Annotated in this window: 44 protein-coding genes and 1 pseudogene (2 of these 45 only partly in view); 8 read left to right on the plus strand and 37 right to left on the minus strand. The window is 72.0% G+C overall.

Annotation, left to right across the window (positions count from 1 at the left end; all coding sequences use genetic code 11):
• The 11 genes from IG90_RS0126520 to IG90_RS0126575 form a co-directional block, all read right to left on the minus strand.
• Nucleotides 1-619 carry the 5' portion of an ABC transporter ATP-binding protein gene (locus tag IG90_RS0126520; protein WP_030589551.1) on the minus strand. It extends 566 nt beyond the left edge of the window, so only the first 619 of its 1,185 coding nucleotides appear in the window; the start codon lies at nucleotides 617-619; the stop codon falls past the left edge of the window.
• A gap of 27 nt (nucleotides 620-646) precedes the next feature.
• A complete protein-coding gene (locus IG90_RS0126525) occupies nucleotides 647-2,326 on the minus strand; it encodes an ABC transporter substrate-binding protein (protein ID WP_030589553.1) in 1,680 nt (559 codons plus the stop codon).
• A gap of 88 nt (nucleotides 2,327-2,414) precedes the next feature.
• Nucleotides 2,415-3,389: a LacI family DNA-binding transcriptional regulator gene (locus IG90_RS0126530; RefSeq protein WP_030589556.1), complete on the minus strand. Its 975-nt coding sequence runs from the start codon at nucleotides 3,387-3,389 to the stop codon at nucleotides 2,415-2,417.
• 308 nt (nucleotides 3,390-3,697) lie between these two features.
• Nucleotides 3,698-5,305: a citramalate synthase gene (gene cimA, locus IG90_RS0126535; RefSeq protein ID WP_030589560.1), complete on the minus strand. Its 1,608-nt coding sequence runs from the start codon at nucleotides 5,303-5,305 to the stop codon at nucleotides 3,698-3,700.
• 482 nt (nucleotides 5,306-5,787) lie between these two features.
• Nucleotides 5,788-6,402: a TetR family transcriptional regulator C-terminal domain-containing protein gene (locus tag IG90_RS0126545; protein WP_030589566.1), complete on the minus strand. Its 615-nt coding sequence runs from the start codon at nucleotides 6,400-6,402 to the stop codon at nucleotides 5,788-5,790.
• Nucleotides 6,399-7,445 (minus strand): agmatine deiminase family protein, encoded by a 1,047-nt coding sequence (locus tag IG90_RS0126550; RefSeq protein ID WP_030589569.1) that lies wholly within the window; start codon nucleotides 7,443-7,445, stop codon nucleotides 6,399-6,401. Before IG90_RS0126550 ends, IG90_RS0126545 begins: the two co-directional genes overlap by 4 nt.
• 176 nt (nucleotides 7,446-7,621) lie before the next feature.
• Nucleotides 7,622-8,725, minus strand: coding sequence for a branched-chain amino acid aminotransferase (locus IG90_RS0126555; RefSeq protein WP_030589573.1), 1,104 nt, complete (start codon nucleotides 8,723-8,725; stop codon nucleotides 7,622-7,624).
• A 256-nt stretch (nucleotides 8,726-8,981) separates the two neighbouring features.
• A complete protein-coding gene (locus tag IG90_RS0126560; protein ID WP_030589576.1) occupies nucleotides 8,982-10,025 on the minus strand; it encodes a 3-isopropylmalate dehydrogenase in 1,044 nt (347 codons plus the stop codon).
• Between the two features lie 181 nt (nucleotides 10,026-10,206).
• Nucleotides 10,207-10,335, minus strand: a complete 129-nt coding sequence (locus IG90_RS46730) for a hypothetical protein (RefSeq protein ID WP_267958700.1) — start codon at nucleotides 10,333-10,335, stop codon at nucleotides 10,207-10,209.
• 353 nt (nucleotides 10,336-10,688) lie between these two features.
• Nucleotides 10,689-11,240, minus strand: coding sequence for a GNAT family N-acetyltransferase (locus IG90_RS0126570; RefSeq protein ID WP_030589578.1), 552 nt, complete (start codon nucleotides 11,238-11,240; stop codon nucleotides 10,689-10,691).
• Nucleotides 11,241-11,420: 180 nt separating this feature from the next.
• A complete protein-coding gene (locus tag IG90_RS0126575; protein ID WP_030589581.1) occupies nucleotides 11,421-12,488 on the minus strand; it encodes a S1 family peptidase in 1,068 nt (355 codons plus the stop codon).
• A 228-nt stretch (nucleotides 12,489-12,716) separates the two neighbouring features.
• Between IG90_RS0126575 and IG90_RS0126580 the strand changes: the two genes are divergently transcribed.
• Nucleotides 12,717-13,430 (plus strand): nitroreductase family protein, encoded by a 714-nt coding sequence (locus tag IG90_RS0126580; RefSeq protein WP_030589585.1) that lies wholly within the window; start codon nucleotides 12,717-12,719, stop codon nucleotides 13,428-13,430.
• A gap of 144 nt (nucleotides 13,431-13,574) precedes the next feature.
• On the opposite strand, the gene pruA is transcribed toward IG90_RS0126580, so the two are convergent.
• Nucleotides 13,575-15,206, minus strand: a complete 1,632-nt coding sequence (pruA, locus tag IG90_RS0126585; protein WP_030589588.1) for an L-glutamate gamma-semialdehyde dehydrogenase — start codon at nucleotides 15,204-15,206, stop codon at nucleotides 13,575-13,577.
• 80 nt (nucleotides 15,207-15,286) lie between these two features.
• A complete protein-coding gene (locus IG90_RS0126590) occupies nucleotides 15,287-16,213 on the minus strand; it encodes a proline dehydrogenase family protein (protein ID WP_030589591.1) in 927 nt (308 codons plus the stop codon).
• Between the two features lie 212 nt (nucleotides 16,214-16,425).
• Between IG90_RS0126590 and IG90_RS0126595 the strand changes: the two genes are divergently transcribed.
• Nucleotides 16,426-17,580: a PucR family transcriptional regulator gene (locus tag IG90_RS0126595; protein ID WP_030589594.1), complete on the plus strand. Its 1,155-nt coding sequence runs from the start codon at nucleotides 16,426-16,428 to the stop codon at nucleotides 17,578-17,580.
• 38 nt (nucleotides 17,581-17,618) lie between these two features.
• Here IG90_RS0126595 and IG90_RS46735 read toward each other — a convergent pair whose 3' ends face one another.
• Complete coding sequence (locus IG90_RS46735; RefSeq protein WP_030589597.1) at nucleotides 17,619-17,906, minus strand: undecaprenyl diphosphate synthase family protein; 288 nt, start codon at nucleotides 17,904-17,906, stop codon at nucleotides 17,619-17,621.
• A gap of 225 nt (nucleotides 17,907-18,131) precedes the next feature.
• Here IG90_RS46735 and IG90_RS0126605 point away from each other — a divergent pair, with 225 nt between their 5' ends.
• On the plus strand, nucleotides 18,132-19,817 hold the full coding sequence (locus IG90_RS0126605) for an ATP-binding SpoIIE family protein phosphatase (RefSeq protein WP_033894672.1): 1,686 nt from the start codon (nucleotides 18,132-18,134) through the stop codon (nucleotides 19,815-19,817).
• 90 nt (nucleotides 19,818-19,907) lie between these two features.
• Here the strand turns inward: IG90_RS0126605 and IG90_RS0126610 are convergent, their stop codons facing one another.
• The 9 genes from IG90_RS0126610 to IG90_RS0126650 all read right to left on the minus strand — a co-directional run bounded on the left by IG90_RS0126610 (nucleotide 19,908) and on the right by IG90_RS0126650 (nucleotide 33,706).
• Nucleotides 19,908-20,417, minus strand: coding sequence for a hypothetical protein (locus tag IG90_RS0126610; RefSeq protein WP_030589602.1), 510 nt, complete (start codon nucleotides 20,415-20,417; stop codon nucleotides 19,908-19,910).
• Nucleotides 20,418-20,454: 37 nt separating this feature from the next.
• Complete coding sequence (locus tag IG90_RS0126615; RefSeq protein ID WP_030589605.1) at nucleotides 20,455-21,153, minus strand: serine/threonine-protein kinase; 699 nt, start codon at nucleotides 21,151-21,153, stop codon at nucleotides 20,455-20,457.
• Between the two features lie 61 nt (nucleotides 21,154-21,214).
• Nucleotides 21,215-23,686: a Tox-REase-5 domain-containing protein gene (locus IG90_RS0126620; protein WP_030589608.1), complete on the minus strand. Its 2,472-nt coding sequence runs from the start codon at nucleotides 23,684-23,686 to the stop codon at nucleotides 21,215-21,217.
• A gap of 194 nt (nucleotides 23,687-23,880) precedes the next feature.
• Nucleotides 23,881-25,473 carry a phosphoglycerate dehydrogenase gene (gene serA / locus IG90_RS0126625; RefSeq protein ID WP_030589611.1) on the minus strand — a complete coding sequence of 531 codons (1,593 nt, stop codon included), beginning with the start codon at nucleotides 25,471-25,473 and terminating at the stop codon, nucleotides 23,881-23,883.
• Nucleotides 25,474-25,783: 310 nt separating this feature from the next.
• Nucleotides 25,784-26,785 carry a ketol-acid reductoisomerase gene (ilvC, locus tag IG90_RS0126630; protein ID WP_030573364.1) on the minus strand — a complete coding sequence of 334 codons (1,002 nt, stop codon included), beginning with the start codon at nucleotides 26,783-26,785 and terminating at the stop codon, nucleotides 25,784-25,786.
• Between the two features lie 116 nt (nucleotides 26,786-26,901).
• Nucleotides 26,902-27,429, minus strand: coding sequence for an acetolactate synthase small subunit (gene ilvN / locus IG90_RS0126635; protein ID WP_006127785.1), 528 nt, complete (start codon nucleotides 27,427-27,429; stop codon nucleotides 26,902-26,904).
• 23 nt (nucleotides 27,430-27,452) lie between these two features.
• Complete coding sequence (locus IG90_RS0126640; protein ID WP_030589614.1) at nucleotides 27,453-29,309, minus strand: acetolactate synthase large subunit; 1,857 nt, start codon at nucleotides 29,307-29,309, stop codon at nucleotides 27,453-27,455.
• A gap of 218 nt (nucleotides 29,310-29,527) precedes the next feature.
• Nucleotides 29,528-32,350 (minus strand): putative bifunctional diguanylate cyclase/phosphodiesterase, encoded by a 2,823-nt coding sequence (locus IG90_RS0126645; protein WP_030589617.1) that lies wholly within the window; start codon nucleotides 32,348-32,350, stop codon nucleotides 29,528-29,530.
• A gap of 408 nt (nucleotides 32,351-32,758) precedes the next feature.
• Nucleotides 32,759-33,706, minus strand: a complete 948-nt coding sequence (locus IG90_RS0126650) for a 2-hydroxyacid dehydrogenase (protein WP_030589620.1) — start codon at nucleotides 33,704-33,706, stop codon at nucleotides 32,759-32,761.
• A gap of 348 nt (nucleotides 33,707-34,054) precedes the next feature.
• Here IG90_RS0126650 and IG90_RS0126655 point away from each other — a divergent pair, with 348 nt between their 5' ends.
• The 3 genes from IG90_RS0126655 (at nucleotide 34,055) to IG90_RS0126665 (ending at nucleotide 36,717) form a co-directional block, all read left to right on the plus strand.
• Complete coding sequence (locus tag IG90_RS0126655; RefSeq protein ID WP_030589623.1) at nucleotides 34,055-35,011, plus strand: aldo/keto reductase; 957 nt, start codon at nucleotides 34,055-34,057, stop codon at nucleotides 35,009-35,011.
• A gap of 158 nt (nucleotides 35,012-35,169) precedes the next feature.
• Nucleotides 35,170-36,381 (plus strand): PQQ-dependent sugar dehydrogenase, encoded by a 1,212-nt coding sequence (locus IG90_RS0126660; RefSeq protein ID WP_030589627.1) that lies wholly within the window; start codon nucleotides 35,170-35,172, stop codon nucleotides 36,379-36,381.
• 39 nt (nucleotides 36,382-36,420) lie between these two features.
• Nucleotides 36,421-36,717 carry a DUF6191 domain-containing protein gene (locus IG90_RS0126665; RefSeq protein ID WP_033894673.1) on the plus strand — a complete coding sequence of 99 codons (297 nt, stop codon included), beginning with the start codon at nucleotides 36,421-36,423 and terminating at the stop codon, nucleotides 36,715-36,717.
• Between the two features lie 18 nt (nucleotides 36,718-36,735).
• Here IG90_RS0126665 and IG90_RS0126670 read toward each other — a convergent pair whose 3' ends face one another.
• From IG90_RS0126670 to IG90_RS39785, 14 genes and pseudogenes are all read right to left on the minus strand, one after another.
• Nucleotides 36,736-39,876, minus strand: a complete 3,141-nt coding sequence (locus IG90_RS0126670) for a helix-turn-helix transcriptional regulator (protein ID WP_030589633.1) — start codon at nucleotides 39,874-39,876, stop codon at nucleotides 36,736-36,738.
• Between the two features lie 53 nt (nucleotides 39,877-39,929).
• Nucleotides 39,930-40,106, minus strand: coding sequence for a hypothetical protein (locus IG90_RS44930; protein WP_164493910.1), 177 nt, complete (start codon nucleotides 40,104-40,106; stop codon nucleotides 39,930-39,932).
• A gap of 427 nt (nucleotides 40,107-40,533) precedes the next feature.
• Nucleotides 40,534-41,091, minus strand: a complete 558-nt coding sequence (locus IG90_RS0126680; RefSeq protein WP_030589635.1) for a GNAT family N-acetyltransferase — start codon at nucleotides 41,089-41,091, stop codon at nucleotides 40,534-40,536.
• On the minus strand, nucleotides 41,069-43,324 hold the full coding sequence (locus IG90_RS0126685; protein WP_030589638.1) for an MMPL family transporter: 2,256 nt from the start codon (nucleotides 43,322-43,324) through the stop codon (nucleotides 41,069-41,071). Before IG90_RS0126685 ends, IG90_RS0126680 begins: the two co-directional genes overlap by 23 nt.
• A gap of 228 nt (nucleotides 43,325-43,552) precedes the next feature.
• Entirely contained in the window at nucleotides 43,553-45,655 is a 2,103-nt protein-coding gene (locus IG90_RS0126690; protein WP_030589641.1) for a phosphocholine-specific phospholipase C, read from the minus strand.
• A gap of 411 nt (nucleotides 45,656-46,066) precedes the next feature.
• Nucleotides 46,067-47,575 carry an Asp-tRNA(Asn)/Glu-tRNA(Gln) amidotransferase subunit GatB gene (gatB, locus tag IG90_RS0126695; RefSeq protein ID WP_030589644.1) on the minus strand — a complete coding sequence of 503 codons (1,509 nt, stop codon included), beginning with the start codon at nucleotides 47,573-47,575 and terminating at the stop codon, nucleotides 46,067-46,069.
• 16 nt (nucleotides 47,576-47,591) lie between these two features.
• Nucleotides 47,592-47,825: a hypothetical protein gene (locus IG90_RS0126700; RefSeq protein ID WP_030589646.1), complete on the minus strand. Its 234-nt coding sequence runs from the start codon at nucleotides 47,823-47,825 to the stop codon at nucleotides 47,592-47,594.
• 5 nt (nucleotides 47,826-47,830) lie between these two features.
• A complete protein-coding gene (gatA, locus tag IG90_RS0126705) occupies nucleotides 47,831-49,333 on the minus strand; it encodes an Asp-tRNA(Asn)/Glu-tRNA(Gln) amidotransferase subunit GatA (protein ID WP_030589648.1) in 1,503 nt (500 codons plus the stop codon).
• 5 nt (nucleotides 49,334-49,338) lie between these two features.
• On the minus strand, nucleotides 49,339-49,635 hold the full coding sequence (gene gatC, locus IG90_RS0126710) for an Asp-tRNA(Asn)/Glu-tRNA(Gln) amidotransferase subunit GatC (protein WP_003966094.1): 297 nt from the start codon (nucleotides 49,633-49,635) through the stop codon (nucleotides 49,339-49,341).
• 300 nt (nucleotides 49,636-49,935) lie between these two features.
• Nucleotides 49,936-52,113 (minus strand): putative bifunctional diguanylate cyclase/phosphodiesterase, encoded by a 2,178-nt coding sequence (locus IG90_RS0126715; RefSeq protein ID WP_030589652.1) that lies wholly within the window; start codon nucleotides 52,111-52,113, stop codon nucleotides 49,936-49,938.
• 397 nt (nucleotides 52,114-52,510) lie between these two features.
• Nucleotides 52,511-54,742: an NAD-dependent DNA ligase LigA gene (ligA, locus tag IG90_RS0126720; protein ID WP_030589654.1), complete on the minus strand. Its 2,232-nt coding sequence runs from the start codon at nucleotides 54,740-54,742 to the stop codon at nucleotides 52,511-52,513.
• A 32-nt stretch (nucleotides 54,743-54,774) separates the two neighbouring features.
• Nucleotides 54,775-55,803: a methionine synthase gene (locus IG90_RS0126725; RefSeq protein ID WP_030589656.1), complete on the minus strand. Its 1,029-nt coding sequence runs from the start codon at nucleotides 55,801-55,803 to the stop codon at nucleotides 54,775-54,777.
• 50 nt (nucleotides 55,804-55,853) lie between these two features.
• Nucleotides 55,854-56,543 carry an SDR family oxidoreductase gene (locus tag IG90_RS0126730; RefSeq protein WP_030589660.1) on the minus strand — a complete coding sequence of 230 codons (690 nt, stop codon included), beginning with the start codon at nucleotides 56,541-56,543 and terminating at the stop codon, nucleotides 55,854-55,856.
• A gap of 23 nt (nucleotides 56,544-56,566) precedes the next feature.
• Nucleotides 56,567-57,101, minus strand: a pseudogene (locus IG90_RS39785) (LOG family protein).
• A gap of 93 nt (nucleotides 57,102-57,194) precedes the next feature.
• Here IG90_RS39785 and IG90_RS0126740 point away from each other — a divergent pair.
• Complete coding sequence (locus tag IG90_RS0126740) at nucleotides 57,195-57,530, plus strand: DUF427 domain-containing protein (protein WP_030589663.1); 336 nt, start codon at nucleotides 57,195-57,197, stop codon at nucleotides 57,528-57,530.
• Nucleotides 57,531-57,630: 100 nt separating this feature from the next.
• On the plus strand, nucleotides 57,631-57,671 hold the 5' end (the start) of the coding sequence (locus IG90_RS0126745) for an alpha/beta fold hydrolase (RefSeq protein WP_030589666.1). It continues 763 nt past the right edge of the window; only the first 41 of its 804 coding nucleotides appear in the window; its start codon is at nucleotides 57,631-57,633; its stop codon lies off the right edge, out of view.

Consider the following 57,671-nt stretch of genomic DNA (forward strand, 5'->3'; position numbering starts at 1 on the left):
TCGCGACGCGCTGGCGCTGCCCGCCGGAGAGCTCGTGCGGGAACCTGTCCAGGAACTGCTGGGGCGGGGTCAGCTGGACCCGGTTCAGCAGGGCGGCCAGGTTCTCCTCCAGTTCCGCCTCCCCGCTGCCCGCCCGGCCGTGGATCTTCAGGGCGCGGGTCAGGTGGTAGCGCACGGTGTGCACCGGGTTCAGCGAGGCGAAGGGGTCCTGGAAGATCAGCTGGACCCGGCGTACGTAACGGCGGAAGGACCGGCCACGACCGGCCACCACCGGTGCCCCGCCCAGCCGTATCTCGCCCGAGGTGAGCGGATGGAGCTGGGCCAGCAGGCGGGCGACGGTGGACTTGCCCGAGCCGGACTCCCCCACCAGGGCCGTGACGGTGCCGCGCCTCAGCCGGAGCGAGACGTCGTCGACGGCGTGGACGCTGCGGCGCTCGCGGGCGAACAGGTCGCGGGCGGTGCGGCGCAGGGGGAAGTGCTTGGTGACCCCGCGTGCTTCGAGCACCACGTCGGAGCCGGCCCGCGCCTGCTCGGAGCCGGTCCACGCACTCTCGGAGCCGATCCGTACGTTCTCGGTCGCGGTGCCGGTCCGCGCGTTCTCGGGCTGATCGTCGGTCATGGCCGGTTCTTCCCGTCTTCCCCGTGCCTACTTGGAGGCGGGCTTGAGGTTGAGCACGATCTCCAGCGCGGTGGGCTGCGTGTGCTGCGGCGGGGCGTACGGGTTGGCCTCGGTGGGCCAGCCGATCCAGTTCTTCGTGGAGTACTCGGCTCCGATGGGCGCGGCGGCCGTCGGGATGACGGGCGCCTCCTCGACGAAGATCTTCTGGATGGTGTTGAGGGCCTTGGTGCGGGCCTCGTCGCCGGTGGCGTTGGCGTACTCCTTGAGCGCCTCGGTGGCCTCGGGGCTCTTGAAGCGCCCGAAGTTGCCCTGCTGGGAGCTCTTGCCGACGGGCTGGAGGATCGCCCCGTCCATCATGTTCTGGTACATGTCGTAGGGCGTCGCGCCGCTGTTGGTCCAGTGCAGGGTGGCGTCGAAGTCGCCGTTGGCGACGTCCGCGCCCCAGGCCTCGGCGGTCTGCGTCTTGACCTTGGCCTCGATGCCGAGCTCCTTGACGTTGTCCTTGATGATCGCGAGCCCGGTGATGTAGTCGTTCCAGCCGGCCGGGTCGGTGAGGGTCAGCTTCACCGGCTTGCCGGACGGGTCCTTCAGCACACCGCCGCCGAGGGTGAAGCCGGCCTCGGCGAGCACCTTCTTGGCCCCGGCGACGTCGGGCCTGGTGGTGGCGTCCTGGTACTCGGGCGCGAGGAAGGGCTCACCGGCGGGGAGCGGGATGCCGGTCGGGTTGGTGATCTCCGGGTAGAGCGTGGCCTGGGCCTGGACGTGGATGGCCTTGCGGTCGACGACCATCGCCATCGCCTTGCGCAGCGCCGGGTTGTCGAAGGGCTTGCGGGCGGTGTTGAACCACAGGCCGTGGATGCCGAGGCCGGAGGGGAACCAGAGCTGGTGGTTCCTGGGGTCCTTGTCGATGAACAGCTGCTTGTGGTTCGGCATGAAGACGAAGGACCACTCGACCTTGCCGGTGGCCAGCGCGGTGGTGGCGGCGCTGTTGTCGTTGTACGCGGTGTAGCGCAGCTCCTTGACCTTGGGCGTGCCGTTCCAGTAGCTGGGCGTGGCCGTCAGGGTGGTGGTCTGCGGTGTGAACGTCTTGAGCTTGTACGGTCCGGAGCCGACCGGGGTGCGGTTGGGCCAGGTCTCCGGGTTCTCGATCTTCTCCCAGATGTGCTTGGGCACGACGAAGGTCTGGATGATCTTGTTCTGGTTGACGAACTGGGACTCCTCGAAGGTCAGAACGACCTTCCCGTCCTCGACCGCGATCCCGTCGAAGGGGATGCCGTTCCCGTTGAGCGCCGAGTGCTTCTTCAGGAGGTTGAAGGTGAACTCCACGTCGGCCGCCGTCAGGGGCTTGCCGTCGGCCCACTTCGCCCGCTCGTCCAGGGTGAAGGTGACCTTGGTGAAGTTGTCCTCCCAGGCCCATTCGGTGGCGAGCCAGGGGTCGGCCTTCTCGGTGGGCTTGATCATGTTCGTCATGGCCAGCGGCTCGTAGATCATGTAGCGGTAGCCGAGGACCGCGCCCGCCGAGGTGTTGAGGAACGGGTTGCTGTTGTTGGTCTGCGGCCCGTCCGGCTTGCCCAGGGTCAGCACGCCCCGCGCGGCGCCGCCCCCCTTGTCGGCACCCGAGTTGGCGTTCGAGCAGCCGGCGGCGAGCGCCACCACGGCGGTGGCCGCGGCGACCGCTTTGAGGGTGGTTCGACGGCGTACGGACATGGCGACTCCAGGAAGGGGCTGCCGGGGTCGGAGAGATCCCGGCGGGCGGAAGGGTGCGAAGCGGAGCGCGGCCGTGCGGCCGGGTCCGTCACGGCGCCGAGTGGCGCACGACCAGTTCGGTGGGCAGCACGGCCGGTCCGTCCGGTACGGGCGTGCCGCCGAGGTGGGAGAGCAGCATCCGGGCCGCCGTCTCGCCCATCCGGCGGGTGGGCTGGCGCACGGTGGTCAGGGGCGGTTCGGTGTGTTCGGCCATCGGGATGTCGTCGAAGCCGACGACGGCGATGTCGTCCGGGACCCGGCGTCCGGCGGCCCGCAGGGCGCGCAGCACACCGGCCGCGCTGATGTCGTTGTGCGCGAAGACGGAGTCGAACGCGACGCCGCGCGCGAGGAGTTCCTCGACGGCGAGCCGGCCGCCGCGTTCGGTGAAGTCTCCTTCGACGACCAGGTCGGTGGGCAGGACGGAACGGAATCCGCTGAGCCGGTCCCGTACGCAGCCGAAGTGCTGGGGGCCGGTCAGGACCAGGGGCCGGGAGCGTCCGGCGGCGTGCAGGTGGCGGGCCGCGGACGCACCTCCCTCGTGGTTGGTGGTCACGACGGAGGGGAATTCGGGGTGGTGGCCGCGATCGTCGATGAGCACGATCGGCAGGCCGTCGCGGTGCAGCTCGGTGAGGTGGCCGAGGGTGTTCTCGGGCTCCACGACGACGAGCCCGTCGAAGGCGCGCGCGGACACCTGGCTGGTGAAGCGCTGGACGGACTCGGCCCCGCGGTTGCAGGTGAAGAGCAGCATTCCGTAGTCGGCGGCCTCGACGGTGTCGACGACGCCCTGGAGCAGTTCGCCCATCCACGGCCAGGTCAGCGAGGGCACGAGCATGCCGACCGTACGGCTGGATCCGCGGGCGAGACCGACGGCTCCCGAGCTGGGGACGTAGCCGAGCTGTGCGATCACTTCACGAACGCGGGCGGCCGTGGAACGGTCCACCTCGCCCTTGGTGTTGATGACCCGCGACACGGTCGTCTTGCTGACGCCGGCCTCACGGGCGACATCGGCGATGGTGACACGCATCTGGGCCTCCGTTGGACCAGGCAGGAGCGGGATACGAGCAGGTGGGAGCAGCGTGGGGCAGCGCGGCGGGCAGACCGGCGACACGTCGGCCGACGCGTTCGGTACCGGTTCCGGAACCGGTACCGGCGTTGGGGCTGGAGTTAACCGCGCCGATACGGGGCCGTCAATACTTCACGTCGAGATTGGTCCGGCCCCATCTGCCCACCAGGCAGGGAGCCTTGTGTGTTCACCTCTTGAACGCGCGAAAGCCACCACCCCGCGACGGGTGGCGGCTCTCGCGCGCTGAGGTGCCGGACGTGCTGCCCTTGCTACTCCGTGGGCTCGACGCCCGCGCGCAGCAGTCCGTAGGTGTACGCGTCCTCCAGTGCCTGCCAGGAGGCGGCGATGACGTTCTCGGCGACCCCCACGGTCGCCCAGTCGCCGGTGCCGTCGCCCGTGGTGATGAGGACGCGGGTGGTGGACTCGGTGCCGGTGCGGCCCTCCAGGATGCGGACCTTGTAGTCGACCAGCTCCAGCTTGGCGAGCTGCGGGTAGATCCGCTCCAGGGCCACGCGCAGCGCACGGTCCAGCGCGTTGACCGGGCCGTTGCCCTCGGCGGTGGCGACGAGCCGCTCGCCCTTGGCCCAGAGCTTCACGGTCGCCTCGTTGGCGTGGGTGCCGTCGGGGCGGTCCTCGACGATCGCCCGCCAGGACTCGGTGCGGAAGTAGCGCCGGGCCCGGCCCTCGACCTCGCCGCGCAGCAGCAGTTCGAAGGAGGCGTCGGCCGCCTCGTAGGTGTAGCCCTGGAGTTCGCGCTCCTTGACCCGCTCCACGACCCGGCCGACCAGGGCGCGGTCGTCGCCGAGGTCGACGCCGAGCTCCTTGCCCTTCAGCTCGATGGAGGCGCGGCCCGCCATGTCGGAGACCAGCATCCGCATGGTGTTGCCGACCAGCTCCGGGTCGATGTGCTGGTACAGGTCGGGGTCGACCTTGATGGCGGAGGCGTGCAGCCCGGCCTTGTGGGCGAAGGCCGAGACGCCCACGTACGGCTGGTGGGTGGAGGGCGTGAGGTTGACGACCTCGGCGATGGCGTGCGAGATGCGGGTCATCTCGGCGAGCGCGCCCTCGGGCAGCACCTTCATTCCGTACTTCAGTTCCAGGGCTGCGACGACGGGGAAGAGGTTGGCGTTGCCGACCCGCTCGCCGTAGCCGTTGGCCGTGCACTGGACGTGGGTGGCGCCGGCGTCCACGGCGGCCAGGGTGTTGGCGACGGCGCAGCCGGTGTCGTCCTGGGCGTGGATGCCGAGCCGGGCGCCGGTGTCGGCGACGACGGTGGAGACGACCGCCTGGACCTGGGCGGGGAGCATGCCGCCGTTGGTGTCGCAGAGGATGACGACCTCGGCGCCCGCCTCGTACGCGGTACGGACCACGGACTTGGCGTACTCGGCGTTGGCGCGGTAGCCGTCGAAGAAGTGCTCACAGTCCACGAAGACCCTGCGGCCCTGTTCGCGCAGGTGGGAGACGGTGTCGCGGACCATCTCCAGGTTCTCGGCCAGGGTGGTGCGCAGAGCCAGCTCCACATGGCGGTCGTGCGCCTTGGCCACCAGCGTGATCACCGGCGCGCCGGAGGTCAGGAGTGCCTTCACCTGGGGGTCGTCGGCCGCGCTGCCACCGGCCCTGCGGGTCGCGCCGAACGCCACGAGCTGGGCGTTCTCGAAGGTGATCTCCTGCTGGGCACGGGCGAAGAACTCCGTGTCGCGCGGGTTGGCCCCCGGCCAGCCGCCCTCGATGTATCCCACACCGAAGGTGTCCAGATGACGGGCGATGGTCAGCTTGTCGGCGACCGTCAGGTTGATGCCCTCACGCTGAGCACCGTCGCGCAGTGTGGTGTCGAAGACATGGAAACTGTCGTCGGGGGCCGTGGCCTTGGTGGTCATGCTGATCTGACTCCTGTCGGATGAGTGGATCCGGACGGTCGGGGGCCTGTTCGGGGTTCCCCACGCGAAGCGCGGGCGCGGCGGCGTTCGGTGCGTGCGATCGGCGTGCGTGCTGGGCGTCGCCGCGCAGACGGGGAACCCGGAACAGGCCCCAGCTCCACTTGCCCCCATCATCCCGCGCGCTCCGCCCCGGCCCTGGGTGCGGGCCGGAAAACGAAAAAACCCCTCGCGGGTGCGAGAGGTCTGCGCGCGGGTCTGGGGCACGATGGCCGCGCCGTACATGGTGGTACGGGGCGGTCACTGCGGACCGGCGCGCCTGCTGCCAATAATCATGACGAACGAGGACACAGCAGAAGTCTCGCACAGCGACGGCGCCGTGACGGCGGTGTCTCAGGATGCGGTCGTGACGCTGGTCGCACTCGTGCCGCACGGTGGGGTACGGGCGCCGTGAGCGCGGGTCACGGGCGCCGTGAGCGCGGTGCTCACGCGGGGCCCCGCGTCAGCGTCTCGTCGAGGAACTCCGCCGCCTGCGCCAGCACCCGCTCGCGCCCCGTCCCCGGGATCCCGACCGTCAGATGGACGCTGAACCCGTCGAGCAGCGCCCGCAGCCGGGCGGCGAACCGGTCGGCGTCCACCGGCCGGAACTCCCCGCGCGAGACTCCCTCGGCGAGCAGCGCCACCAGGTCGCGGTGCCAGGCGCCCTCGATGGCGGCCTGCCGGGTGCGGGCGTCGTCGTCGGCGTTCCGCGAGCGGCCCCAGACCTCCAGCCAGAGCGTCCAGTGCGGGTCCCGGTGCCCGGCGGGGAGGTAGAGGCCGATGTACGCGTCCAGCCGCTCGCGGGCCGTCCCCGGTTCGGCGAGGAGGGCGCGGCGCTCGGCCCCGAGGCGGTTCTCGCTCCACTCCAGGGTCCGCAGGAGCAGTTCGTCCTTGGTGCGGAAGTAGTAGAGCAGGTGCCCGCTGCTCATCCCCACCTCCCGCCCGAGCCCGGCCATGGTCAGCCCGTCGAGCCCGCGCTCGGCGATGGTGGCCATGGCGGCGGCGAGGACGTCCTCGCGGGGCGGGGCGGCGTGGTGGGTGCGGCGGGGGGCGGGGGTCATGGGTTGACTCGGACCTTCGGCTGCTGCTGGGTGATGCAGTGGATGCCTCCACCGCCGGCAAAGATCCTACGGGCGTCGACCGGTGTCACCGTACGGTCCGGGAACAGGCCCCGGAAGATCGCGGCGGCCTCCTCGTCGCGCGGGTCGTCGAAGGCGCAGAGGACCACGCCGTCGTTGCAGAGGTAGTGGTTGATGTAGGAGTAGTCGACCCACTCCCCGTCCTCGTCGCGCAGCACGGTGGGCGCGGGCACCTCGACGACTTCCAGAGGGCGGCCCCGGGCGTCGGTGGCGGCCCGCAGCACGGCCAGCAGCTCCCGGGTGACCTCGTGGTCGGGGTGGGCCGGGTCCGGCTGGACGTGCGCGACGACGGTGCCCGGGCGGGCGAAGGCGGCGACGATGTCGACATGGCCGAGCGTGCCGTACGTCCCGTAGTCGCCGGTCAGCCCCCGCGGGAGCCAGATGGCCTTCTCGGTGCCGAGCCTGGCGTGGATCTCCGCCTCGACCTGCCCCTTGCTCCAGCCGGGGTTGCGCTCCTCGCCGAGCTGGACGGTCTCGGTGAGCAGGACGGTGCCTTCGCCGTCGACGTGGATCGCGCCGCCCTCGTTGACGAGCGGGGAGCCGTGGGCGGGGGCCCCGGCCAGCTCGGCGACGGCCCGGGCGATGTGCTGGTCGTGCTCCCAGCGGGCCCAGCCCTGGGCGCCCCAGCCGTTGAACGTCCAGTCGACGGCGGCGAGCGTGCGGCCGTCGGTGACGAAGGTGGGGCCGATGTCCCGCATCCAGGCGTCGTCGAGCGGCCGCAGGACCAGCTCGACGTCCGGCCCGAGCAGCGCGGCGGCACCCGCCTCCTGACCGGGCCCGACGACCATGGTGACCGGCTCGAAGCGGCGTACGGCACGGGCGACGTCGGCCCAGGCGCGACGGGCCTCGTCCAGCTCGGCGTCGGAGGCGAAGGTGGGGTTGGGCCCGGGCCAGGCCATCCAGGTGCGCTCGTGCGGGGCCCACTCGGGGGGCATGCGGAAGGGTGAGGGGGCGGCGGCCGGCATGGGGAGCTCCTGGAGCGACTGATGGTTAGAGTGGCACTCTAACCACCGCGCACAGCCGCACGAAAGGTTCTCGGAGCCTCTTTGAGCGGCGCTCGATTCTCCGTGGACGGAAAAGGCCGCACCTGGCGACGGGCGCAGGGTGCGGCCTGATCCTGGAGCGGTGGGCCCCCCGGCCCTCAGCCGAGCGGGTGCATCCAGCCGTGGGTGTCCTCGACGACACCGCGCTGGATGTCGAGAAGGCGCTCCCGCAGCTTCATGGTGACCTCGCCGGGCTCGCCCTCGCTCTGGGTCCACTCGCCGCCCTCGGACTTCACCAGGCCGACGGGAGTGATGACGGCGGCGGTGCCGCAGGCGAAGACCTCGACGAGGGTGCCCTTCGCGGTGTCGTCGCGCCACTGGTCGATGGAGACCCGGCCCTCCTCGGAGCCGTAACCGAGGTCGCGGGCGACCTTGAGGAGGGAGTCACGGGTGACGCCGGCGAGGAGGGAGCCGGTGAGGGCGGGCGTGATGATCTTCTTGGAGCCGTCCTCCTGGGCGTACACGAAGTAGAGGTTCATGCCGCCGAGCTCCTCGACCCACTTGTGCTCGACCGCGTCGAGGTAGGCGACCTGGGCGCAGCCGTGTGCGGCGGCCTCGGCCTGGGCGAGGAGGGAGGCTGCGTAGTTGCCGCCGGTCTTGGCGTCGCCCATGCCGCCCGGGACGGCGCGGACGCGGTTCTCCGAGAGCCAGATGGAGACCGGCTTCACACCGCCGGGGAAGTAAGCGCCGGCGGGCGAGGCGATGACCAGGAAGAGGTACTCGTTGGCCGGCTTCACGCCGAGGCCGACCTCGGTGGCGATCATGAACGGGCGCAGGTAGAGGGACTCCTCGCCGCCGTGCGCCGGGACCCACGCCTTGTCCTGCTGCACCAGCGCGTCGCACGCCGCGATGAACGTCTCGACGGGCAGCTCGGGCATGGCGAGCCGGGCGGCCGAGCGCTGGAAGCGCCGGGCGTTGGCGTCGGGGCGGAAGGAGGCGACCGTGCCGTCGGGCTGGCGGTAGGCCTTGAGCCCCTCGAAGATCTCCTGCGCGTAGTGCAGGGTCATGTTGGCCGGGTCCAGCGACAGCGGGCCGTAGGGGACCAGTTCGGCGTCATGCCAGCCGCGGCCCCCGGTCCAGCGGATGGTCACCATGTGATCGGTGAAGTGCCGGCCGAATCCGGGGTTGGCCAGGATCGCCTCGCGCTCCGCGTCGGACAGCGGGTTCGAGGAGGGCTTGAGCTCGATCGTGGGCGTCGTCATGAGTGCGTGTCCTTCACCGGTCTTGTGTGTGATGGACCGCGCTCACGCCCGTTCATGCCCGACGCTTTTCGGCCAGGTCCTAGGACGTCCGAGCTTTACCGCAAGCCACGGCCCCGCGTTCGATTATCCCTTGCGGGGGGCCGTGCACGAAATGGTGTGAATGCGGTCCAGGGGTCGATGGTGGCACCCGGGGGCCGCACAGGTGAAGCCGCCGGGCGCTTTCGCTGACCCGGCGGCTTCGAATGGAGTCGTCGGGTCAGCCCGCTACGCGTACCGCGAGGGCGTCGCCGATCTCGTCGGTCGTCCGCGTGGCGTTCTCGTCGCGCTCCGCGAGATCGGCGGAGACGGCGTCCTCGATGCGCGCGGCCTCGGTCTCGTAGCCGAGGTGGCGCAGCAGGAGGGCGACGGAGAGGACCGTGGCGGTCGGGTCGGCCTTGCCCTGCCCCGCGATGTCGGGGGCGGAGCCGTGGACCGGCTCGAACATCGACGGGAACGCGCCCGTCGGGTTGATGTTGCCGGAGGCGGCCAGGCCGATACCGCCGGTCACGGCGGCGGCGAGGTCGGTGAGGATGTCGCCGAAGAGGTTGTCGGTGACGATGACGTCGAAGCGCTCCGGCTGGGTGACGAAGAAGATCGTCGCGGCGTCGACGTGCAGGTAGTCGGTGCTGACCTGCGGGTACTCGACGGCGACCCGGTCGAAGGTGTTCTTCCACAGGTGGCCGGCGTAGACGAGGACGTTGTTCTTGTGGACCAGCGTCAGCTTCTTGCGGGGGCGGGCCGCCGCGCGCTCGAAGGCGTCCCGGACCACGCGCTCGACGCCGTACGCCGTGTTGAGGCTGACCTCGGTGGCGACCTCGGCGGGGGTGCCGGTGCGCAGCGAGCCGCCGTTGCCGGTGTACGGGCCCTCGGTGCCCTCGCGGACGACGACGAAGTCGATGTCGGGGCGGCCGGCGAGCGGGGTCGCGGTGTTCGGGAAGAGCTTGGAGGGCCGCAGGTTGATGAAGTGGTCGAAGGCGAAACGCAGCTTCAGCAGCAGCCCGCGCTCCAGGACGCCGGACGGCACGGACGGGTCGCCGATCGCGCCGAGGAGGATGGCGTCGTGGTTCTTGAGGGCTTCCAGCTCCGCGTCCGGGAGGGTGTCACCGGTGCGGTGCCAGCGCTGGGCGCCGAGGTCGTACTCCTTGGTCTCCAGCTTCACATCCTGCGGGAGGACAGCGTTGAGGACCTTGAGGCCCTGGGCCACGACTTCCTGGCCGATTCCGTCACCGGGGATCACTGCGAGATCGATGCTGCGAGACATGCCGGAAGCCTAACGGTGCGTCCCACCCCATGACATCCGACGTCCACCATGCGGACGGAACGCAGGGGCCGCGCTGGTGATCGGTGTACGGGCGGGCGGATACAGGTGCGAGGGGGGTGGGTGCGCGCGGGTGGCCGGGGGCGGATGGCGGGCCCCCGGCTCACGGGCGCGAACCCTCGGCTCAGTGGCCGGTCGAGCCGCCGTTGTCGCGGCGGTCGAGGGCGCGCTGGAGGGCGGCTGCGGCGTTGCGGCGCTCGGCCTCGGCCTGGCGGGAGGTGTGACGGACGCGGCGGACAGTGGTCTCGGCCATGATGGATCGACTCCTTGAGATCGCGTGGACGTCGGGGCCGGGAGGCGGGCCGGGGCCGGCGACCGGCGGGCGGTCGCGGTACCGGGCGAGCGGCACGGCATCGATCGGTCGGGATCGGATTTCGAGGTGCCGGAAGGGGCGGGGAGCGTACGCCGCAGGGGTTGCCTGCTTCGGGGCGTGCGCCCGCATCCGCCGGTCGCTCGATCGAGCGATTCGTTCGGCTCCCACCAAGTTAGGACAGTCGGGCCGTCCTGTCTCCACAGTTACTCGGACTTCCTACTATCTGAGACGGCTCATCGGATCGGACCAGGTCACAGCGGTGGAGGGAGTCCGTCCCCGAACGGCCCGCCGGCTCAGAGCAGGTCGCCGTCCCGCCAGTCGAACTGGAGCGGGTGGCCGGGGGCGGGCAGGGGGCGTCCGGCCGCGGGGCGGATGTAGGTGGCGCCCTCCTCCTCGGGCAGCGGTACGGGACCCGAGGGGCCGAGGGCGGCGAGCCGGCCCGGCCACACCTGCCAGCCGCGCGCCGCGTACAGGGCCGCGCCGGCGTCGGAGGCGGACAGGGCCCCGAAGTCGTACGCCGCGTCGACGACCTGTTCCAGCGCGGCCATCACGTGGTGGCCGAGACCTTCGCGGCGGCGGTCGGCGCGGACGGCGACGGCTTCGACGTATCCGGCCCGGTAGGAACGGCCCGCGTGCAGGACCCGGCGCTGGACGACGCTGCCGTGGGCGATCAGGAGGCCGTCGGCGTCGTGTACCAGGGCGTGGACGCCGCCGAGGGAGTGCTCCCAGTCCTCGTCGGTGAAGTCGCCGTCGAAGGCGGTGTCGAGCAGATCGCGGATCCGGCGCCGTTCGGAGGCGGTGAGCGCGGAGGTGTGGGCGGTGTGCGGCGCGGGAGACCGGTCCATGGCACCAGCCTGCCAGGCCGCTTCCCCCGCCCGCACGCGAATAGCGGCCCCCCGCCCGTGCGCGAAGGCCCCTCCCCCGCCGTTGAACAGCGCCTCCGCACGCGAAGGCCCGCCCGGACCGGGGGGCGCGGTGGTCCGGGCGGGCGTCGGGCTCGCAGGGATCCCGTGGGTGCCTACGGGTCAGTACACCGTCACGCCGTACGCCGAGAGCGCCTCGGTCACCGGCTGGTGGATGGCCGAGCCCGCGGTGCCCGAGCAGCCGGAGCTGCCGGAGTGGATGCCGAGGGCGACGGATCCGGCGAAGTGGGCGCCGCCGCTGTCTCCGCCGGCCGAGCAGGCGGTGGTGCGGACCATGTTGTACACGGGCCCGTCGCCGTAGTTGACGGTGACGTTGACGGCGGTGACGGTGCCGCTGGTCACCTTGGTGGTGGAGCCGCTCTTCTGGATCGCCTGCCCGACGACGGCGTTGGCGGCGGAGGTGATGTCCCGGGTGGAACCGTTGTAGAGGTTGACCGTTCCGGCGGGCGAGGAGCCGTCGGTGTAGCGGACGATGCCGTAGTCGTTGGTCGGGAAGCTGGTGCCCTCCCGGACGCCGATGACCGAACCACCGCTGCTGGCGGACCAGTTGGCGGAGATGTTGGTGCAGTGTCCGGCGGTCACGAAGTAACGCGCCCCGCCCTTGGTGACGTTGAAGGCCGCCGAGCAGCGGCTGCCGCCGCCGTAGATCGCCCCGCCGCCCAGCACCTCCCGGTGGAAGACGCCGGGGACGCGCTTGATGTCGACCGCGCCGTCGAGCCGTTCGGCGACGGCTTCGAGGCGGGCCATGTCCCGTGCGGAGACGGAGGAGTCGGCCTCGACGGCGACCCGGTTGGTGCGCGGGTCGACGCCCCAGGAGGTGCCGGTGATCTTCGCCTCGGCCTCCAGGGTCCGCATCGCGGCGTCGAGTCGGGCGGCGCTGCGGGTCACCCGGCGTACGGTGGCGCCGGCGGCGCGGGCCTGCTCCTCGGCCCGGTCGGTGGTGACGGTGACGACCAGCTTCCCGGTCTTCGCGTCGAGGTAGGTGCCGGCGGTGGCCGCGCCGAGCTGTCGTTCGACGGTGGCGTCGAGCGCGTACGCGGACGGGGCGGGGATCGCCGAGGGGGCGGCGGCCGGGGCGTCGGCGGCGGTCGAGGGGGCGGCTCCGAGGCCGAGGGCGCCGGCGACGAGCAGCAGGGAAACGCCCAGGCGCGCACGGGAGTTACGTCTCATGGGGGGGGAGCTCCTTCTGGGGTGACGTGTGGGGACGTACCGAGAAGGAATTTGACATGCACATTACCTATCCCACAAGACCGCGTGGCCCGGTGACCGGCTGGGCGGACGGGCGGTGACCCGCTGGGCGGTCGGACCGCACCGGTCACCGGACGCTGACCGGGTCCGGCTCCCCGCCTGTCCGAAGTGCCGCTTCCCCCGGACGCCCCCGCCGCGCACACTGCGGCCATGTCCGACACGACGCCCTCACCCGCGCGGCAGTGGTCGCCCACCCATGGCGCCCCGTACCGCCCCACGCCCTACCGCCCCGAGCGGATCGCCCCCGAGGAGTCCCTCGCCCGCGCCGCCCGGCTGCGGGAGCGCATGGACGAGCGCAGGACCGTCCGCGCCTTCTCCCCCGACCCGGTCCCCGGGCAGGTGCTGCACGACGCCATCGCGTGCGCGGCCACCGCCCCTTCCGGCGCGCATCAGCAGCCGTGGACCTTCGCCCTGGTCAAGGACCCCGAGGTCCGCCGCCGGATCCGGGAGGCCGCCGAGCACGAGGAGGAGGTGAGCTACGACGGGCGGCTCGGCGAGGAGTGGCTGGCCGCGCTGCGACCGCTGGGCACGGACGCGGTGAAGGCCCATATGACGGACGCGCCCGCCCTGATCGTGGTGTTCCAGCAGCGCTACTGGCTGGGCGAGGACGGCACGAAGCGCAAGCACTACTACGTGGACGAGTCGGTCGGGATCGCGGTGGGCATGCTGCTCACCGCCCTGCATCTGTCCGGTCTCGCCGCGCTGATCCACACCCCGAGCCCGATGCGCTTCCTCGGCGAGGTCCTGAACCGGCCCGAGAACGAGAAGGCGTTCGCCGTGATCCCCGTCGGCTATCCCGCCGACGACTGCGTGGTCCCCGACCTGGTGCGCAAGTCGCCGTCCCAGGTGCTCGTGGAGATCTGAGGGGCCCGCCGACGACCCCGTACGAAGTGGCGTATGGAAACCGCCCCCCGGCCGGCAGGGGGGCCGGTCGGGGGGCGGTGCTCAGGGGGTCTCCGGGGAGACCGTGAGGCCCGGGGCGTCGTGCTGCGGCGCCCCGGGAGGGCGTCAGCCCTGGTGGGGGTAGGTGTACTCGGTCGGCGGGACCAGCGTCTCCTTGATGGCCCGGGTCAGGGTCCAGCGCTGGAGGTTCTGCGGGGCGCCCGCCTTGTCGCAGGTGCCGGAGGCGCGGCCGCCGCCGAAGGGCTGCTGGCCGACGACGGCGCCGGTCGACTTGTCGTTGATGTAGAAGTTGCCCGCGGCGTAGCGGAGCTTGTCCATCGTGTACGCGGCGGCCGCGCGGTCACCCGCGATGACCGAGCCGGTCAGCGCGTAGTCGGAGACCGACTCCATCTGCTCCAGCATGGCGTCGTACTTCTCGTCCTCGTACACGTGGACCGCGAGGATCGGACCGAAGTACTCGGTCGTGAAGACCTCACTCCCGGGGTCCGAGCACACGATGACGGTGGGGCGGACGAAGTAGCCCACCGAGTCGTCGTAGGTGCCGCCCGCGATGACCGTGCACGCCGGGTCGGACTTCGCGCGGTCGATCGCGGCCTTGTTCTTGGCGAACGAGCGCTCGTCGATGACGGCCCCGATGAAGTTCGACAGGTCGGTGACGTCGCCCATCGTGATGGAGTCGACCTCGGCCGCGAACTCCTCCTGGAAACCGGAGTTCCAGATGGAGGCCGGGACGTACGCCCGCGAGGACGCCGAGCACTTCTGGCCCTGGAACTCGAAGGAGCCGCGGGTCAGCGCGGTCTTCAGGATGGCGCGGTCGGCGCTGGGGTGCGCGACGACGAAGTCCTTGCCACCGGTCTCGCCGACGAGCCGCGGGTAGGTGCGGTAGTTGGCGATGTTGTTGCCGACCGTCTTCCACAGGTGCTGGAAGGTGGGGGTCGAGCCGGTGAAGTGGATGCCGGCCAGGTCGCGGTGGTTCAGCGCCACCTCGGAGACGGCGATGCCGTCGCCGGTGACCAGGTTGATGACGCCCTTGGGCAGACCGGCCTCCTCCAGGAGCTGCATCAGCAGCACGGCGGCGTGGGTCTGGGTCGGGGACGGCTTCCACACCACGACGTTGCCCATGAGGGCGGGGGCGGTGGGGAGGTTGCCCGCGATGGCCGTGAAGTTGAACGGCGTGATCGCGTAGACGAAGCCCTCCAGCGGGCGGTGGTCCATGCGGTTCCACACGCCCGGGGAGTTCGCCGGGGGCTGCTCGGCGAGGATCTGGCGCGCGTAGTGCACGTTGAAGCGCCAGAAGTCGATGAGCTCGCAGGGGGTGTCGATCTCGGCCTGCTGGGCGGTCTTGGACTGGCCGAGCATGGTGGAGGCGGCCAGCGTCTCGCGCCAGGGGCCCGCCAGCAGCTCTGCGGCGCGCAGGATGATCGCCGCGCGGTCGTCGAAGGACATCGCGCGCCAGGCCGGAGCGGCGGCCAGGGCCGCGTCGATGGCGTCCTGCGCGTCCTGTTCGGTGGCGCCGGCGAAGGTGCCGATGACGGCCTGGTGGTTGTGCGGCTGTACGACGTTCACACGCTCGCCGCCGCCCATCCGCTTCTCGCCGCCGATGGTCATCGGCAGGTCGATCGGGTTCTCGGCGAGCTCCTTGAGCTTCAGCTCCAGGCGGGCGCGCTCCGGGGAGCCCGGGGCGTAGGAGTGGACCGGCTCGTTGACCGGCGCGGGGACCTGGGTGACGGCGTCCATGGTTGCCTTGTCTCCTTTGGTGTCGGCGGGGATGGGTGTGTCGGCCGTGGCCGGTTCAGCCCCGGGTCGGGGCCGGGCGCTCAGCCCTTGGTGAGGATCGAGCGGCCGAAGAACAGCAGGTTGGCCGGCTTCTCCGCGAGGCGGCGCATGAAATATCCGTACCAGTCGGTGCCGTACGCCGTGTAGACGCGCATCCGGTGGCCCTCGGCCGCGAGCCGGATGTGCTCGTCGCTGCGGATGCCGTACAGCATCTGGAACTCGTACTCGTCCAGTTTGCGCCCCGCCTGGCGGCCCAGCTCCTGGGCGATGGCGATGAGACGGGGATCGTGGGACCCGATCATCGGGTAGCCCTCGCCCTGCATCAGGATCTTCGTGATGCGGACGTACGCCTTGTCGATCTCGGCCTTGTCCTGGTAGGCGACGGAGGCGGGCTCCTTGTAGGCGCCCTTCACGATGCGTACGCGGCTGCCGGCCTCGGCCAGCCGGCGGGCGTCGTCCTCGGTGCGGAACAGATAGGACTGGATGACACAGCCGGTCTGCGGGAAGTCCTTCCGCAGCTCCTCGTGGATGGCGAACATCGAGTCGAGGGTGGTGTGGTCCTCGGCGTCCAGGGTGACCGTGGTGCCGATGGCGGCCGCCGCCTCGACGACCGGGCGTACGTTGGCGAGGGCCAGCTCGTGGCCGCCCTCCAGCGCTTGGCCGAACATCGACAGCTTGACGGACATCTCGGCGCGGGGGCCCAGGTCCAGGACCTTCAGGCGCTCGATGAGCTCCAGGTACGCGTCGCGGGCGGCCTCGGCCTGCGCGGGGGTGGTGATGTCCTCGCCGACGACGTCGAGCGTGACCTCCAGACCCTTGTCCGCGGCGTCCTCGACGATCGGCACGACCTGGTCGACGGTCTCCCCGGCGATGAAGCGGTCGACGACCTGCTTGGTGCCGGGCGCGGCCGAGACGAACCGGCGCATCTTGTCGCTGCGGGACGCGGCGAGAATCACGGGACCCAGCACGGGGTGCCTCCACGAATGTACGGACGAGGGGCCGTAACGGTGCATACATGAACGTATGTGAACGGGCATGAACAGACCGGTACGGCACGGATAACCACTGTGAAATCTAGGCACCGTTCCCACCCTGTGCCATCGACACCTGTCACGCATCCGTGGCCGCCATCTCAGACATCTGTATGAAGAGGTACGGGGAGGGGTGCGACAATGGCGGCGTGACAGGCGACTACCAGGAACTGGTCGACGAGATCTCCGCCCTCCTCGGCGCTCCCGCCACCCTGGAGAACCGCGACTTCGGTCTGGTCGCCTTCGGGGCCCACGACAGCGACGACGACACGGCGATGGACCCGGTCCGCACCCGCTCGATCCTCACCCGCCGCTCCACCCCCGCGGTCCGCGCCTGGTTCGAGGGGTTCGGCATCACCCGGGCGACCGGCCCGGTCCGCATCCCCGCCGCCCCGGAGGCCGGGGTCTTCCGGGACCGCGTCTGCCTTCCGGTACGCCATCGGGGTGTCGTCCTCGGCTACGTCTGGCTCCTCGACACCGACCCCGGGCCCACCGAGGAGCAGCTGGCCGGCGCGATGGAGGTCACCGCCCGGATCGGGGCGCTGCTCTCCGACGAGGCGCGGGCGGGCGCGGACCTCTCCCGGGAGTTCGGCGCGGTGCTGACGGCCGGGCCCGGGCGGCAGCACGACACCGCGGTCGCGGCGCTGCGGGAGGCGCTGGGCCAGGACGCGGAAGGGCTGCACGCGGTGGCGTGCGTGACACCGTGGGGAGCCGACGACACCCCGTCCGTACGGGGCGTGGCCTCGGTGGCCGCGCTCGCGACGATCACCGGAGCAGGGGGCGGCGTGGGGCCCGTGTCGCTGGCCGCGCTCATCCGGCTGCGTTCGGCGGACCGGCTGGACCCGGCGACGAGCGCCGCGGAGCGCCTGCGTACGGGGGCGGGCCCAGGGGCCACCGCGGGGATCGCGGCGCCCCGCCGGGGCCTGGACACCCTGCCGGCCTCCTGGCGCGAGGCCACGGCGGCGGCCCGCGCGGCCCGGGCCGAGACCCGGTTCGGCCCGGTCGCCCGCTGGTCGGCGATCGGCCCGTACCGCCTGCTCACCGCCCTCCCCGGCACCGGAACGGACCCGGCCGACCCGGCGGTCGCCGCGCTGCTGACCCCGCTGCACAAGGAGCTCGCGCACACGGCGGAGGTGTTCCTGGACTGCGCGGGCCAGGCGAGCCGGACGGCGGCCGAGCTGGGCATCCACCGCCAGACGCTCTACTACCGCCTCTCCCGGATCGAGCAGATCACCGGCCTCGATCTGGGCGAGGGCGAGGACCGGCTGCTGCTGCACATGGCGGTGAAGCGGGCGCGGCTGTAGCGGCCCGGCTGTGTGCCGGGGGCCGCGCCACGGGCCCGTCACCTGCCGAGGTCCCGGTTGGCGTACGAGTGGTTGGCGCACGAGTGCAGTGCGCGCAGGAAGGCCACCCGCCGGAATGCGGGCCGGCGGCAGACCAGCCAGTACACCTCGGCGTCGGCGGACTGCCGGAGCAGGAAGCCGGACGGCCGCTGCTCGCCGGAGGTGCGGATGCTGAAGCCGGTCTGGTCGGAGACCGGTGAGTGGATGTGGCGGGAGGTGTCGTCGGACGGTCTCCTCGATGACCTCGACCAGGGGGCCGAGTTCTTCGGCGGGGCGCTCTCCGTCACTCGACTGCCACCCTCGAAGGACCCCCGCCTCCTCACCCCGTCGGGTTCCGGAGGCCGGACCGGCACTGTGCGGGCACAATCGAAGTGCCTCTCCGAAGGCCCGTACGGGAAAAGGGGTACCACGTGGACCACCATCCGGGCCGGCCGGGCACCAGACTGGGTGCCGTACTCGACCGCCTGCCCGTCCCACGGATCCTCCAGCGCGCCGTGGACGCGGCCGCGGCGATGAGCGGCACCCGCCGCCTGGAATGGCTCAGCGCGGCGGGCGACCACATCGGCACGACGCTCGACCTGGACCGGACCGCCCAGGAACTGGCGGACTACGCCGTACCGGGACTGGCCGACGCAGCTGCGGTCGACCTGCTGGAATCCATCCTGACCGGAGGCGAGGGGGAACGGAGCGGGTCCGCGGAGGCGCCCCTGACGCGAGCCATGGCCGTGGCACACATCGACCGGCTCCAGCACCTCGAACCGGACCCGGTGGGGGATCTGATCACCGTCCACGCCTCCAAGATCGCCCATCAGTGCCTGACCACGCGCCGGCCGGTCCTGGTGAGACGGATCGCACCGGAGCAGTACGAGCACATCGCCCCCACCTCGCACGCCGCCCTCACCATGCGCCGCGCGGGAGTACACAGCTACCTGGTGCTGCCCCTGGTCTCACGTGGTGTCCTCCTGGGACTCGTCGACTTCCTCCGGTCTGGAGACAGGCCACCGTTCACGCACGCCGACCTGGCCCTGGCGTGCGAGCTGGCGACGAAGGCCGCGGTGTTCGTGGACAACGCCCGCCTGTACGGCCGTGAGCGTGCGGCCGTCGTCACGCTGCAACGCGCCCTGCTCCCCCGAGCCGCTCCCTCCACCCCGGGCCTCCAGGTCGTGTCGAGCTACAGGCCGGCCGTCGACCCCGGCGGCGTGGGCGGCGACTGGTTCGACGTGGTGGCCCTGCCGAGCGGGCGCAGTGCCCTCGTCGTGGGAGACGTGATGGGCCATGGCCTGGCGGCCGCGGCGACCATGGGCCGGCTGCGCTCCGTCGCCCGTACGCTCCTGGGGCTGGACATCGCACCGGACCGCGTCCTGGCCCGGCTCGACCTGGCGGCCCGCGACCTGGAGGAGGACCAGGTCGCCACCTGTCTGTGCGCCGTCTACGACCACGCCGAGCGGACGTACCGGCTGGCCAGCGCGGGCCACCTGCCGCCCTTGATGATCGACGCCGCCGGTCGTGCCGCCTTCCTGGACGTGCCCCCGGGTGCTCCGCTGGGCGCGGGGATCATCCCCTACGACCAGGTGGCGGCCCAGGTGCCGGAAGGCAGCCGCATCGTGATGTACACCGACGGGCTGATCAAGAACCGGCACGAGGACGTCGATGTCCAGCTGGAACGGCTGCGTGCGGCGGTCGAGGGCCCGCGGACCGCTCTGCCGGACACCTGCGAGATGGCGTGGACCGGGACCGTCAGCTGCAGTGGCGGGCGATTCGACGACGCCGTCATCCTCATGGCGGAGACTCTGTCGCAGCCCGACGCGGAAGTGGTCGTCTGGTCCCTCCCGGCGGACGGGTCGGCCGCCGGAGCGGCGCGCCGTCTGGTCCGCGCCCAGCTGGAACGCTGGTCGCTCTCCGAACTGGTGGACGTCACCGAACTGGTGGTGAGCGAACTCGTCGGCAACGCCCTCCGCTACGGCGGCGGCCCGAGCGGGCTCCGTCTGCTGCGCCACGACCGGCTGTGCGTCGAGGTCTCGGACATCGGGCCGGACCTGCCCCAGATCCAGCACGCCCCCCTCAGCGCCGAGGGCGGCCGCGGTCTCCAGCTGATCAACATGCTCTGCCGCCGGTGGGGCTCCTGCCGGACACCCGAGGGAAAGGTCGTCTGGGCCGAGCAGGATCTGCCCGGCGGCAGTTCCGGAGGCAGCAGGTGACTCGCCGAGAGCGGGCCGCCCTCCGGTCGCCGTGATCGGCCCGCCCTCGCCCGGCCACCGCAACGGCTGCCGGGCGTGTCCGGAATCCGGCTACGGCCGGGCCACCGCCCGGTCACCGACCACGGCGGCCAGCACCAGCGGTGCGTCGCCGTCGCTGTGACCGACGGTCAGCGCGGCCCAGTGGCCGTCGGGGGCGGCCGGGTCCCAGACGGTCAGGTCCCCGTACAGGTCCTCGGCGAACAGGGCCTGGAACAGCGGCTCGACGGGAGCGCCCGCCTGCCACCCGCGCAACGGCCCGTGCAGGCGGATCGAGCGGTGCGGGCCCCAGCGGCGGTCCAACTCTTCGGTGAGGACGGCCAGATGGGCATCGGCGGCCTCTTCGGCGTCGTTCCACTCGGGGGCGTACACGCCGGTCAGCGGGTCCCCCTCCCAGAGCGGCACGATGCGGAAGCCCGCACCCTCGGTGGCGGTCCACTCGCCCGTCGCCGGGTCACCGTGTGCGGTGGTGGGGCCGACGGGTGGTACAGGGGTGGCGAGGAGCTGTTCGGCCTCGGCGACCGCCCGGGACAGCACGAAGGGCTCCCCCGCCCTGGCCGTCACAGCACGGCCCGGGTGGTCGCGGGGACGATGCCGACGGTCACAGCACGGCCCGGTCCATCGGGCGGGGCAGCGGCGCCAGGGCCCCCGCCTCGCGAAGGCGTTCGTACGCGCGGACCACCGCCGCACTGCCGCCGGGGGCGGCGATGCTCAACAGCAGCCCGCCGCCCGGGAGTTCCTGGCGGACCGCCTCCAGATCCTCCGGTACGAGGGCGGCGCGGGCCGGGGAGAGGTAGCCGGTCCGGCCCACGACCGGGTCGCCGACCGAGAACCCGGCCTCGTCCTCCAGCGCGTCCAGCACGTCGTCGTCGCTCACGTCCCCGAAGTCCGGCTCCCACACCCGGGCGAGGAGGCTGAGGATGTCCTCCTCGGGTACGGGGGCGTCGTCCGGGGCGTGCAGGACGATCGCGAGCGACTGGAGCAGGAACTCCGGCCGGCCGCCCGCCAGTCCGCTGACCTCCGCCTCCCAGCCGGGCGTTCCCGTGCCGACCAGCCGCAGCCCGGTGCCGGTCAGGTCCGACCAGTCGGCCGCGCTCTGGGCGGTGCGCACCGCGTCGAGCAGGGCGTCCCCCTCGGGGGTGAGGGCGGTGGCGGGTCCGTTCCCGTGGACCTGGCTCCAGGCGTCCGCCACCTGCGGGACCAGGCCGGCGAGCCCGTCCAGGGTCTGCTGCCACCGGTCGGCCAGGGCGTCGGCGGACTCGGGCCTCGGACCCCAGAAGCCCCGCACTACACGTCGCATGCTGATCTCTCTCCTCCGTCGCCGGACCGCTCCGGGTCCCCCACGCGTGCAGGCTACTCGGCTACTCGTCGAAGGCTCCGGGCTTCCTGGTGCTGTCGCCCGGTTTCACCGGGGTGGGGACCACCTTGATCGGCAGCCCCTCGTCCCGGAACGCCTTCCTCGCCGCCCTCGCGACCTCCGGGTCCGAGAAGTGCCACTCCACCGGCTTGCCGCCGGCCGCCTCCACCTGGGCGCGGGCCTCCGCCACGAACTTGGCCTTGCCGGACGGGGTGAGCGTGCCCGCGTCGGTCTTGGAGAGGTAGCTGCCGTAGCCGTTCTTGGCCTCCAGGTACGTCTGCCGGGAGGAGTCCCAGCCGTCGTACTCCACGGCCGGCTTGCCCTCGCGGGGGTGCGGTACGACGTACTCCTGGCCCCGGTTCGTACCGGTGATCTGCTCCTGGTAGCGGAGCCAGGACTCGTTCTTCCAGTTGGGCGCGGGGTTGCGGTCCCGGCTCGCCCAGTAGCCGTCGCCCGCGTCCGCGTCGCCGAGCGTGCGGCTCTTGAGGTCGTCCGCCCAGGACGGCGGGTTGTAGTTGCGCGGGTCGGAGGTGTCGTTGCGCTGCGGCTCGGGGTGCTGCTTCTTCTCCAGCTCCGCCTTTCGTGCCCGCTCCGGCTCCTCCAGCCGCTTCTGCTCCAGGTGCGCGGCGCGCTCCGCTGCCCGCGCCTCCGCCGCCGCCTTCTTGGCGGCCTCGTCGCACCCGCCGTCGGCCAGGACCACCCGGCCCGGCGAGCCGCCCGCCAGCACCCCCGTACCGGAGCCGGGAACCCCGCCGGTCGCCCCGCCCCCGTACCGCACCAGGGGCGGCCCGGAGGCGATGGCGCAGCCGGTCCGGCGCGCCGCGTCCTCGGCGCTGTCCGCCGCCTCGTCCGCCTCCTTCGCCGCCTTGCGTACGCCGTCGAGGTCGCCCGCCTCCGCCGCCTCGCGGGCCCGCCGTGCGGCCGCGCCCGCGTCGCCCGCCGCGTCCGCGACCTCGGAGGCCACCTTGCCGGCCTTGCCGAGCTTTCCGGCCTTGCCGACCACCTTGGCCACGTTGTAGCCGGGGATGAAGAGCGAGCCGACGTTCCAGATCACATCGGTGACGGCCCGGGTCTTCTCCCCGTTGTTCCAGCGCTCGCGGACCTCGTCCCCGACGAAGACGTCGTCCCCGACCGTGACCACGGTGTTGACGGAGGCCTTGCCCCAGTCCCAGATCGCGCCCAGGTAGTCGCCGTCGCTCCACTTGTCGCCCGCGCCCTGGGAGTCCTGTGCCCACCGGTCGCCGAGCTGACGGCCGTAGTCGGCGAGACCGGCCCACGTCTCGGGCTTGAACAGGTCGATGATCCCGGAGATGTCGCCCCAGATGCCGTCGACCACCAGGCCCTTGGCGACCTGCGTCGTACGGTCCCAGGCGCAGCCGAAGAAGCCCCAGCCGCCGCAGTCCTCCTGCTCTTCGGCCTTCTCGCCTCCGCCCCTCTCGCCGTCCCCTTCGGCGGAGGCGGGTATGTCGTAGGCGGCCTCGGGCTCCTCGTGGTCCTCGGGGAAGGTGTCCTCGCCGGTGCCGGGACGCCCGTCGTCGTCGGGGCCTCCGGTGCCGCCGCCTGTAGTGGTACCGGAGGAGCCGGAGGAGCCGGAGGAGGAGCCGGAGGAGCCGGAGGAGCCGGAGGTCTCGCCGCCGGTGCCACCTGTGCCGCCGGTCCCACCCGTGTTGCCCGTACCGCCCGTCGCGTCGCCGCCCGATGCCCCCGTACCGCCCGTGACCGTGGAACCGGCGTCCGCACCACCGGGTGTACCCCCGGACGTACCGCCGTCGGCACCGCCCCCGTCCGTCCCCGTACCCCCCGACGTGTCCCCCGCCTCCACCGAGCCGCTGCCGCCCGAGACCGGGCACGAGCTGCCGGTCAGCGAGCAGATCGCCGACTGGAGCCCTTCCGTGATCCGGCCACCGAGGCCCCCCACCGTCAGGGCCGCGATCAGCGCGATCACGATCAGGACCAGGCCCAGGTACTCCAGCGCGGACTGCCCACGGTCCCGGCGCCAGGTGATCATGTACGGGAGAGAGAACTTCGGCGGCTCCCCGCGCTCCCGGGGCGGCAGCCGGAACCACGCCCGGCTCTGCGGCCGGCTCAGCAGCACCAGGATGAGGATGGGCAGCACCAGTTGCGTGAGCCCGTCCGGCGAACCGTCCGCCAGGTTGCCGAGACCCCCGATGATCAGCCACGCCTGGACGGCGACGATCCCCCACCGGACACGTCTGCCGCCCGTCCGCAGGTGCCAGGCCAGCAGCGCGCAGAGCACCCCGGGGGCGGAGGCGTACAGCAGGATGCCGAGCACCTGCGCGCCCATGGCGTCGGCGGCGATCGCGGAGCCGGAGAGGCCGGTCGCGCCGAGGGCCGTCGCGCCGAGCAGGACGAGGAGCAGCACCCGCACCACGGCGAGCGGGCCCGGGAGGTCACGCCGGGGGGCGGCGGCCGGAGCCGTGCCTCCCGCTACGGGTATGCCACCGACAGCAGACATGCGTGATCCGACCCCCGGTGCCCATGAGTGACATGACAACCGGTCACCCTAAGGTCGGGGCGCCTCACCCGTCGTGGGTCCCAGGACCCAACCCGGGGCCCATAGCGATGGGTCGGTCCCCGAACGCAGACGGCTGCCGGGCGCCCCCGGTCGAGGGGTGCCCGGCAGCCGGGTGGTGCGTCCAGGTGTCCGCGTCAGTCGGTGAGGTTCACCGAGCGGGCCGAGGAGGCGCCGATCTCCTCGGCGATCTCGGTCAGCACCGTCTGCGGGACGGTCTCGTCGACCGTGAGGACGACCAGGGCCTCGCCGCCCTCGGCCGCCCGCGAGACCTGCATGCCCGCGATGTTCAGCCCGGCCTCGCCGAGGATCTTGCCGACCGCGCCGACCACACCGGGGCGGTCCTGGTAGCGCAGGACGACCATGTGGTCGGCGAGCGCCAGGTCCACGTCGTGCTCGCCGATGGCCACGATCTTCTGGAGGTGCTTCGGGCCCGCCAGCGTGCCGGAGACCGCGACCTCCTCGCCGCTGGAGAGCGTGCCGCGCACGGTGACCACGTTGCGGTGGTCGGGCGACTCGGAGCTGGTGGTGAGGCGGACCTCGACCCCGCGCTCCTGCGCGAAGAGCGGGGCGTTGACGTAGCTGACGGTCTCGTCGACGACGTCCTCGAAGACTCCCTTGAGCGCGGAGAGCTCCAGCACCTTGACGTCGTGCTGGGTGATCTCGCCGTACACCTCGACGTCGAGCCGGGCCGCGACCTCGCCCGCGAGCGCGGTGAAGATCCGGCCGAGCTTCTCGGCGAGCGGCAGACCGGGGCGGACGTCCTCGGCGATGACACCGCCCTGGACGTTGACCGCGTCCGGGACCAGCTCACCGGCGAGCGCGAGGCGGACGGACCTGGCGACCGCGATGCCCGCCTTCTCCTGCGCCTCGTCGGTGGAGGCGCCGAGGTGCGGGGTGCAGACGACCTGGTCGAACTGGAAGAGCGGGGAGTCCGTGCAGGGCTCCTTGGCGTACACGTCGAGGCCGGCGCCGGCGACGCGGCCCTCCTTGAGCGCGGAGTACAGGGCGTCCTCGTCGACGATCCCGCCGCGCGCGGCGTTGACGATGCGCACCGACGGCTTCACCTTGTGCAGCGCCTCGTCACCGATGAGACCGAGGGTCTCGGGGGTCTTGGGCAGGTGCACCGTGATGAAGTCGGCGACCTCGAGGAGCTCGTCCAGGCTGAGGAGCTTGACGCCCATCTGTGCGGCGCGGGCCGGCTGGACGTAGGGGTCGTAGGCGACGATCTTCATGCCGAAGGCCGACATGCGCTGGGCGACCAGGACGCCGATGCGGCCGAGGCCGACGACGCCGAGGACCTTCTCGCTGAGCTCGACCCCGGTGTACTTGGAGCGCTTCCACTCGCCGTTCTTGAGCGCGGTGTTGGCCTGCGGGATGTTGCGCGCGGTGGCCACCAGCAGACCGCAGGCCAGCTCGGCCGCGGTGACGATGTTGGAGGTCGGGGCGTTGACGACCATCACGCCGGCCTTGGTGGCCGAGGAGACGTCGACGTTGTCCAGGCCGACGCCCGCGCGGGCCACGACCCGGAGCTTCCTGGCGGCGGCGATGGCCTCGGCGTCGATCTTGGTGGCGGAGCGCACCAGGATGGCGTCGACGTCGGCGATCGCGGGGAGCAGCTCGGCGCGGTCCGCGCCGTTGCAGTGCCGGATCTCGAAATCCGGACCCAGAGCGTCGACCGTTGCGGGCGACAGCTCTTCAGCGATGAGTACGACAGGTTTCGAGCTCACGTGAGTCCTCACAAGTCCAGTGCGGACGGCCGTCCCGACGGCCGCAGGCGGTGGAGGGGCTAGCCGCGTGGTAGACGCACGACACTGTGGGCCCTGACGCGTGTATGTGTTCAGAAGTGTAGTGGTGCGGAGGGCCCCGTGCTGCGCCCAGGTGGAAGATCACCCGCATGAGGGTGGACGTGGTGCACACCCGTACGGAACCACCGCCTCCGCGACCGGCTCGCACCCGGTTTCCGCAGTGACACGGGGGTGTGAGGCGGGGGCTACGGAGCGGGGCGGGCCCATCGGACCCGCCCCGCTCCCCCGAGGCCTAGGCCTCTTCGTCGTTCACCCAGCTCATGAGCTTGCGCAGCTCACGGCCCGTGGTCTCCAGCAGGTGGTCGCTGTCGGCCTTCTTGTACTCGTTGTACTTGGGCAGACCGTTGTGGTACTCCGCCATCCAGGCGTTGGCGAAGGTCCCGTCCTGGATCTCGGTGAGGACCTTCTTCATCTCGGCCTTGGTGGCGTCGGTGATGATCCGCGGGCCGGTGACGTAGTCGCCCCACTCGGCGGTCTCCGAGATGGACCAGCGCATCTTCTCCAGGCCGCCCTCGTACATGAGGTCGACGATGAGCTTCAGCTCGTGCAGGCACTCGAAGTACGCGATCTCGGGCTGGTAGCCGGCCTCGGTCAGCGTCTCGAAACCGGCCTTCACCAGGGCGGCGGTGCCACCGCAGAGGACGGCCTGCTCACCGAAGAGGTCGGTCTCGGTCTCCTCGGTGAAGGTCGTCTTGATGACGCCGGCGCGGGTGCCGCCGATGCCCTTGGCGTACGAGAGGGCGAGCTCCAGGCCCTTGCCCGAGGCGTCCTGCTCGACGGCCACGATGCAGGGAACGCCGCGGCCCTCCTCGTACTGGCGGCGGACCAGGTGGCCGGGGCCCTTGGGGGCGACCATGCAGACGTCGACGTTGGCCGGCGGCTTGATGAAGCCGAAGCGGATGTTCAGGCCGTGGCCGAAGAACAGCGCGTCGCCGTCCTTGAGGTTGTCCTTGACGGACTCCTCGTAGACCTGGGCCTGGATCGGGTCCGGGACGAGGATCATGATGACGTCGGCCTCGGCGGCGGCCTCGGACGGGGTCACCACGCGCAGGCCCTGCTCCTCGGCCTTGGCCTTGGACTTCGAGCCCTCGTGCAGACCGACGCGGACGTCGACGCCGGAGTCACGGAGCGACAGCGCGTGGGCGTGGCCCTGGCTGCCGTAACCGAGAACCGCGACCTTGCGGCCCTGGATGATGGACAGGTCGGCATCGTCGTCGTAGAACAGCTCGGCCACTGGGTCTTCTCCTTGGTGTGCAGGTGTTGCGTCCCACCGTACGGCGGGGTGCGTCGTATGCGTTGTCGGGTCTCGCCATGCGAGCGGAGCCAGGAGCTCCGCCCGGGTCCGACCGCTCAGGCCGAGCGGTCGAGGGCGCGCAGGGACCGGTCGGTGATCGAGCGCGCGCCGCGCCCTATGGCGATGGTGCCGGACTGGACGAGCTCCTTGATGCCGTACTGCTCCAGCATCTTGAGCATCGCCTCCAGCTTGTCGGCCCCTCCGGTCGCCTCGATCGTGACGGCCTCCGGGGAGACGTCGACGGTCTTGGCGCGGAACAGCTGGACGATCTCGACGATCTGGGAGCGGGTCTCGCTGTCGGCGCGGACCTTCACCAGGACGAGCTCCCGCTGGATCGCAGCGGACGGCTCGAGTTCGACGATCTTCAGGACGTTGACCAGCTTGTTGAGCTGCTTGGTCACCTGCTCCAGGGGCAGGCCCTCGACATTCACGACGATGGTGATGCGGGAGATGTCGGGGTGCTCGGTCGTACCGACCGCGAGCGAGTCGATGTTGAAACCGCGTCGGGAGAACAGGGCGGTGATCCGGGCGAGGACACCGGGCTTGTTCTCGACCAGGACGGAGAGCGTGTGCTTTTCGGACATGGGAGTCGTTCTCTCTCTGTCTCTCAGTCGTCTTCGTTGTCGCCGAAGTCGGGGCGGACGCCGCGTGCGGCCTGGACCTCGTCGTTGGAGGTGCCGGCGGCGACCATCGGCCAGACCATGGCGTCCTCGTGGACGATGAAGTCGATCACGACGGGGCGGTCGTTGACGGAGTTGGCCTCTTCGATGACCTTGTCCAGGTCGGCCGGGTCCTCGCAGCGGATGGCGTAGCAGCCCATGGCCTCGGACAGCTTGACGAAGTCCGGGACTCGGGTGCCCTTGGCCGGGGCACCGTCCGTGTCCGTGCCGGAGTGCAGCACGGTGTTGGAGTAGCGCTGGTTGTAGAAGAGGGTCTGCCACTGGCGGACCATCCCGAGGGCGCCGTTGTTGATGATGGCGACCTTGATCGGGATGTTGTTGAGCGCGCAGGTGGTCAGTTCCTGGTTGGTCATCTGGAAGCAGCCGTCGCCGTCGATCGCCCAGACCGTGCGGTCGGGCATGCCGGCCTTGGCGCCCATCGCGGCCGGGACCGCGTATCCCATCGTCCCGGCGCCGCCGCTGTTGAGCCAGGTGGCGGGCTGGTCGTAGTCGATGAAGTGGGAGGCCCACATCTGGTGCTGGCCGACGCCCGCCGCGAAGATCGTGCCCTCGGGGGCGAGCTTGCCGATGCGCTGGATGACCTGCTGCGGGGAGAGGCTGCCGTCCTCCGGCAGGTCGTAGCCGAGCGGGTAGGTGTCGCGCCAGCGGTTGAGGTCCTTCCACCACGCGGTGTAGTCGCCGGTGTGGCCCTCGGTGTGCTCGGCCTGGACGGCCTGGACCAGGTCGGCCAGGACCTCGCGGGCGTCGCCGACGATGGGCACGTCGGCGACGCGGTTCTTGCCGATCTCGGCCGGGTCGATGTCGGCGTGGACGATCTTGGCGTACGGGGCGAAGCTGTCCAGCTTGCCGGTGACGCGGTCGTCGAAGCGGGCTCCGAGGGCGACGATCAGGTCGGCCTTCTGCAGCGCGGTGACGGCGGTGACCGCACCGTGCATGCCCGGCATTCCCACGTGCAGCGGGTGGCTGTCGGGGAAGGCGCCGAGCGCCATCAGGGTGGTGGTGACGGGCGCTCCGGTCAGCTCCGCGAGGACCTTCAGCTCGGCGGTGGCCCCGGCCTTCAGGACGCCGCCGCCGACGTACAGCACGGGGCGCTTGGCCTGGGTGATCAGCTTCGCGGCCTCGCGGATCTGCTTGGCGTGCGGCTTGGTCACCGGGCGGTAGCCGGGCAGGTCCTGGGTGGGCGGCCAGCTGAAGGTGGTCCTCGCCTGGAGGGCGTCCTTGGCGATGTCGACGAGAACCGGTCCGGGGCGGCCGGTGGAGGCGATGTGGAAGGCCTCGGCGATGGTGTGCGGGATGTCCTCGGCCCTGGTGACCAGGAAGTTGTGCTTGGTGATCGGCATCGTGATGCCGCAGATGTCTGCTTCCTGGAAGGCGTCGGTGCCGATCGCCTTGGAGGCGACCTGGCCGGTGATCGCGACGAGCGGCACGGAGTCCATGTGCGCGTCGGCGATCGGGGTGACCAGGTTGGTGGCGCCGGGGCCGGAGGTGGCCATGCAGACGCCGACCTTGCCGGTGGCCTGCGCGTACCCGGTTGCGGCGTGGCCGGCGCCCTGCTCGTGGCGGACCAGGACGTGGCGGACCCGGGTGGAGTCCATCATCGGGTCGTAGGCGGGGAGGATCGCGCCGCCGGGGATGCCGAATACCGTGTCGGCGCCGACTTCCTCGAGAGAACGGATGAGGGACTGCGCGCCCGTGACGTGCTCAACGGTGACGGACGGCTGTCCGCCGTTACGGGCGCGCGGCTGCGGGTGGTGGGCCCCGGTGGCCTGCTCGGTCATCGGCATTCTCTTCTCGAAGCTGAGGGTTTTCGCGGGTGTTTTGCAGCGATTTGAGAGGTGTCAGTGCAACAAAAAACCCCTCGTGCCGTGAGGCAAGCGAGGGGAGCGCGCCGGGTGCGGTCCGCAGAGTGTCGTGGAGTGACTCTGCTTCAGCCGACGCGCTTTCCAAGTACGAGAATTCGGGTGCGCATGGCATTGACCCTCTCTCCGGCACGCATGACGTGTCAAGTGGGTGGGACGGGCGTCTCAGCATGTGATCCGGTGAGCAGCGGGATCGGGCCGCCCGCCATCACCGGCCGGGGGCTCGGAATGCCCGGCACGGGGAACTCCCCGCGCACCAGGGCGCGTCGCAGCCGGTACTCGTCGAGCGGGCCCGAGAAGGCCATCCCCTGGCCGTGGGTGCAGCCCATGGCGCGCAGCGCGAGGACCTGCTCGGGGACGTCGACGCCGTCGGCGACGGACTGGAGGCCGAGATCGCAGGCGATCCGCAGGAGACCGCTGGTGATCTTGTGCAGCCTGGCCGATTCGACCACGCCCTCGACCAGATTCCGGTCGAGCTTCAGTACGTCGATGGGGAGCCGCCGCAGCGCGTTGATCGCCGCGAAGCCGCTGCCGAAGCCGTCGAGCGCGATCCGTACGCCGAGCCGGCGCAGGGCCACGAGGCGCTGCTCCAGGGCGTCGAAGGAGACCCGCGGGTCACTGTCGGCGACCTCGATCATCAGGGCGCCCGAGGGCAGGCCGTGGCGGGTCAGCAGCGCCTCGATGGAGCCGGGGGGCGGGACCGCGTCCAGCAGCCGGGCGGCGGGGAGCCGGACGGAGACGGAGACGTGGTGCCCGGCCCTGGCCCGGTCGGCGGCCTGGGCCACCGCCTCCTCCAGGAGCCAGCGGCCGAGCTCGGCGGTGCGGTCGTCGTCACCCCCGACCCGGAGGAACTCGGCGGGGGTGAACAGGATGCCCTGGGCGGAGCGCCAGCGGGCCTGGGCGGCGACGGCGGCGACGGAGCCGCTGGCGAGGTGGACGACGGGCTGGTGGAGCAGGGCGAACTCCCCGTCGCTCAGGGCGGTGCGCAGCCGGGTGGCCAGCTCGGAGCGGCGCACGACGTCGGCCTGCATCTGCGGGGCGTACAGCTCGACCCGGTCCTTGCCGCCGGCCTTGGCGCGGTACATCGCGAGGTCCGCGTTGCGCATGAGGTCGGTGGGGCTGATGGCGGGCTCGGCGAAGGCGACGCCGATGGAGGCGGCCACCCGGACCTCGCTGGGGCCGATCCGGTACGGCTGGGAGAGGGTGAGGCGCAGCCGGTCCGCGATCTCGTGGACCTGGTACTCCCGGGCGCCCTGGTCGCGGGTGCCGTCGCCCATGATGAGCGCGGCGAACTCGTCGCCGCCGAGCCGGGCGGCGGTGTCGCCGGCCCGGACGGAGTCCTGGAGGCGGCGGGCGGCCTGGACGAGCAGTTCGTCGCCCGCCTGGTGGCCGATGGTGTCGTTGACCGCCTTGAAGCCGTCGAGGTCGATGAAGAGGACGGCGGTACCGGGGTCGCCGGAGCGGCGGCCGCCGAGCGCCTGGCGGACCCGGGCGGTGAACAGGGCCCGGTTGGGCAGGTCGGTGAGCGGGTCGTGCTCGGCGTTGTGCTGCAACTGGGCCTGGAGCCTGACCCGTTCGGTGACGTCCCGGCTGTTGAGGAGGAGGCCGCCCTGGTGGCGGTTGACGGTGGACTCGACGTTGAGCCAGTCGCCCGCGCCCGAGCGGAAACGGCACTCGATGCGGGTGGTGGGCTCCTCGTGCGGCGGGGCGGCGAGGAAGCGCCGCAGCTCGTGCACGACGCCGCCGAGGTCGTCGGGGTGGATGATCGAGGACAGCTCGGAGCCGACGAGGTCCTCCGCCTCGCGCCCGTAGACCCCGGCGGCGGCAGGGCTGACGTAGCGCAGGGTGCCGTTGGGCGCGGCGATCATGATGACGTCGCTGGAGCCCTGCACCAGGGAGCGGAAGTGATTCTCCTTCTGGGCCAGCTCCTGGGTGAGGGAGATGTTGTCGAGGAGCATGATGCCCTGCCGGACGACCAGCGCCAGGACGACGGTGCAGCCGGTGAAGATGACGACCCGGTCCACCCGGCGGCCGTCGACCACGTTGTACAGGATGCCCAGGGTGCAGACGGCGGCGGCGAGGTACGGGGTCAGGGCGGCCAGGGAGCCGGCGATCGGACGGCTGGCGATGGCGCGGGGGGGCCCGGGGCGGCCGGCCGGCCGGGCCGCGCGCCGGGCGCCCCAGGGGGCGTAGGCGAGGAGCAGTGACCCGGCGAACCAGCCGGCGTCGAGGAGCTGGCCCGAGTGATAGGTGGAGCGCAGCAGCGGCGAGGTGAACACCGCGTCGCTCAGCACGGTGAGCGCCAGGGCGGCGATGGCGGTGTTGACTGCGGAGCGGTTCACCCCGGCCCGGCGGAAGTGCAGGGCGAGCACCATCGAGACGAGCACGATGTCGAGCAGCGGGTAGGCCAGCGACAGTGCCGCGGGCGCGACGCTGGCGTCCTGGAAGCCCGCGAGATGCGTGGTGTGCGCGAGGGCGAGGCTCCAGGCGAGCGTGAGCAGCGAGCCGCCGATCAGCCAGGCGTCCAGGGCCAGGCACACCCAGCCGGCGCGGGTGACGGGGCGCTTGGCGAGCACGAGCAGCCCGACGATGGCGGGCGGCGCGAAACAGAGGAAGAAGACGTCGGCGAGGGAGGGGGTGGGCACGGGGACGCCGAGGATCACCTCGTACCAGCCCCAGACGGCGTTTCCGCAGGCCGCCATGAGGGAGGAGAGCGAGAACAGCAGCCAGGCGGGCCGCAGTCGGCCCGCGCCCGCCCGTGCGTAGAGGAAGCAGGAGACCGCGGCGATCAGTGCTGCCGCAGCGAGACCGAAGTCCCCCATGAAGACAGCGACTTGTGGCGAACCCCAGCCGACGGCGGCTCCCACCGAATACGCCGCGCAGACGAAGCCGAGCAGGATCCGGGACCGCATCCCCGCGGAGCCGGAGGCGGACCGCGGGGCGAGCAGGGCCCCCAGCGCGCTCACCGGGGGACTCCCCGCCCCGGGCCCGCCGGGCACGTGCTCCCCGGCGTCCGGCACCCCGCGGGGACCCTCCGGCGCCGCTCGCTCCGGCCCGGGCGCGGCCGCTTCGGCGAGGCCGGTCCGGGGCGGGGATCCGGCCATCTGCGGGTGCCGTGGTCCCTCGGCGCGGGCGGCCGCAACCGTCCGCCCGTCCGCGTCGGATCGTCTTTCCATGGCCAGCGCATCGCCCGTCGCCCCCTCGCGTTCCGGTGCTCCCCCCGCGCCGTCCCTTCCACGGCGCAGCCCCCCGGATCGGACGATACACCAGATCCGTCACTCAGGGCCATAGATTCTCTACGCTCCGTGACGAAAGACGAGGTGAGCGGCACTGCGTGCATCCGGACCACCCCGTAGCGTGGCCGCCACGGCGCGTCAGCCGGTGGTGGTCACGACGTTGTGCACCGGCTCCCCGGCGGCGAACCGGGTGAGCTGCGCGGCCAGCAGCCGCTTCGCGCGCGGTTCGAACGCCGAGGTGCTGCCGCCCACATGAGGCGTGATCAAGACATTCGGAGCATGCCAGAGAGGATGGCCCGCGGGCAGGGGTTCCGGGTCGGTCACATCGAGTGCGGCCCGCAGCCGTCCGGACTCGAGTTCGCAAAGCAGGGCCTTGGTGTCGACGACTCCACCGCGGGCGACGTTGACGAGGAGGGCGCCGTCGGGCATCGCGGCGAGGAAGTCGGCGCCCACCAGCCCCTGCGTGGACGGGTTCAGCGGGGTGGAGAGGATCACGACGTCGGCCTCGGGCAGCAGGGCGGGCAGATCGCCGAGCGTCCGCACGGGGCCGCGTGCGGTGGTTCGTGCGGAGCGCGCGACGCGCGCCACCCGCGCGCACTCGAACGGAACGAGCCGGTCCTCGATGGCCGAGCCGATGGAGCCGTACCCCACGATGAGGACGGACTTGTCGGCGAGCGCGGGGTAGAAACCGGACCGCCACTCCTCCCTGTCCTGGCCGTGGACGAACCCGGGGACACCGCGCAGGGAGGCGAGGATCAGCGCGAGCGTCAGCTCGGCGGTGGACGCCTCGTGCACGCCCTTGGCGTTGCAGAGCCGCACACCGGCGGGCAGCAGGCCGAGGCCCGGCTCCACGTGGTCGATGCCGGCGGAGAGCGTCTGCACCACCTGGACGGCGCCCATCGCGGCGAGCGGGCGCACCGCGACCTCGGGGCCCTTCATGTAGGGCACGACGTAGTAGGCACAGTCGGCCGGGTCTGCGGGGTAGTCCGGTTCGCCGTCCCAGAAGAGGTAGTTGAAGCCCCCGGGGAGCCCGTCGATCTCCTCGGCCGGGAAGGGCAGCCACACGTCGGCAGTCGTCGCAGTCATGGTCAGGAGGCTATGCGACGGGTGTGCGAGCGCTCCAGGACGGCTGCGCGGGGGCCCGGAGAGACCAGAGGTTACTTTTGGGTGCGGTGCGGCCCCGTGACCGCGGGAACGAGGAAGGTCTTGGGCGTGTCTGACAATTCCCGTCGTCGCCCGCAGGGCGGCCGCGCGGCGTCAGGTGCGTGCTCTCGGCGTGCCGGCCCCAGGCCCTCGTACTGGACGTACTCGGGTCCGGGGTCGGTGCGGCGCGAGTGCGTGCATGGCGTCGTGAGGCGGACGGGAATCGTCAGACAGGGCCTAGGGAGGTTCGGGGAGTTGGAGTGCAGGACTATCGGGGCGGCCGGGCTTGCCGTGGGTGCGGTCGGGCTGGGCTGCATGCCGATGAGCTGGGGTTACAGCGCGTCGCAGCAGCTCGGCGACCGTTCGGTGCGGACGGTGCACGCGGCGCTGGACGCGGGCGTCCGGCTGCTCGACACCGCGGACATGTACGGGCCGTTCACCAATGAGCTGCTGGTGGGGCGGGCGCTGAAGGGCCGTCGCCATGAGGCGTTCGTCTCCACCAAGTGCGGGCTGCTGGTGGGCGATCAGCACATCGTCGCCAACGGCCGGCCGGGGTACGTCCGGCGGGCCTGTGACGCCTCGCTGCGGCGGCTCCAGACCGATGTGATCGACCTGTACCAGCTGCACCGGGCCGACCCCGAGGTGCCGGTGGAGGAGACCTGGGGCGCGATGGCGGAGCTGGTCACCGCGGGCAAGGTGCGCTCGCTCGGGCTGTGCGCGGTGGGCGCGCGGGCGCCGCGCCGGTCGGGCGAGGGGCCGCACGAGGGAACGATCCGGCAACTGGAGCGGATCCAGCAGGTCTTCCCGGTCAGCGCCGTCGAGGCGGAGCTGTCGGTGTGGTCGCGCGAGGCGCTGACGGAGCTGCTGCCGTGGTGCGTGGCGCGCGGGGTCGGGCTGCTGGCCGCGATGCCGCTGGGCAGCGGCTATCTGACCGGGACGCTGAAGCCGGGCCAGGGTTTCGAGCCGGAGGACCTGCGGGCCAGGCATCCGCGGTTCACGGCGGAGGTGATGGCCGCGAACCAGCCGGTGGTGGCCGGTCTGCGGCGGGTCGCGGAGCGCCGGGGGGCGACCGTGGCCCAGGTGGCGCTGGCGTGGGTGCTGCGTCAGGGTCCGCACGTGGTGCCGGTGCCGGGGGCCAAGCGGGAGCGGTGGGCGGTGGAGAACGCCGGGGCGGCGCGGGTGGTCCTGGGCGACCGGGACCTGGCGGAGATCGACGCTCTGCCCGCCGCCCGCGAGTCGTGGGACTGAGCAGCGCGGGACCGGCCCTCGCCGCACCGAGCATCGCAGGGGCCGCGGCGGGAGAATGGCCGCATCAAGAACTCCTGGACCGGTCGCCGTGGGGGAACACGGTGTAGGTACAAGGTGTGGGAGCAGGTAGTCGGGCAACCGTCGAAAGGATCGGTTCCGTGCGTGGTGCTCTGTTCGGACCTGTGCAGTCCCCGGCGATGCGCAGGGGGGTGGTGGCCGCGCTGGCGTCGGCCGCCCTGCTGCTGTCGGCGGCGTGTTCCGCCGACGGGGGCGGGGGTTCGTCCGGGCGGCCCACCGGTACCCCGGCCGCCTCGGGGAACTCCGCTCCCCCGGCCTCGCCGAGCCGGCCGGGGGAGCTGCCGCCCGAGAAGGGGTCGGCGAAGGTGGTCTCGACGCTGACCGAGAACCTGAAGTCGCCCTGGGGTCTCGCCGCGCTGCCGGGCGGTGATCTGCTGGTCGCCTCGCGTGACGAGGGCACGGTCCACCGGATCGACGGCGAGAACGGGAAGCAGACGCTGCTGGGCTCGGTGCCCGGGGTGTCCCCGGCGGGCGAGGGCGGGCTGCTGGGGCTCGCCGTCTCCTCCACGTTCGGCGCGGACCAGCTGGTGTACGCCTACTTCACCACCACGTCCGACAACCGGATCGTCCGCATGAGTTACGACGAGAAGCGCCCGGCGGGACAGCAGCTGGGGGCCCCGGACACCATCCTGCGCGGTATCCCCAAGGGCAGCATCCACAACGGCGGCCGGATCGCGTTCGGCCCGGACAAGATGCTGTACGCGGGCACGGGCGAGACCGGGGACACCGGACTGGCCCAGGACAAGGAGTCGCTGGCGGGCAAGATCCTGCGGATGACCCCCGACGGCGAGCCGGTGCACGGCAATCCGGAGGCGGACTCGGTGGTGTATTCGTACGGGCACCGCAACGTTCAGGGGCTCGCCTGGGACGCGGAGAAGCGGCTGTGGGCCGCCGAGTTCGGCCAGAACACCTGGGACGAGCTGAATCTGATCGAGCCCGGCGGGAACTACGGCTGGCCCGAGGCCGAGGGCAAGGAGGGCGAGGGCGGGTTCATCGACCCGGTGGCGCAGTGGAAGACGTCGGAAGCCTCCCCCAGCGGGATCGCTTACGCGGAGGGCTCGATCTGGATGGCCGGGCTGCGGGGCGAGCGGCTGTGGCGGATTCCGCTGTCCGGCGAGAAGGCGGAGGAACCTTTGGCGGACCCCCAGTCGTTCCTGGATGAGAAGCACGGCCGCCTGCGCACTGTGGTGAGTGCGGGGAGCGACCGCCTGTGGCTGGTCACCAGCAACACGGACGGACGGGGCACGCAGAAGCCCGGGGACGACAGGATCCTCCAGGTGGAAGTGCGGTGACCGGCCCGCCCGAGCGGCATGTCGGAGGGAGCACGGCTGGTGTTCAATTTCTTCGAGGAGCTCTTCGCCCCGGGACGCAAGCACACTTCGGACGAGCGGAAGCGGCTGGAGCTGAGCCGGGTGGATCTCGGGATCGGTGATCCGAACCGGGGGCCGATAGATCTGACCTCCGGGAAGGTGACCGTCCGCGCCCCGGCCCCGGACGACGGTCCGGAGCCCCGGAACGGGCGCAAGCGGCCGGTCGCGCCCGAGCAGGACGCCGTGCTCGACCGGCCCCGGCCCGGGAAACCGGTGAGCGGGCCGGAGCGCCGCGCGGACGAGGGGCCCGAGCCGTAGGGCCCCGGGAAGAGGGCCTCACACGGCCGGGTAGAGCCTCAGGCGGTGGGCGAGGGCGGCCGCCTCGCCCCGGCTGGAGACACCGAGCTTGGCCAGGATGTTGGAGACGTGCACGCTGGCGGTCTTCGGCGAGATGAACAGCTCCTCGGCGATCCTGCGGTTGGTGTGCCCGGCCGCCACCAGCCGGTGCACGTCCTGCTCGCGCGGGGTCAGCCCGAAGGACGCCACGGCGGCGATGGCGGGGTCCTGTTCGTCGGCCGACGGATGGTCGGGGCTCCCTCCGGCGGGTACGGCGGCCGGGTGGATCCCGGAGCCGGGGCCGGGTCCCGCTCCGGGGCCGCCCAGGGTGATGCGGGCCCGGGCCGCCAGCTGTTCGACCGCCTCGGCGAGCGGGCGTGCGCCGAGCCGGCGGGCGGCCTCCAGGGCGCGGTGCAGCAGGGCTGTGGCGGCGGACCGGTCGCCGGGGGCGATGAGCAGGGATTCGGCCCAGCGGCGGTGGACCTGGGCCAGTTGGTACGGGCGACGCAGCGGGCCGAAGGCCTCGGCGGCGCGTGCCCAGTGTTCGGGGGTGTCCGTACCCTCCGCCCGGGCCAGCTCCGCCTCGATGAAGACGCCGTAGGCGACCCATACGGGGACGAGCATCGGGAGGTTCTTCACGCACCGGCGGATCAGGGCCAGCAGCTCCGCACGGTCCGGTTCGGCGGCGGGCAGTCCGCGGGCGTCGGCCTCGATCATGGCGGCGGTACGGAGCAGCGGCAGGGCGTAGCGCTGGGTGCCGGGCGGGAAGCCGGGCCGGGCCAGCTCCTCGAACGCGGCCCGCGCCTCGGCGAGCCTGCCCTGTGAGGCGGCCAGCACCATGCCGTGCCGGACGGGGTCGATCAGGTGCTGGTGCTGCCGATCGCGCTGCCCGTAGTGCTTGCGGACCAGGGCGAGCAGCTCCTCCCCCTCGGCGAGGTCCCCGCGGGCGACGGCCAGTTCGGTACGGCGGAGGGCGGCGAGGCCTTTCGACTTGGGCCCCAGCGCCAGGCGGGCGGAGGACGCGGCGGCGGCCTCGCTCTGGGCCCAGTGCCCGAGGGAGAACAGGGACTGGGCCTGGTTGGCGTACACCCACGCCCCGGAGTCGGCCAGGCCGTGGCTGTGGCAGATCTCGATGCCGTGGTCGGCGGCGGCGACGGCCTCCAGCGAGCGGCCCATCGCTTCGAGCGAGGAGGGCAGGTTGACGCTGACCCGGCCGAGGAGGTTCATCAGGTTCAGCTGCTCGGCGCGGTCCCGGACGGCGTACATCTCGGCGATGCCGTCCTCGACGCCGCCCGCGTCCGCGGTCAGCCAGCCCCGGGTGAGGCGGGCGTGCAGCTCGATGTACTCGTCGCCGACGAGCCGGGCGTACTCCACGGCGCGGTCGCTGTCCTCGAGAGCCTGCGGGCCCGGCTGGTGCAGCGCCCGCCAACTGGCCACATTGGTCAGGACGTCGGCCTGCACGGGGGACGGCGGCAGCCCGCGCACCAGTTCCTGCGCGGCGGCCAGCTCCTCCCAGCCGTCCCCCTTGTCGAGCCCCTGCACCAGCCGGCTGCGCTGCACCAGGAACCAGGCCTCGCGCAGCGGGTCGGCCTCGGCGGCCAGGACCCGCATGGCCTTCTTGGAGATGGCCAGGGCACGTTTGCGGTCGCCGCCGAAGTGGGCGGCGACGGTGGCCTCGGCCATCACGTCCAGGTAGCGCAGCGGCGCGTTCTCCGGGTCGCAGCCGGAGGCCGGGTAGACCTCCGCGTAGTCGAAGGGGCGCAGAGTGGCGCGTACCGCGTCGGGAACGTCGTCCCACAGCTCCATCGCCCTTTCCAGCAGCCTCAGTTGCTCGGAGTAGGCGTAGCGGCGGCGGGCCTCGACGGCGGCCCGGAGCACGGCGGGAAGGGCCTTGGCGGCGTCGTGGGCGGCGTACCAGTAGCTGGCGAGGCGGGTGGCGCGTTCGTCGTCGCGGACGAGGGAGGGGGCGGCCTCCAGGGCTTCGGCGTACCGGCGGTTGACGCGGGTGCGTTCACCGGGCAGCAGGTCGTCGCTGACGGCCTCGCGGACCAGGGAGTGCCGGAAGCGGTAGCCGTCGTTGTCGGGCGCGGGTTGCAGCAGGTTGGCGCCGACGGCCGCGCGCAGGGCCTCGTCGAGGTCGTCCTCGCCGAGCCCGGCGACGGCGGCCAGCAGTTCGTGTTCGACGAAGGAGCCGCCCTCGGCTACCAGTCGGGCGATCCGCTGGGCGTGCTCGGGGAGCGCCTCCACGCGGACGAGCAGGAGGTCGCGGAGCGATTCGGTCAGCCCGGAGCTGTCGCCGCAGCACTCCAGGGAGCGGGCCAGCTCCTCGACGAAGAAGGCGTTGCCGTCGGAGCGGTCGAAGATCTCGTCGACGAGTGCGGGCTCGGGGGTCTCCGCGAGGATGCCGGCGAGCTGGTGGCCGACCTCGTCGTGGCTGAACCGGTCGAGTTCGACGCGGGTGACGGTGCGCAGCCGGTCCAGCTCGGCGAGGAGCGGGCGCAGGGGGTGGCGGCGGTGGATGTCGTCGGCGCGGTAGGTGCCGACGACCATGAGGCGGCCGCTGTCGAGGGTGCGGAAGAGGTAGGCGAGCAGGTGCCGGGTGGAGGCGTCCGCCCAGTGCAGGTCCTCCAGGACGAGGACGACCGCCCGGTCGGCGGATATCCGCTCCAGCAGCCGGGCGGTGAGCTCGAAGAGGCGGGCGATGCTGTGCTCGTCGATCGCGTCCCGGTGCGCCTCGCCCAGTTCGGGCAAAAGCCGGGCCAGCTCGCCCTCCTGGCCGGCGACGGCGGCGGCCATCTCCTCGGGCAGGGCCCGGCGCAGGGCGCGCAGGGCGGTCGGGAAGGGGGCGAACGGCAGTCCGTCGGCCCCGATCTCGACGCAGGACCCGACGGCGACGACGGCGTCGCGCCGTCCGGCCGCCGTGACGAACTGCTCGACGAGACGGGTCTTGCCGACGCCCGCCTCGCCGCCGATCAGCAGCGCCTGCGGGTCGCCGGACGCGGCACGCGCGAGCGCCTCGGTGAGCGAGGCGAGCTCCTCGGCACGCCCGACGAACACGGGGCTCACTGACCTGGTCTCCACGCTGCCGAGCATCGCATACGCGTACGAGGCGGCGGGGCCCTTTCCGCGGACGGTGATCATGCTCCGGGCGCGGTCGGGTCCCGGCTCGGTGGTCGTCCCGGGCCGGGACACCGTCAGGCGGCCGGGGCGAAGCGGGAGCGCTTGTCCTCCATCACCTTCCCTTCGGGGTCCCCGCGTCCGGTGCGGCGGACGGCCCGGCGGGCGAGGCGGGCCCGGCCGATCTCGCGCTCGGCGTCGGCCTGGCGGATCAACTCGGCGGAGGTGGCGCGGTAGAGCTCGTACTCGTACATGGAGTGCCCCTGGTTCCTGGTCGTGGCAGCGGACGGGGGGCTGCCCGGCCGGTCGGCCGGGGCCCGGTGTCCGCCGTGTGTCCACTGTCGTCGGCCAGGAGGGGGCACCGCATCGGGCGAGTTCCGCATCTTCCCGGTGCCGGGCGCCTTAGAGACGGGCCAGGGACGCGCCTACCCCCTGTCCGAGGGGTGGGCAGGCGCCTTAGATGTATTGACCCGCAGGGTTGTCAACTCTGCTGATGGGTGGCTGGCCGCCGAGTGCGGTGTGGCAGCGGCGGTGCCCTCTGCGGGGTCGGTCGTCCCGGCGGTCGGGGTGGTCGTGGAAGGGGTCGTCGTCCTGGGGGGCGTGGTGTTCATGGGCCGCACGCCAGAGGGCCCGGATGAGAGCCTTCTGAGCGACGGGGCCACGACGAGGCGACGCCGGGGCTCAGCGCCCGCCGCGGGCCCGCCATTCCGGGGCGAGGACGGACCAGACCTCCGAGTCGTGACGTACGCCCCGGTAGAGGTAGTTCTGCCGGATCACGCCGTCCCGGGTCATCCCGAGCCGCTTCGCCACCGCGATCGATCGGGTGTTCGCGGCGGAGGCGTCCCACTCCACGCGGTGCATGCCGCGCTCGTACACCGCCCAGTCGATGAGGCGCTCGGCGGCGCGGGTGATCAGGCCGCGGCCCTGGGCGGCGGGCTCCAGCCAGACGCCGATCTCGCAGTTGCCGGATGCCGCGTCGAAGATCCGGAAGAGGACGCCGCCGACGAGGGTGCCGTCCAGCCAGATGCCGTACAGCCGCCCGGTGTCCGCCGCCTGCTTCTCCGCGTACCGCCTGAGCAGGGCGCGCGCCGAGTCCAGGTCGGTGGCGAAGGAGGCGAACGGGATCCAGGGGTCGACCCCCTCCCGGGCCCGGTCCATGTGGTCGAGGAACTCCTCGGCCTGCCAGACCTCCAGCGGCCGTAGCTCCGCCTTGTCGTCACCCAGGGATATGGCGAACATCGTGCTCCTTCGCGGCGGGCCGGACCATCACCGGCCCGGCGCCCTCTTCCGAATCGCGTGCCACCGGGATCTTCGCATGGAGCGGTACGCAGTCGGGCGGCTCGATGCTGATCCGGGGCAGCCGCCGCTCCAGCCAGCCCGGCAGCCACCAGTTCGCCCCGCCGAGCATGTGCATCAGGGCGGGCACCAGCAGGGTGCGCAGGACGAAGGCGTCCAGGGCGACGGCGGTGGCCAACGCGATGCCGAACATGGCGATGACCCGGTCGCCGCTGAGCACGAAGGCGAGGAAGACGGAGATCATGATCACGGCGGCGGAGTTTATGACCCGGCCGGTCTCGGCGAGGCCGACCCGGACGGAGCGCCGGTTGTCGCCGGTCTCCAGCCACTCCTCGTACATCCGGCCGACCAGGAAGACCTGGTAGTCCATGGAGAGGCCGAAGAGCACCGAGACCATGATCACGGGGAGGAAGGGTTCGATGGGCCCTGCACTGCCGAGGCCGAGCAGTTCGCTGCCCCAGCCCCACTGGAAGACGGCCACGACGACGCCGAAGGAGGAGGCGACTGCGGCCACGTTCATCACGGCGGCCTTGAGCGGTATGCCGATGGACCGGAAGGCCAGGAGCAGCAGCAGGCCGCCGAGCCCGATGACGGCCCCGACGAAGAGCGGCAGCTTGCCGACGATGATCTCGGCGAAGTCGTCGTAGCTCGCCGTCACCCCGCCGACATGGGCCTCCAGCGAGGTCTTGTCCTGGACCGGCGGCAGCACCTCGCCCCGGATCCGGTCGACCAGTTCGCTGGTGTCCTGCGACTGCGGGGACGAGTCGGGTACGACGGTGAGGAAGGCGGTGTCACCGGCGCTGTTGTAGGTGACCGGGCTGACCGAGGCGACGCCGTCGGTGGTGCGCAGCTTCCCGGGCAGGGAGTCCAGCGCCAGCCGGTCGTCGGCGCCGTCGAGCTGGGCGGCGACGGTGAGGGGGCCGTTGACGCCGGGCCCGAAGCCGTCGGCGAGCAGGTCGTAGGCCTGCCGGGTGGTGGCGCCGGCCGGGTTGTTGCCCTGGTCGGAGGTGCCGAGGTGGAGGCCGAGGGCGGGCAGGGCGAGCACCAGCATGACGACGGCCGCGATCCCGCCCAGCAACTTGGGGTGCCGCTCCACGAAGGCCGACCAGCGGGCGGCGAGGCCGGTGGGCAGCTCGGGCCTCGGCCCGTGTTCGGCGAGCTGCCTGCGTTCGCGGCGGCTGAGAGCCCGCATCCCGATGAGGGAGAGCAGGGCCGGCAGCAGGGTGACCGAGGCCATGACGGTGAGGACGACGGTGAGCGAGGCGGCGATGGCGACGCCGTTGAGGAAGCCGAGCCGCAGGATCAGCATGCCGAGCAGGGCGATGCAGACGGTCGCCCCGGCGAAGACGACCGCGCGGCCGGTGGTGGTGACCGCGTTCTGCGCCGCTTCGTCGACGGACATGCCGCGCCGCAGTCCTCTGCGGTGCCGGGTGACGATGAACAGGGCGTAGTCGATGCCGACGCCGAGCCCGATGAGCATGCCCAGCATCGGGGCGAAGTCCGCGACGGTCATGACATGGCCGAGCAGCACGATGCCCGCGTAGGCGGTGCCCACGGAGACCAGGGCGGTGGCGATGGGCAGCAGGCTGGCGGCGAGCGAGCCGAAGGCGAGGAAGAGCACGACGGCCGCGACGACGACGCCGATGCCCTCGGCGAGATGGGCGGAGGGCGCTTCGGTGAGGGCGACGGCGGTGCCGCCCAGCTCGACCTGGAGCCCGTCGGCCTCGGCGGCCTTCGCGGTGTCGACGAGGGCCTGGGCCTGGGAGGCGGGGATCTCGTCGGCGGCGCGGTCGAAGGTGACCGTGGCGTAGGCGGTGTGGCCGTCCTCGCTGATCTGGCCGGGACCGGCCGTTCCGTAGGGGCCGGTGACCCCACCGACGCCCGGCAGGCTCTCGATTCGGTGGAGCGTCCGGGTCATGGTCTGCTCGACGTCGGCGGCCGTGACCGTGGAGCCGGTGGTGTGCCAGACGACGGTGTCGGTGTCGCCGCCGAGGTCGGTGAAGCCACGCGAGAGGAGCTCGGTGGCCCGGCCGGATTCCGTGCCGGGGACCTCGTAGTCGTTGGAGTACGCCGAACCCGCGAAGCCCGCCGCGGCGGCGGTCCCGCCGAGCGCGGCGAGCCAGATGAGGACGGCGACGAGGCGGTGCCTGATGCACCAGCGGGCGATGGCAGCCAACGTATGAGCTCCCTGCGGGTTCGTGGACCTTTACTCGCAGATAGCGTGATCTGCCCGCAAACGTCTCATGACCTGAGATCGCCACTCTGCCAGCAGAACGTGATCCTTTGTCCGTTTCGTGGCCATGCTCACAGGGCTTGATCTGTTCCCTACAGGGGACGGTTCAAGCCCTGTGACCATCGGATGCGACCATCGGATACGGCCGTCGGACACGACCGTCGGGCCCGGTCAGCCGGAGACGCTGGCGCGGCCGTTCTCGATGTGGCCCATGAGCCGCCGCCGGAAGCCGTCCTCCCCCTCGGCCGTGACGACGAGGTCGTACCAGCCGTGGGCGTCGGCCGCCGAGTGCACGAGCGACCGGCTGCGGCCGGGCTTGACCGTGACGCGGCGGGTCCAGTCCCGCACGTCGTCCTCGTCGACGTAGCCGAGCGGCCGCACCAGGAAGGTCAGGGGCCGGTGGCCGGTGTTGCGCAGGGTGAGGTGCAGGTCGCGGTCGCGGTGGTCGATGCGGGTGGCGACCTCCGCTCCCCCGTCGGCCGGTCCGGCGAACTCGCGCCGGAAGCCGTTCGGCCCGGTGACCGTGAAGCGGTACGCGTCGCCGCTCAGCGGGACGGTCCAGTGCGCGCTGCCCCGGACGTCCTTGTGCTGCGGGGCCGGGAACTCGCCGGCGTACGGGTACAGCGCGAAGTGCGCGGAGGACCGGCCGCTGTTGGCGAGGTCCACCCGCAGGGCGTCACCCGAGCGCCGCGCCCGGGCGTCCGGCTGGTACGGCAGCGGGCGCGCCGGGCGTGCGCCGGGCTCCTGCTCGGGGAGCTGCTGCACGGCGGGCGGCTTCGGCTGCCAGCGGCCGCTGAGCGGCGGGATCGCCCCGGGCTGCTCGACGGCGGGCTGCCGCCGGGCCCGGGTGAAGTCGAAGGCGGAGGTGAGGTCGCCGGTGACGCGGCGCCGCCAGTCGCTGATGTTGGGTTCCTTCACGCCGGTCCAGCGCTCCAGGAAGCGGATCACGGAGGTGTGGTCGAAGACCTCGGAGCAGACGTAGCCGCCGACCGTCCACGGCGAGACGACCAGCAGCGGCACCCGGATCCCGAGGCCGGTGGGCCGGCCCTCCCACTGCTCGTCGGTCACCTCGGGGGGCGCGACGGGCGGCGGGACGTGGTCGAAGAAGCCGTCGTTCTCGTCGTAGTTGATCAGCACGGCGGTGTGCCGCCACACGTCCGGGTTCCTGCCGAGGGCGTCGAGGACCTTGTAGACGATGGTCGCGCTGTGCACCGGCGAGGACACGCTCGGGTGCTCGGAGTCGATCGCCGAGGGCACCAGGTAGGAGACCGCGGGGAGCGTCCCGGCCGACACGTCCTTGGCGAACTCCTCGGCCAGGGTCCCGGTCGGAACCCGGCGCAGCCCCCGCTCGAACAGGCTGCGCTCCTGCTCGGTGAGGGTGGCGACGCCCTCCTCCAGCAGCCCGAGGAGCCGCTCGCGCTCGGCCTCGGACCCGCCGCGGACCTTCGCGTAGAAGGCTTCCATGTAGGTGTGGCCGCCGGTCCTGGCGAGGGCTTTGCGGGCGATCGCCTTGAAGGTGGCGTAGAACTCGATCTGGTTGTCGGTGAAGTTCTCCCACTCGGTGTACGTGCGCCAGCTGCGCCCGGCCTTCTCCAGCCGCTCGGCGTAGGTGGACCAGTCGTAGCCGGGGTGGGTCCCCTCGCTGTAGGCGTCGTTGCCGACGGCCCGCTTCCCGTTCGGCTCGAAGCCGGTCTTCCCGCTCCACAGGTGGTTGCGGTTGGGGCTGGTGGAGGTGTGGATCGAGGAGTGGTAGGCGTCGCAGACGGTGAAGGTGTCGGCCAGCTCGTAGTGGAGCGGGATGTCCCGGCGGTCGTAGTACGCCATGGTGGCCGCGGTCTTCGCGCTGATCCAGCCGTTCATCCAGCCGCCGCCCCAGGCCTTCGCGCCACCGTTCCAGGAGTGGTCGAGGGCACCGATGTACTGGAGGTCCTTCTTCTGCTCCTCGGCCGCCCCGCGCACCGGGAAGGGCAGCACGGCGGAGCCGGCCGCGCCGGGCTGCTCGAAGACCGTCCCGCCGGTGGGCAGCTCGATGGCGTTACGGTCGCCGAAGCCGCGTACGCCGCGCAGGGTGCCGAAGTAGTGGTCGAAGGAACGGTTCTCCTGCATGAGGATCACCACATGCTTGATCGCTCCGAGCCCGCCGGACCCCGCGTGGGCGGGCTGCGCGGCGATGGCGGCCTGGAGCGAGGGCGGCAGGAACGACCCGGCAGCGGCGGCGCCGAGTGCGCCGCCGCCCAGCGCGAAGAGCCGTCGCCGTGACATGTCCGTGGTCAAAAGAGCCTCCTGGTTCCGGTGGGTACAGCCCGGAAGCTAGTCAGCCCAGGTGGCATCGGGAAGGACTGCGTACGGACCGGTGGTGAACGTCCAACAGGCCGGACCGGAAGTCCAACTCCGCGTACCTGCTCGCCCACACCCCGCCTGCCGGCTCCCTCACACCCCGATGAGGTGCAGCGATGCCCGGAGCGCGAGCGTGGAGTCGAGGAGCGTCGCGGGTACGGCCGCGAGGCCGGGCCGGGTGAAGTGACCCGGCTCGGGGGCGTGCCCGTGGGCGTGCGTGCCAGGGCGTGGCCGCCCGATCGAAGGCCACCCGACAGGCTCTCAGGCAGCGGTGGTGCACGGCTGAAGGGGCGGTGCGCCCGTGGGGAACACGGGTGCACCGCCCCTTCAGGGCGTGATCGGCCGGGATCAGCCCTCGACGCCGAGCTTCTCCAGGATCAGCTCGCGCACGCGTGCCGCGTCCGCCTGGCCGCGGGTGGCCTTCATGACCGCGCCGACGAGCGCGCCCGCCGCCGCGACCTTGCCGCCGCGGATCTTGTCCGCGATGGCCGCGTTGCCCGCGATGGCCTCGTCCACGGCCGTGGACAGCGCGCCCTCGTCCGAGACGACCTTCAGGCCGCGCTTCTCGACGACGGTGTCCGGGTCGCCCTCGCCCGCGAGGACACCCTCGATGACCTGGCGGGCCAGCTTGTCGTTGAGGTCGCCCGCGGCGACGAGCGCGGCCACCCGGGCGACCTGCGCCGGGGTGATCGGCAGCTCGTCCAGGCCGCGGCCGGTCTCGTTGGCGTTACGGGCCAGCTCGCCCATCCACCACTTGCGGGCCTGGTCGGAGGGGGCGCCCTCCTCGGTGGTGGCGACGATCAGGTCGACCGCGCCCGCGTTGAGGATGGACTGCATGTCGTGCTCGGTGACGCCCCACTCCTCCTTGAGCCGCGCCCGGCGCAGCCGGGGAAGCTCGGGGAGGCCCTTGCGGAGCTCCTCGACCCACTCGCGGGCCGGCGCCACGGGCACCAGGTCCGGCTCGGGGAAGTAGCGGTAGTCCTCGGCGTTGTCCTTGATGCGGCCGGCCGTGGTGGAGCCGTCCTCCTCGTGGAAGTGCCGGGTCTCCTGCACGATCGTGCCGCCCGAGGACAGCACCGCGGCGTGCCGCTGGATCTCGAAGCGCGCGGCCCGCTCGACGGAGCGCAGCGAGTTCACGTTCTTCGTCTCGGAGCGGGTACCGAACTCCTCGCGGCCGTGCGGGCGCAGCGACAGGTTCACGTCGCAGCGCATCTGGCCCATCTCCATGCGGGCCTCGGAGACCCCGAGAGCCTTGATCAGCTCGCGGAGCTCGGCGACGTACGCCTTGGCGACCTCGGGGGCGCGGGCGCCCGCTCCCTCGATCGGCTTGGTGACGATCTCGATGAGCGGGATGCCGGCCCGGTTGTAGTCGAGCAGAGAGTGCGACGCGCCGTGGATACGGCCGGTGGCGCCGCCGACGTGCGTCGACTTGCCGGTGTCCTCCTCCATGTGGGCGCGCTCGATCTGCACCCGGAAGATCTCGCCGTCCTCCAGCTGGACGTCCAGATAGCCGTTGAAGGCGATCGGCTCGTCGTACTGGGAGGTCTGGAAGTTCTTCGGCATGTCCGGATAGAAGTAGTTCTTCCGGGCGAATCGGCACCATTCGGCGATCTCGCAGTTGAGCGCGAGGCCGATCTTGATGGCCGACTCCACGCCGATCTCGTTGACGACCGGCAGCGCGCCGGGCAGTCCGAGACAGACCGGGCAGGTCTGGGAGTTGGCGTCCTGCTTCAGCTCCGTGGAGCAGCCGCAGAACATCTTGGTCTTGGTGCCGAGTTCGACATGGACTTCGAGGCCCATGACGGGGTCGTAGGACGCGAGCGCGTCCTCGTACGACACCAGGTCGGTGACAGTCACGGTGAAACTTTCCCTCTCAGCCCAGCAGAACGTCGTCGTCGCCGAGACGCTTCAGTTCGCGATAGAGGATCGCGAGTCCGGTGACGATGGCGGCCGCGGAGACCGCAGCGTCGACGAGCCGCAGCACGTCGTTGTCCTCGCGCGCGAGCCTCGCCTGCTTGGCGACGGTGATCGCGCCGAACGCGGTACTGCCGAGCGAGATGTACAGCCCGGTCTTGGACTTCTTGAAGTTACTGGCCTTCTTTGCCATGGCACTCACAGCGACGGAGCCTCCTCAAGCAGCGGGTGCCCCCACTTTTCCACGAAGGCGGCCTCGACGGCCGCTCCGACCTTGTAGAGCCGGTCGTCCTTCATGGCGGGGGCGATGATCTGCAGTCCGACCGGCAGACCGTCCTCCGGGGCCAGGCCGCAGGGCAGCGACATGGCGGAGTTGCCGGCCAGGTTGGTGGGGATGGTGCACAGGTCCGCGAGGTACATCGCCATCGGGTCGTCGGCGCGCTCGCCGATCGGGAAGGCGGTGGTCGGCGTCGTCGGGGAGACGATCACGTCGACCTGCTCGAAGGCCTTCGCGAAGTCCTGGGTGATGAGGGTGCGGACCTTCTGGGCCGAGCCGTAGTACGCGTCGTAGTAGCCGGAGCTGAGCGCGTACGTCCCCAGGATGATGCGGCGCTTGACCTCGTCGCCGAAGCCGGCCTCGCGGGTGAGCGCGGTGACGTCCTCGGCCGACTTCGTGCCGTCGTCGCCGACCCGCAGGCCGTAGCGCATGGCGTCGAAGCGGGCCAGGTTGGAGGAGCACTCGGAGGGCGCGATCAGGTAGTACGCGGAGAGCGCCAGGTCGAAGGACGGGCAGTCCAGCTCGACGACGGTGGCGCCCAGCGACTTCAGCAGCTCGACCGACTCGTCGAAGCGCTGGAGGACACCGGCCTGGTAGCCCTCGCCGCGGAACTGCTTGACGACGCCGACGCGCATGCCCTGTACGGAGCCGTTGCGCGCGGCCTCGACGACCGGCGGAACCGGGGCGTCGATGGACGTCGAGTCCAGCGGGTCGTGCCCGGCGATGGCCTCGTGCAGCAGCGCCGCGTCCAGGACCGTACGGGCGCAGGGCCCACCCTGGTCGAGGGAGGACGAGAAGGCGACCATGCCGTAGCGGGAGACGCCGCCGTAGGTGGGCTTGACGCCGACGGTGCCGGTGACGGCGGCGGGCTGGCGGATCGAGCCGCCGGTGTCCGTACCGATGGCGAGCGGGGCCTCGTAGGAGGCGAGGGCGGCGGAGGAGCCGCCACCGGAGCCGCCGGGGATACGGGTGAGGTCCCACGGGTTGCCGGTGGGGCCGTAGGCGCTGTTCTCGGTGGAGGACCCCATGGCGAACTCGTCCATGTTGGTCTTGCCGAGGATGACGACGTCGGCGGCGCGCAGCTTCTGCGTGAGCGTCGCGTCGTACGGCGGGACCCAGCCCTCAAGGATCTTGGAACCGACGGTGGTCGGCATGTCCTTGGTGGTGAAGATGTCCTTCAGCGCGAGCGGGACGCCGGCCAGCGGGCCGAGCTTCTCGCCCGCCTCCCGCTTCGCGTCCACGGCACGGGCCTGGGCGAGCGCGCCCTCGCGGTCGATGTGCAGGAAGGCGTGGACCTTCTCGTCGACCGCGTCGATCCGGGCCAGGTGGGCCTCGGTGACCTCGACGGCGGTCAGCTCGCCGGAGGCGATCTTTCCGGCGATCTCGGCCGCGGTGAGCTTGATGATGGCGCTGATGTCCGTCATGGCGGTTAGTCCTCCCCCAGGATCTGCGGCACCTTGAAACGCTGCTGCTCCTGGGCCGGGGCGCCGGAGAGCGCCTGCGCGGGGGTGAGCGACGGACGGACCTCGTCCGCGCGCATGACGTTGGTCAGCGGCAGCGGGTGGGAGGTCGGCGGTACGTCTTGGTCGGCGACCTCGGAGACGCGGGCGACCGCGCCGATGATGTCGTCGAGCTGACCGGCGAAGTGATCGAGCTCTTCGCCCTTCAGCTCCAGACGCGCCAGCCGGGCGAGGTGGGCGACCTCCTCGCGCGTGATGCCAGGCATGCAGCGATCCTCAGGGGTTGGTGTGTGGTTGCGGCTGGGGTCCGGTGGCACATTTCCACCGTCCGTCCGAAGGACGGGCCGCGCGGCGTACGGTGCGTGCGATCGCAAGGCGCCGGAGCGCCCTCGTGGCGGAGCCACGTGGGCGTTTCGGCAACGCGGCGAGCGTGCGTGCCAGGCGTCGCGCGGCAGGTGGAAATGTGCCACCGGCCCCCAATCCTATGGGGTCACTTGGGGACGGGTGCCCCACCCCGATCGGCCTACGCCTTTCCGGCGGCGCGGGCCTGCCCGAACGAGTGGCCTTCAGGGGCTCTCGGTCTCCGCCGTGCCGTTCACCGCGCCGTTCACCGCGCCGTTCAGCGATGCGTTCATCGAGCCGGTCGCCGACCCGGTCGCCGCCGCCGCGGCCGCGGCCTGGGCCTTCAGCTCCGCGGGCCGCCGCCAGCCGTGCTCGCCGCGCGCCCGCAGCCAGGCCGTCGTCTCCTGGGGCGGCATCGCGGCCGCCACCAGCCAGCCCTGCACCGCGTCGCACCTGAGGTCCCGCAACCGCTCCCACGTCTCGTCGTCCTCGACGCCCTCGGCGACGACGACCAGGCCCAGCGAGTGGGCCAGGTCGATGGTGCAGCGGACGATCTCCGCGTCCTCGTGGTCGACCGCCAGCCGGGCCACGAAGGACCGGTCGATCTTCAACTCGCTGACCGGGAGCCTGCGCAGGTGGACCAGGGAGGAGTAGCCGGTGCCGAAGTCGTCGAGGGACATCTTCACCCCGTGCGCGGTGAGCCCGGCCAGGGTGTCGGCGGCGCGCTGCGGATCCTCCAGCAGCACATGCTCGGTGATCTCCAGTTGGAGCGCTCCCGGGGGCACACCGTGTCGGGCGAGCCGGGCGGCGATGCCCCCCGCGAAGCCGGGGGTGTGGACGTCGCGCGGGGAGACGTTGACCGCGACGGGCACGAACAGGCCCTGGGCCCTCCAGCGGGCGACCTGGGCGAGCGCCGTCTCCAGTACGTACTCCGTGAGGTGCGGCATCAGGCCGGAGGACTCGGCGATGGCGATGAACTCGTCCGGGGGAACCCGGCCGCGCTCCGGGTGCACCCAGCGCACCAGCGCCTCCAGGCCGGCGACCTGCCCGTCGAAGCGGACCTTGGGCTGGTAGTGCAGCTCGACCTCGCTCGCGTCGAGCGCCCGGCGCAGGTCGCCGAGGAGCCCGAGCCGGTCGGGGGTGTTGCTGTCGCGCTTGGACTCGTAGACCTCCACGCCCGTGCGGTCCCGCTTGGCCTGGTACATCGCGACGTCCGCCCGGCGCAGCAGGCCCTCGGCGTCCAGGGCGTGGTCGGGGTAGACCGCGACCCCGGCGCTGGCCTCCAGGACGAGGGTCAGCCCGTCGAGGTCGAGCGGCGAGGACAGCTCGGCGACCAGATGGCGGGCGACCTGCTGGGCGCTGGTGGTCGAGTCGGTGTGCGGCAGCAGGACGGCGAACTCGTCGCCACCGAGCCGTGCGGCCTCCGCGCCGCGCGGCAGGGCGAGCCGCAGTCGCTCCGCTATCTGCAGCAGCAGCCGGTCGCCGGCCAGGTGGCCGAGCGTGTCGTTGACCGCGCGGAAGCGGTCCAGGTCGATCAGGACCAGCGCGGAGCGGGTGCCGATGCTCTCCGCGTCCTCCAGCGCCGACCAGGTCCGCTCCAGCAGCCACTGCCGGTTGGGCAGCCCGGTCAGCGGGTCGCGCAGCTGCTCCTCGGCGCGGGCCCGGGCGATCCAGAGCGTTGAGTCCAGGGCGATCAGCGGCACCGCGAAGAGCGGCAGCAGGATGGGCATGGACATCGCGACGGCGCAGATCAGCGGGGCGAGCCCGAGCAGCGCGACGGCGACGAGCCCCTGCCGCAGCATCGCGGTGCGGGCGATGGTGGGCAGCCCGCCGTTGTACGGGGCCTGGGCGTACCACAGCAGGACCCGGGTGACGAGCAGATACGTGGACGCCGTCAGGAGCAGTTCCGGGACGGCCGCGATACCCCAGTCGAGTGGCTGCCAGGGCTCCTCGACGGTGGGCACCTCGCCGAAGGCGGCCAGGACGAGGGCCGCCGCGCCGATGCCCAGCATGTCCACGCCGCCGTGCAGCAGCCCCTGCCACCAGCGGTGCCGGCGGGCGGTCCCGACGAGCACCACGACGGCGAGGCTGACCAGCACGGCCGGCAGCCAGCCGTACAGCAGCAGCACGGCGAGGGTGAGGGCCGCCCCGGAGCCGGTGCCGCCCCACCACCGGTCGCGGCCGAGCGCTACCAGATGGCCGACGATGATCCCGGTGAGCACGGCGAGGGACCACCCCACCGCCCCGTCCGGGAAGAGCGCGTGTCCCTGCGTCACGGTCCGGTAGGACCCGACCGCCAGCAGTAACGCGGCGATCCCCACGACGACGGCGCCCACGGGGGGCGTGAGCCCGCCGAAACCTTGCAGCCGCGACACCGGGGCGGCACTCTCGGTCGGTTTCATTCCGTCCCTCTCACAGCCGGCGGTGCCGATGGCCCTCGGTGGCGCTCGCTCCCGTGGCGCCACGGCCCGGTCGAGCAGCCGTGCACGGAAGGCGCACCCCTCAACAGTAGGCCGCGAAAGGCTTCCAGGGGCAGCGCTCTACAGCTCTTGCCCGAATGCGAACCGACCACCCGTCACCATCTGCTATTGGCCCGAACGGGTGGTGCGGCAGGGCCATTCGGGGTCCGGCCGGCCCTTCTTCACTCCTCTGCCCCGTTTCCTTCCCTGCTCGGGCCGCGCCACGCCGGGGCAGCGTCTCGAAGGCGTCTCGATCCGGCGAACTGTGGGCGAACGGCGGCCAGGTGGGCGGTCACTCCGCGTCTACCGAACGGCGGCCAGGTGGGCGGTCACTCCGCGTCTACTCCTCGCTGTCCTCCCGATCGGCCGTCGGCGCGGCTTCCGGGACGGGCAGAGCCGCCTCCTTGGCACGGTCGGGCCCCTGTTCGAGCAGGATCGCGAATCCGTCCTCGTCCAGCACGGGCACCTTCAGCTGCATCGCCTTGTCGTACTTGGAGCCGGGGTTGTCGCCGACGACCACGAAGGCGGTCTTCTTCGACACCGATCCGGCGACCTTCGCGCCGAGGGTCTGGAGCGCCTCCTTCGCACCGTCGCGGGTGTGGCCCGCGAGGGTGCCGGTGACGACGACGGTGAGTCCTTCGAGGGGGCGGGGACCCTGGTCCTCGCCGGATCCCTCGTCCGCCATCCGCACCCCGGCCTCGCGCCACTTGCGCACGATCTCGCGGTGCCAGTCCTCGGCGAACCACTGCTTGACCGAGGCCGCGATGGTCGGCCCGACGCCGTCGGCGGCGGCCAGCTCCTCCTCGCTCGCCTCGTCGATCCGGTCGATGGAGCGGAACTGGCGGGCCAGCTCCTGGGCGGCGACCGGCCCGACGTGCCGGATGGAGAGCCCGGTGAGGACCCGGGCGAGGGGCGCTTCCTTGGCGGCGGCGATGCCCTCCAGCATGGCGACGGCGTTCTTCTTCGGCTCGCCCTGCTGGTTGGCGAAGACCGTCGCGATCTTCTCCTCGCCGGTCTTCGGGTCGCGCTTGGGCAGCCCGCTGTCCTGGTCCAGGACGTACGCCCGGATCGGCAGCAGCTGGTCGATGGTGAGGTCGAACAGGTCGCTCTCGTCCCGCAGGACGGGCACGGCGGGCTCCAGCGGCCGGGTCAGGGCGGCGGCGGCCACATAGCCGAAGTGGTCGATGTCCAGGCTCTTGCGTCCGGCGAGGTAGAAGACTCGCTCGCGCAACTGGGCCGGGCAGGTGCGGGCGTTGGGGCAGCGGAGGTCGATGTCGCCCTCCTTCATCGGCCGCAGCTCCGTCCCGCACTCGGGGCAGTGGGACGGCATCTCGAAGGCCTTCTCGGTGCCGTCGCGCAGATCGACGACAGGACCGAGGATCTCGGGGATGACCTCGCCCGCCTTGCGGATGACCACGGTGTCGCCGATGAGCACGCCCTTGGCCTTCACCACGTTCTGGTTGTGCAGGGTGGCGAACTCGACCTCGGAACCGGCCACTTCGACCGGCTCGACCTGGGCGTACGGGGTGACGCGGCCGGTGCGGCCGACGCCGACGCGGATGTTGACCAGCTTGGTGTTGACCTCTTCGGGGGCGTACTTCCAGGCGATGGCCCAGCGCGGGGCACGCGAGGTGGAGCCCAGGCGCCCCTGGAGCGGGATCTCGTCGAGCTTGACGACGACGCCGTCGATCTCGTGCTCCACGGAGTGCCGGTTCTCGCCGTAGTACGCGATGAACTCCCGCACGCCGGAAAGGGAGTCGACGACCTTGTTGTGCCGGGCGGTGGGCAGGCCCCAGGCCTGGAGGAGGTCGTAGGCCCCGGAGAGGCGGTCGATACTGAGGCCCTCGTGGGCGCCGATGCCGTGCACCACCATGTGCAGGGGGCGGGTGGCGGTGACCTTGGGGTCCTTCTGGCGCAGTGATCCGGCCGCGGCGTTGCGGGGGTTGGCGAAGGGCTTGTCGTCGGCGGCGACCAGCCGGGCGTTGAGCTCCTCGAAGTCCTCCATGGGGAAGAAGACCTCGCCGCGGATCTCGACGAGCGCGGGGACGTCCTCGCCCTTGAGGCGGTGCGGGATCTCGGCGATCGTACGGACGTTGGGGGTGATGTCCTCGCCGGTGCGGCCGTCCCCGCGGGTCGCCGCCCGGGTCAGGCGGCCGTGCTCGTAGGTGAGGCTGACGGCGAGGCCGTCGACCTTGAGCTCGCACAGGAAGTGGTGGTCGGGGGTGCCGACGTCCTTGGCGACCCGGTCCGCCCAGGCGGCCAACTCCTCGTCGTCGAAGGCGTTGTCCAGGGAGAGCATGCGCTCGCGGTGCTCGACGGAGGTGAACTCCGTGCGGTAGGGCCCGGCGACCTTCTGGGTCGGGGAGTCCGGGGTGCGCAGTGCCGGGTGCTCCTGCTCCAGCGCCTCAAGGGAGCGCAGCTGCCGGTCGAACTCGGCGTCGCTGACGACCGGCTGATCCTTCACGTAGTAGCGGAAGCGGTGCTCCTCGATCTGCTCGGCCAGCAGCGCGTGCTTCTCCCGCACGTCCGCCGGAACCGAACTCTCCTGCTCGACCCGCTGTTCGCCCGCCATCGTTCCGTCCTCCCGTTGGCCCGTCATTCCCGTCACTCAGGGTTGTCCGCGAGCGACCGCGCCGCCCTGGCGCTGTGGGCGAGCGCGATGCGGGCGTACGCGGGTGACGCACCCGCGAGACCGCACGACGGAGTGATCGCGACGGACTCGGCGAGAGTCCCCGGATTCAGCCCCAGCCTGCTCCACAGCGTCCTGACTCCCATGACGCTACCGCCCGGGTCTGACAATCCCTCCGAGGCGGCGTCGGCGGAGGGCACCACGCCGAGGAAGAGGTGGGTGCCGCCCTCGACGGCTTCCCCGATCGTCTCCTCCTCACGCTCGGTGAGCAGCGAGAAGTCGAACGAGATTCCGTCGGCCCCGGCCCGGCGCAGCAGCGCGAACGGCACTTCGGGGGCGCAGGAGTGGACGAGCGTCGTGCCGTCCTCGCCCGCCGCTGCGAGGACGTCGCGCAGGGTCGCCTCGACGACCTGGCGGTCGACGGCGCGGTAGGTGCGGTAGCCGCTGGCGGAGCGGACCCGGCCCAGCAGGACGGCGGTCAGGGAGGGTTCGTCCAGCTGGAGGACGACCCGCGCCCCGGGCATCCGGCGGCGGACCTCCGCGAGATGGGCGCGGACTCCCTCGGCCAGGGATCCGGCCAGGTCGCGGCAGGCGCCGGGGTCGGCCAGCATGGCTTCGCCGCCGCGCAGTTCCAGGCCGGCGGCGAGCGTCCAGGGCCCGACGGCCTGGACCTTGAGCAGACCCTCGTACCCCTGGGTGAACTCCTCCAGGGCGTCCAGGTCCTCCCCCAGCCAGGAGCGGGCACGCCGGGTGTCGCGGCCGGGCCGGTCGCTGATCCGCCAGCCGCTCGGCTCGACATGTCCGTACATCTCGACGAGCATGCCGATGGTCCGGCCGATCATGTCGGCGCCCGGCCCGCGCGCGGGCAGTTCCGCCAGGTGCGGCATGCCCTGGCCGTCGGCGAAGGAGCCGGTGACGGTCTTCGCCGCCTCCCTCGCGTCTCCCCCGGGCATCGACCCGATGCCGGTCGCCGGACACCCGCTGAACTTGCTCTTCTCGCTCACGCGGGAAGCCTACGGTCCCGGGCGGGCACCGGGCGCACGGGGCGTCGGGGTCAGCGGCCGGGGCGGACGGTGAGGTCGTTGACCTCGGCGTCGCGCGGCAGGTCGAGCGCCATCAGGATCGTGGTCGCCACGGACTCGGGGTCGATCCAGCGGGCGGCATCGTACTCCTTGCCCTCCTGCTGGTGCACCTTGGCCTGCATGGGGCTGGCGGTGCGGCCGGGGTAGACGGTGGTGACGCGCACTCCGTTGCCGTGCTCCTCGTGGCGCAGCGAGTCGGCGAGCGCCTTGAGGCCGTGCTTGCTCGCGGCGTACGCGCTCCAACCGGCACTGGCGTTGAGCCCGGCACCGGAGTTCACGAACAGGACCTGGCCCCGGCAGACGCGGAGCTGCGGGAGAAGGAGGCGGGTGATCTCGGCGGGGGCGATCAGGTTGGCGTTGAGCTGGAAGTGCCAGGCCTTGGGGGTGAGCTCCCCGACTTCACCGAGTTCGACGACGCCGGCGATGTGCAGCAGGGTGTCGATCCGCTCGGGCATGGCCTGCTGGCCGAACGCCCAGGACAGCCGGTCGGGGTTGCCGAGGTCGCCGACGAGCGTGCGCGCGCCGGGGTAGCGGTCGGCGAACTCCTTGGCGCGGCCGGCGTCACGGGCGAGCAGGACGAGGTCGTCGCCGCGCTCCTGGAGACGGCGGGCGACAGCGGCCCCGATGCCGGATCCGGCGCCGGTGATGAGGTGGGTAGGCATGGGGCGATCCTAGGACGGCCTCCTCACCGGTGACCGGCGGCCTCTTCCAGGTGGCCGAGTGCGCCGGCACCGTCCTTCGCGAAGAGGACCGGTCCGGTCAGGGGAACGGGAGGAAGCCCTCGTCCTCCATGCGCTGGAACTGCCGGCGCAGCCCGTCGTAGAACCCCGCGGTGTCCAGCAGGACGACCGGCTTGGTGTGGTCGCCGGGCTTCTTCAGCTCCAGGATCTCGGTCGCCCCGTCGAGCGTCCCGGTCCCGCCGACCGTGATCACGACCGCGTCCGCCTTCGCCAGGAGGAGCGCCTTGCGCTCGGCGAGGTCGCGGCGATCACCGTCTCGTCGGCGCTCGTACGGGCCTTCGCGGCGAGGAAGCCGACCGATGCGCCGACCAGCCGGCCGCCCGCCGACCGGACGCCGTCCGCGACGACCTTCGTCAGTCCCCTCCGATCCGCCCCGGACGAGGGTGTGCCCGCCTCCGCCGAGCAGCTCGGCGAACTCCCGGGCGGCACGGTGTAGCGGTCGTCGAGGTCGGCGGCGGAGAGGAAGGCACAGATGTCCACGGAAAACCGAACGATCCGCCTCGGACACTCCCCGTGGTGCGGAAGATTCGGCGGGTGGGGAAGATTACGGGCCCGTACACCGCTGGAACAGGCATGACCGCCACACGAGGACACCGCATCACCGTCGAGCCGGGCACCGAGCACGTCCGGGCCGTGCACGAGGGCCAGGTGCTGGCCGAGAGCCGCCGCCCGCTCGTACTCCGCGAGACCGGCTGTCCGGTCCGCTACTACCTGCCGCCCGAGGACGTCCGCACCCAGCTGCTCACCCCGTCGGACACCAGCACCCACTGCCCGTTCAAGGGGGACGCCTCCTACTGGTCACTGCCCGGGGCCGCCGATCTCGTCTGGGCCTACCCGGACCCGAAGCCCGAAGTCGCCGCGATCAGGGACCACTTCTGCTTCTACGCGACGGAGACGGTGGCCGGCTGACCTGCGATGCGGGCTCCGCGTCACGGGGCCGGGCAGGGACTCCGCGAGGTTCTCCCTGCCGCAGCGATGAGTTTTCCGGACCGCCCCGGTCTCCTCTCCCATGGACAGGACTCTCTCCGCCGACGGCACTCCGATCGCCTA

The organism is Streptomyces anulatus, assembly GCF_000721175.1.
GTDB lineage: Bacteria > Actinomycetota > Actinomycetes > Streptomycetales > Streptomycetaceae > Streptomyces > Streptomyces anulatus_C.

What these genes read in the sequence shown, in the direction of transcription:
- IG90_RS0126575 (WP_030589581.1), bottom strand. Translation starts at nt 12,488, where the DNA reads ATGAGACGTAACTCCCGTGCGCGCCTGGGCGTTTCCCTGCTGCTCGTC.
- IG90_RS0126620 (WP_030589608.1), bottom strand. Translation starts at nt 23,686, where the DNA reads ATGTCTGCTGTCGGTGGCATACCCGTAGCGGGAGGCACGGCTCCGGCC.
- gatA (WP_030589648.1), bottom strand. Translation starts at nt 49,333, where the DNA reads ATGACGGACATCAGCGCCATCATCAAGCTCACCGCGGCCGAGATCGCC.
- IG90_RS0126525 (WP_030589553.1), bottom strand. Translation starts at nt 2,326, where the DNA reads ATGTCCGTACGCCGTCGAACCACCCTCAAAGCGGTCGCCGCGGCCACC.
- IG90_RS0126680 (WP_030589635.1), bottom strand. Translation starts at nt 41,091, where the DNA reads ATGTTCGCCATATCCCTGGGTGACGACAAGGCGGAGCTACGGCCGCTG.
- IG90_RS0126570 (WP_030589578.1), bottom strand. Translation starts at nt 11,240, where the DNA reads ATGGACCGGTCTCCCGCGCCGCACACCGCCCACACCTCCGCGCTCACC.
- IG90_RS0126700 (WP_030589646.1), bottom strand. Translation starts at nt 47,825, where the DNA reads ATGGCAAAGAAGGCCAGTAACTTCAAGAAGTCCAAGACCGGGCTGTAC.
- pruA (WP_030589588.1), bottom strand. Translation starts at nt 15,206, where the DNA reads ATGGACGCCGTCACCCAGGTCCCCGCGCCGGTCAACGAGCCGGTCCAC.
- gatC (WP_003966094.1), bottom strand. Translation starts at nt 49,635, where the DNA reads ATGCCTGGCATCACGCGCGAGGAGGTCGCCCACCTCGCCCGGCTGGCG.
- IG90_RS0126615 (WP_030589605.1), bottom strand. Translation starts at nt 21,153, where the DNA reads ATGCGACGTGTAGTGCGGGGCTTCTGGGGTCCGAGGCCCGAGTCCGCC.
- IG90_RS0126530 (WP_030589556.1), bottom strand. Translation starts at nt 3,389, where the DNA reads ATGCGTGTCACCATCGCCGATGTCGCCCGTGAGGCCGGCGTCAGCAAG.
- IG90_RS0126670 (WP_030589633.1), bottom strand. Translation starts at nt 39,876, where the DNA reads ATGATCACCGTCCGCGGAAAGGGCCCCGCCGCCTCGTACGCGTATGCG.
- IG90_RS0126715 (WP_030589652.1), bottom strand. Translation starts at nt 52,113, where the DNA reads ATGAAACCGACCGAGAGTGCCGCCCCGGTGTCGCGGCTGCAAGGTTTC.
- IG90_RS0126650 (WP_030589620.1), bottom strand. Translation starts at nt 33,706, where the DNA reads ATGACTGCGACGACTGCCGACGTGTGGCTGCCCTTCCCGGCCGAGGAG.
- IG90_RS46730 (WP_267958700.1), bottom strand. Translation starts at nt 10,335, where the DNA reads ATGGCCGAGACCACTGTCCGCCGCGTCCGTCACACCTCCCGCCAGGCC.
- IG90_RS0126605 (WP_033894672.1), top strand. Translation starts at nt 18,132, where the DNA reads ATGAGCGGCACCCGCCGCCTGGAATGGCTCAGCGCGGCGGGCGACCAC.
- IG90_RS44930 (WP_164493910.1), bottom strand. Translation starts at nt 40,106, where the DNA reads ATGTACGAGTACGAGCTCTACCGCGCCACCTCCGCCGAGTTGATCCGC.
- IG90_RS0126550 (WP_030589569.1), bottom strand. Translation starts at nt 7,445, where the DNA reads ATGCCGGCCGCCGCCCCCTCACCCTTCCGCATGCCCCCCGAGTGGGCC.
- IG90_RS0126730 (WP_030589660.1), bottom strand. Translation starts at nt 56,543, where the DNA reads ATGCCTACCCACCTCATCACCGGCGCCGGATCCGGCATCGGGGCCGCT.
- cimA (WP_030589560.1), bottom strand. Translation starts at nt 5,305, where the DNA reads ATGACCACCAAGGCCACGGCCCCCGACGACAGTTTCCATGTCTTCGAC.
- IG90_RS0126545 (WP_030589566.1), bottom strand. Translation starts at nt 6,402, where the DNA reads ATGACCCCCGCCCCCCGCCGCACCCACCACGCCGCCCCGCCCCGCGAG.
- ilvN (WP_006127785.1), bottom strand. Translation starts at nt 27,429, where the DNA reads ATGTCCGAAAAGCACACGCTCTCCGTCCTGGTCGAGAACAAGCCCGGT.
- IG90_RS0126555 (WP_030589573.1), bottom strand. Translation starts at nt 8,725, where the DNA reads ATGACGACGCCCACGATCGAGCTCAAGCCCTCCTCGAACCCGCTGTCC.
- ligA (WP_030589654.1), bottom strand. Translation starts at nt 54,742, where the DNA reads ATGGCGGGCGAACAGCGGGTCGAGCAGGAGAGTTCGGTTCCGGCGGAC.
- IG90_RS0126580 (WP_030589585.1), top strand. Translation starts at nt 12,717, where the DNA reads ATGTCCGACACGACGCCCTCACCCGCGCGGCAGTGGTCGCCCACCCAT.
- IG90_RS0126740 (WP_030589663.1), top strand. Translation starts at nt 57,195, where the DNA reads ATGACCGCCACACGAGGACACCGCATCACCGTCGAGCCGGGCACCGAG.
- IG90_RS0126560 (WP_030589576.1), bottom strand. Translation starts at nt 10,025, where the DNA reads ATGTCTCGCAGCATCGATCTCGCAGTGATCCCCGGTGACGGAATCGGC.
- IG90_RS0126640 (WP_030589614.1), bottom strand. Translation starts at nt 29,309, where the DNA reads ATGCCGATGACCGAGCAGGCCACCGGGGCCCACCACCCGCAGCCGCGC.